The sequence below is a fragment of the Streptomyces vastus genome (assembly GCF_039532825.1).
Classification (GTDB): Bacteria; Actinomycetota; Actinomycetes; order Streptomycetales; family Streptomycetaceae; genus Streptomyces; species Streptomyces vastus.
The window spans coordinates 1-54,742 of the sequence record NZ_BAAASJ010000033.1 but is presented as its reverse complement, the minus strand read 5'-3'; the positions used below and the strand labels follow the sequence as shown (position 1 = coordinate 54,742).

General features: G+C 68.1%; 57 protein-coding genes, 1 tRNA gene and 6 pseudogenes (1 of these 64 cut by a window edge). 19 read left to right on the top strand and 45 right to left on the bottom strand.

Annotation, left to right across the window (positions count from 1 at the left end; genetic code table 11):
• The 4 genes from ABD357_RS16775 to ABD357_RS16760 all read left to right on the top strand — a co-directional run.
• On the top strand, positions 1–206 hold the 3' end of the coding sequence (locus ABD357_RS16775; protein WP_344390943.1) for a circularly permuted type 2 ATP-grasp protein. It extends 1,339 nt beyond the left edge of the window; 206 of the gene's 1,545 nt are visible here — the last part of the coding sequence; its start codon lies off the left edge, out of view; its stop codon occupies positions 204–206.
• Positions 207–465: 259 nt separating this feature from the next.
• The gene (locus tag ABD357_RS16770; RefSeq protein WP_344390941.1) at positions 466–1,398 is read left to right on the top strand and encodes an alpha-E domain-containing protein; all 933 of its coding nucleotides are present in this window, start codon (positions 466–468) and stop codon (positions 1,396–1,398) included.
• 7 nt (positions 1,399–1,405) lie between these two features.
• Positions 1,406–2,248, top strand: coding sequence for a transglutaminase family protein (locus ABD357_RS16765; protein WP_344390939.1), 843 nt, complete (start codon positions 1,406–1,408; stop codon positions 2,246–2,248).
• A gap of 64 nt (positions 2,249–2,312) precedes the next feature.
• Complete coding sequence (locus ABD357_RS16760; protein WP_344390937.1) at positions 2,313–2,588, top strand: DUF1876 domain-containing protein; 276 nt, start codon at positions 2,313–2,315, stop codon at positions 2,586–2,588.
• Between the two features lie 124 nt (positions 2,589–2,712).
• Here ABD357_RS16760 and ABD357_RS16755 read toward each other — a convergent pair whose 3' ends face one another.
• On the bottom strand, positions 2,713–3,816 hold the full coding sequence (locus tag ABD357_RS16755; RefSeq protein WP_344390935.1) for a sugar ABC transporter substrate-binding protein: 1,104 nt from the start codon (positions 3,814–3,816) through the stop codon (positions 2,713–2,715).
• A gap of 241 nt (positions 3,817–4,057) precedes the next feature.
• Between ABD357_RS16755 and ABD357_RS16750 the strand changes: the two genes are divergently transcribed.
• Positions 4,058–4,630, top strand: coding sequence for a dihydrofolate reductase family protein (locus tag ABD357_RS16750; protein WP_344390933.1), 573 nt, complete (start codon positions 4,058–4,060; stop codon positions 4,628–4,630).
• A gap of 67 nt (positions 4,631–4,697) precedes the next feature.
• On the opposite strand, the gene ABD357_RS16745 is transcribed toward ABD357_RS16750, so the two are convergent.
• Positions 4,698–5,066 (bottom strand): hypothetical protein, encoded by a 369-nt coding sequence (locus ABD357_RS16745; RefSeq protein WP_344390932.1) that lies wholly within the window; start codon positions 5,064–5,066, stop codon positions 4,698–4,700.
• Between the two features lie 38 nt (positions 5,067–5,104).
• Positions 5,105–5,557 (bottom strand): helix-turn-helix domain-containing protein, encoded by a 453-nt coding sequence (locus ABD357_RS16740; RefSeq protein ID WP_344390930.1) that lies wholly within the window; start codon positions 5,555–5,557, stop codon positions 5,105–5,107.
• Between the two features lie 242 nt (positions 5,558–5,799).
• On the opposite strand from ABD357_RS16740, the gene ABD357_RS16735 reads away from it, so the two are divergent.
• Both ABD357_RS16735 and ABD357_RS16730 read left to right on the top strand, forming a co-directional pair.
• Positions 5,800–5,928 carry a hypothetical protein gene (locus ABD357_RS16735; protein ID WP_344390928.1) on the top strand — a complete coding sequence of 43 codons (129 nt, stop codon included), beginning with the start codon at positions 5,800–5,802 and terminating at the stop codon, positions 5,926–5,928.
• The gene (locus tag ABD357_RS16730; RefSeq protein WP_344390927.1) at positions 5,915–6,169 is read left to right on the top strand and encodes a hypothetical protein; all 255 of its coding nucleotides are present in this window, start codon (positions 5,915–5,917) and stop codon (positions 6,167–6,169) included. Before ABD357_RS16735 ends, ABD357_RS16730 begins: the two co-directional genes overlap by 14 nt.
• A 72-nt stretch (positions 6,170–6,241) precedes the next feature.
• Here ABD357_RS16730 and ABD357_RS16725 read toward each other — a convergent pair whose 3' ends face one another.
• From ABD357_RS16725 to dnaK, 5 genes are all read right to left on the bottom strand, one after another.
• A complete protein-coding gene (locus tag ABD357_RS16725) occupies positions 6,242–6,757 on the bottom strand; it encodes a hypothetical protein (RefSeq protein WP_344390926.1) in 516 nt (171 codons plus the stop codon).
• Positions 6,758–6,871: 114 nt separating this feature from the next.
• Complete coding sequence (locus tag ABD357_RS16720) at positions 6,872–7,321, bottom strand: heat shock protein transcriptional repressor HspR (RefSeq protein WP_165341470.1); 450 nt, start codon at positions 7,319–7,321, stop codon at positions 6,872–6,874.
• 7 nt (positions 7,322–7,328) lie between these two features.
• Positions 7,329–8,519, bottom strand: a complete 1,191-nt coding sequence (gene dnaJ / locus ABD357_RS16715; protein ID WP_344390924.1) for a molecular chaperone DnaJ — start codon at positions 8,517–8,519, stop codon at positions 7,329–7,331.
• Positions 8,520–8,594: 75 nt separating this feature from the next.
• Positions 8,595–9,320, bottom strand: a complete 726-nt coding sequence (gene grpE, locus ABD357_RS16710; protein ID WP_344390922.1) for a nucleotide exchange factor GrpE — start codon at positions 9,318–9,320, stop codon at positions 8,595–8,597.
• Positions 9,317–11,188 carry a molecular chaperone DnaK gene (gene dnaK, locus ABD357_RS16705; RefSeq protein WP_344390921.1) on the bottom strand — a complete coding sequence of 624 codons (1,872 nt, stop codon included), beginning with the start codon at positions 11,186–11,188 and terminating at the stop codon, positions 9,317–9,319. Before dnaK ends, grpE begins: the two co-directional genes overlap by 4 nt.
• 480 nt (positions 11,189–11,668) lie before the next feature.
• On the opposite strand from dnaK, the gene ABD357_RS16700 reads away from it, so the two are divergent.
• On the top strand, positions 11,669–13,960 hold the full coding sequence (locus ABD357_RS16700; RefSeq protein ID WP_344390920.1) for a (Fe-S)-binding protein: 2,292 nt from the start codon (positions 11,669–11,671) through the stop codon (positions 13,958–13,960).
• A 99-nt stretch (positions 13,961–14,059) separates the two neighbouring features.
• Positions 14,060–15,580 carry an FG-GAP repeat domain-containing protein gene (locus ABD357_RS16695; RefSeq protein WP_344390918.1) on the top strand — a complete coding sequence of 507 codons (1,521 nt, stop codon included), beginning with the start codon at positions 14,060–14,062 and terminating at the stop codon, positions 15,578–15,580.
• A gap of 146 nt (positions 15,581–15,726) precedes the next feature.
• On the opposite strand, the gene ABD357_RS16690 is transcribed toward ABD357_RS16695, so the two are convergent.
• Positions 15,727–17,937, bottom strand: coding sequence for a trypsin-like serine protease (locus tag ABD357_RS16690; protein WP_344390917.1), 2,211 nt, complete (start codon positions 17,935–17,937; stop codon positions 15,727–15,729).
• Positions 17,938–17,971: 34 nt separating this feature from the next.
• Positions 17,972–18,472, bottom strand: a complete 501-nt coding sequence (locus tag ABD357_RS16685; RefSeq protein WP_344390916.1) for a hypothetical protein — start codon at positions 18,470–18,472, stop codon at positions 17,972–17,974.
• 622 nt (positions 18,473–19,094) lie between these two features.
• On the opposite strand from ABD357_RS16685, the gene ABD357_RS16680 reads away from it, so the two are divergent.
• Together ABD357_RS16680 and ABD357_RS16675 are read left to right on the top strand one after the other, a co-directional pair.
• Positions 19,095–22,472 (top strand): ALF repeat-containing protein, encoded by a 3,378-nt coding sequence (locus tag ABD357_RS16680; RefSeq protein ID WP_344390915.1) that lies wholly within the window; start codon positions 19,095–19,097, stop codon positions 22,470–22,472.
• 90 nt (positions 22,473–22,562) lie between these two features.
• Positions 22,563–22,946: a hypothetical protein gene (locus ABD357_RS16675; protein WP_344390914.1), complete on the top strand. Its 384-nt coding sequence runs from the start codon at positions 22,563–22,565 to the stop codon at positions 22,944–22,946.
• A 97-nt stretch (positions 22,947–23,043) separates the two neighbouring features.
• On the opposite strand, the gene ABD357_RS16670 is transcribed toward ABD357_RS16675, so the two are convergent.
• Genes ABD357_RS16670 through ABD357_RS16660 form a run of 3 tightly spaced genes read right to left on the bottom strand, consistent with a single transcriptional unit; the run spans position 23,044 to position 24,411 of the window.
• Positions 23,044–23,226: a DUF397 domain-containing protein gene (locus tag ABD357_RS16670; RefSeq protein ID WP_344390912.1), complete on the bottom strand. Its 183-nt coding sequence runs from the start codon at positions 23,224–23,226 to the stop codon at positions 23,044–23,046.
• 12 nt (positions 23,227–23,238) lie between these two features.
• A complete protein-coding gene (locus ABD357_RS16665; protein WP_344391168.1) occupies positions 23,239–23,529 on the bottom strand; it encodes a Scr1 family TA system antitoxin-like transcriptional regulator in 291 nt (96 codons plus the stop codon).
• Between the two features lie 21 nt (positions 23,530–23,550).
• Complete coding sequence (locus ABD357_RS16660; protein ID WP_344390911.1) at positions 23,551–24,411, bottom strand: Tat pathway signal sequence domain protein; 861 nt, start codon at positions 24,409–24,411, stop codon at positions 23,551–23,553.
• A gap of 210 nt (positions 24,412–24,621) precedes the next feature.
• On the opposite strand from ABD357_RS16660, the pseudogene ABD357_RS16655 reads away from it, so the two are divergent.
• The 5 genes and pseudogenes from ABD357_RS16655 to ABD357_RS16635 all read left to right on the top strand — a co-directional run.
• Positions 24,622–24,806: pseudogene (locus tag ABD357_RS16655) on the top strand (helix-turn-helix domain-containing protein); the annotation flags it as partial.
• Positions 24,807–25,044: 238 nt separating this feature from the next.
• Positions 25,045–25,440, top strand: coding sequence for a nuclear transport factor 2 family protein (locus ABD357_RS16650; RefSeq protein WP_344390909.1), 396 nt, complete (start codon positions 25,045–25,047; stop codon positions 25,438–25,440).
• Positions 25,441–25,569: 129 nt separating this feature from the next.
• Positions 25,570–26,556, top strand: coding sequence for a Yip1 family protein (locus tag ABD357_RS16645; RefSeq protein WP_344390907.1), 987 nt, complete (start codon positions 25,570–25,572; stop codon positions 26,554–26,556).
• 251 nt (positions 26,557–26,807) lie between these two features.
• Positions 26,808–28,121, top strand: coding sequence for a sulfite oxidase (locus tag ABD357_RS16640; RefSeq protein ID WP_344390906.1), 1,314 nt, complete (start codon positions 26,808–26,810; stop codon positions 28,119–28,121).
• A gap of 95 nt (positions 28,122–28,216) precedes the next feature.
• A complete protein-coding gene (locus ABD357_RS16635) occupies positions 28,217–28,411 on the top strand; it encodes a DUF5988 family protein (RefSeq protein ID WP_344391165.1) in 195 nt (64 codons plus the stop codon).
• Here ABD357_RS16635 and ABD357_RS16630 read toward each other — a convergent pair.
• The 3 genes from ABD357_RS16630 to ABD357_RS16620 form a co-directional block, all read right to left on the bottom strand.
• Positions 28,375–28,887: a phosphoribosyltransferase gene (locus tag ABD357_RS16630; protein WP_344390905.1), complete on the bottom strand. Its 513-nt coding sequence runs from the start codon at positions 28,885–28,887 to the stop codon at positions 28,375–28,377. The two genes, ABD357_RS16635 and ABD357_RS16630, sit on opposite strands and share 37 nt — an antisense overlap.
• Before the next feature lie 16 nt (positions 28,888–28,903).
• On the bottom strand, positions 28,904–29,479 hold the full coding sequence (dcd, locus tag ABD357_RS16625) for a dCTP deaminase (RefSeq protein ID WP_165343999.1): 576 nt from the start codon (positions 29,477–29,479) through the stop codon (positions 28,904–28,906).
• A gap of 161 nt (positions 29,480–29,640) precedes the next feature.
• Positions 29,641–29,802, bottom strand: a complete 162-nt coding sequence (locus ABD357_RS16620; protein WP_344390904.1) for a hypothetical protein — start codon at positions 29,800–29,802, stop codon at positions 29,641–29,643.
• Positions 29,803–30,077: 275 nt separating this feature from the next.
• Here ABD357_RS16620 and ABD357_RS16615 point away from each other — a divergent pair.
• A tRNA-Gly gene (locus ABD357_RS16615) sits at positions 30,078–30,151 on the top strand.
• 97 nt (positions 30,152–30,248) lie between these two features.
• On the opposite strand, the gene ABD357_RS16610 is transcribed toward ABD357_RS16615, so the two are convergent.
• The 15 genes and pseudogenes from ABD357_RS16610 to ABD357_RS16540 all read right to left on the bottom strand — a co-directional run bounded on the left by ABD357_RS16610 (position 30,249) and on the right by ABD357_RS16540 (position 40,112).
• Positions 30,249–30,788 (bottom strand): GNAT family N-acetyltransferase, encoded by a 540-nt coding sequence (locus ABD357_RS16610; protein WP_344390902.1) that lies wholly within the window; start codon positions 30,786–30,788, stop codon positions 30,249–30,251.
• A 48-nt stretch (positions 30,789–30,836) separates the two neighbouring features.
• Positions 30,837–32,003: a tyrosine-type recombinase/integrase gene (locus ABD357_RS16605; protein WP_344390901.1), complete on the bottom strand. Its 1,167-nt coding sequence runs from the start codon at positions 32,001–32,003 to the stop codon at positions 30,837–30,839.
• Complete coding sequence (locus ABD357_RS16600; RefSeq protein ID WP_344390900.1) at positions 32,003–32,215, bottom strand: excisionase family DNA-binding protein; 213 nt, start codon at positions 32,213–32,215, stop codon at positions 32,003–32,005. Before ABD357_RS16600 ends, ABD357_RS16605 begins: the two co-directional genes overlap by 1 nt.
• Positions 32,212–33,522, bottom strand: coding sequence for a replication initiator (locus ABD357_RS16595; protein ID WP_344390899.1), 1,311 nt, complete (start codon positions 33,520–33,522; stop codon positions 32,212–32,214). Before ABD357_RS16595 ends, ABD357_RS16600 begins: the two co-directional genes overlap by 4 nt.
• Before the next feature lie 132 nt (positions 33,523–33,654).
• On the bottom strand, positions 33,655–33,912 hold the full coding sequence (locus tag ABD357_RS16590) for a SpdD protein (RefSeq protein ID WP_344390898.1): 258 nt from the start codon (positions 33,910–33,912) through the stop codon (positions 33,655–33,657).
• Between the two features lie 14 nt (positions 33,913–33,926).
• Positions 33,927–34,121, bottom strand: a complete 195-nt coding sequence (locus tag ABD357_RS16585) for a hypothetical protein (protein WP_033321456.1) — start codon at positions 34,119–34,121, stop codon at positions 33,927–33,929.
• A 9-nt stretch (positions 34,122–34,130) separates the two neighbouring features.
• Positions 34,131–34,322, bottom strand: a complete 192-nt coding sequence (locus ABD357_RS16580) for a mobile element transfer protein (RefSeq protein WP_033321455.1) — start codon at positions 34,320–34,322, stop codon at positions 34,131–34,133.
• A complete protein-coding gene (locus tag ABD357_RS16575) occupies positions 34,322–34,531 on the bottom strand; it encodes an RING finger protein (RefSeq protein ID WP_344390894.1) in 210 nt (69 codons plus the stop codon). The genes ABD357_RS16580 and ABD357_RS16575 overlap by 1 nt, the downstream gene beginning before the upstream one ends.
• Before the next feature lie 18 nt (positions 34,532–34,549).
• Positions 34,550–35,161, bottom strand: a complete 612-nt coding sequence (locus ABD357_RS16570) for a DUF2637 domain-containing protein (protein ID WP_344390893.1) — start codon at positions 35,159–35,161, stop codon at positions 34,550–34,552.
• Positions 35,161–35,421 (bottom strand): hypothetical protein, encoded by a 261-nt coding sequence (locus ABD357_RS16565; protein WP_344390890.1) that lies wholly within the window; start codon positions 35,419–35,421, stop codon positions 35,161–35,163. The genes ABD357_RS16570 and ABD357_RS16565 overlap by 1 nt, the downstream gene beginning before the upstream one ends.
• 81 nt (positions 35,422–35,502) lie before the next feature.
• Positions 35,503–36,875, bottom strand: a pseudogene (locus ABD357_RS16560) (FtsK/SpoIIIE domain-containing protein).
• 5 nt (positions 36,876–36,880) lie between these two features.
• Positions 36,881–37,226 (bottom strand): annotated as a pseudogene (locus ABD357_RS16555) (SCO3933 family regulatory protein).
• Between the two features lie 609 nt (positions 37,227–37,835).
• Complete coding sequence (locus ABD357_RS16550) at positions 37,836–38,564, bottom strand: GntR family transcriptional regulator (protein ID WP_344390888.1); 729 nt, start codon at positions 38,562–38,564, stop codon at positions 37,836–37,838.
• Positions 38,565–38,626: 62 nt separating this feature from the next.
• The gene (locus ABD357_RS16545) at positions 38,627–39,091 is read right to left on the bottom strand and encodes an ATP-binding protein (protein WP_344390886.1); all 465 of its coding nucleotides are present in this window, start codon (positions 39,089–39,091) and stop codon (positions 38,627–38,629) included.
• 280 nt (positions 39,092–39,371) lie between these two features.
• Positions 39,372–40,112, bottom strand: coding sequence for a GntR family transcriptional regulator (locus tag ABD357_RS16540; RefSeq protein ID WP_344390885.1), 741 nt, complete (start codon positions 40,110–40,112; stop codon positions 39,372–39,374).
• A 94-nt stretch (positions 40,113–40,206) separates the two neighbouring features.
• Here ABD357_RS16540 and ABD357_RS16535 point away from each other — a divergent pair, with 94 nt between their 5' ends.
• Positions 40,207–41,301, top strand: coding sequence for a DUF1152 domain-containing protein (locus ABD357_RS16535; protein ID WP_344390884.1), 1,095 nt, complete (start codon positions 40,207–40,209; stop codon positions 41,299–41,301).
• A 530-nt stretch (positions 41,302–41,831) separates the two neighbouring features.
• Here ABD357_RS16535 and ABD357_RS16530 read toward each other — a convergent pair.
• The 6 genes from ABD357_RS16530 to ABD357_RS16505 all read right to left on the bottom strand — a co-directional run bounded on the left by ABD357_RS16530 (position 41,832) and on the right by ABD357_RS16505 (position 47,539).
• On the bottom strand, positions 41,832–42,386 hold the full coding sequence (locus ABD357_RS16530; protein ID WP_344390883.1) for a hypothetical protein: 555 nt from the start codon (positions 42,384–42,386) through the stop codon (positions 41,832–41,834).
• Entirely contained in the window at positions 42,383–43,639 is a 1,257-nt protein-coding gene (locus ABD357_RS16525; RefSeq protein ID WP_344390882.1) for a DUF7224 domain-containing protein, read from the bottom strand. The genes ABD357_RS16530 and ABD357_RS16525 overlap by 4 nt, the downstream gene beginning before the upstream one ends.
• Positions 43,636–44,382 carry an ABC transporter ATP-binding protein gene (locus ABD357_RS16520; RefSeq protein ID WP_344390881.1) on the bottom strand — a complete coding sequence of 249 codons (747 nt, stop codon included), beginning with the start codon at positions 44,380–44,382 and terminating at the stop codon, positions 43,636–43,638. The genes ABD357_RS16525 and ABD357_RS16520 overlap by 4 nt, the downstream gene beginning before the upstream one ends.
• Positions 44,383–44,459: 77 nt before the next feature.
• A complete protein-coding gene (locus tag ABD357_RS16515) occupies positions 44,460–44,891 on the bottom strand; it encodes a hypothetical protein (RefSeq protein WP_344390880.1) in 432 nt (143 codons plus the stop codon).
• 185 nt (positions 44,892–45,076) lie between these two features.
• Positions 45,077–45,232 (bottom strand): hypothetical protein, encoded by a 156-nt coding sequence (locus ABD357_RS16510; protein ID WP_425584892.1) that lies wholly within the window; start codon positions 45,230–45,232, stop codon positions 45,077–45,079.
• Positions 45,233–45,499: 267 nt separating this feature from the next.
• Positions 45,500–47,539: a TerD family protein gene (locus tag ABD357_RS16505; protein WP_344391163.1), complete on the bottom strand. Its 2,040-nt coding sequence runs from the start codon at positions 47,537–47,539 to the stop codon at positions 45,500–45,502.
• Between the two features lie 533 nt (positions 47,540–48,072).
• Here ABD357_RS16505 and ABD357_RS16500 point away from each other — a divergent pair.
• The gene (locus tag ABD357_RS16500) at positions 48,073–48,261 is read left to right on the top strand and encodes a hypothetical protein (RefSeq protein WP_344390878.1); all 189 of its coding nucleotides are present in this window, start codon (positions 48,073–48,075) and stop codon (positions 48,259–48,261) included.
• Between the two features lie 248 nt (positions 48,262–48,509).
• Here ABD357_RS16500 and ABD357_RS16495 read toward each other — a convergent pair.
• The 8 genes and pseudogenes from ABD357_RS16495 to ABD357_RS16460 all read right to left on the bottom strand — a co-directional run.
• Positions 48,510–49,043 (bottom strand): annotated as a pseudogene (locus ABD357_RS16495) (tyrosine-type recombinase/integrase); the annotation flags it as partial.
• A 109-nt stretch (positions 49,044–49,152) separates the two neighbouring features.
• Entirely contained in the window at positions 49,153–49,557 is a 405-nt protein-coding gene (locus ABD357_RS16490) for a hypothetical protein (protein ID WP_344390877.1), read from the bottom strand.
• Between the two features lie 237 nt (positions 49,558–49,794).
• Positions 49,795–51,039 carry an Lsr2 family DNA-binding protein gene (locus ABD357_RS16485; protein ID WP_344390875.1) on the bottom strand — a complete coding sequence of 415 codons (1,245 nt, stop codon included), beginning with the start codon at positions 51,037–51,039 and terminating at the stop codon, positions 49,795–49,797.
• Positions 51,040–51,057: 18 nt separating this feature from the next.
• Positions 51,058–51,863, bottom strand: a protein-coding gene (locus ABD357_RS16480; protein ID WP_425584903.1) for an IS5 family transposase whose coding sequence is annotated in 2 segments (ribosomal slippage) — positions 51,058–51,525 and positions 51,528–51,863 — 804 coding nt in all. Because the reading frame shifts where the segments join, the coding sequence is not laid out codon by codon here.
• Positions 51,841–52,917 (bottom strand): hypothetical protein, encoded by a 1,077-nt coding sequence (locus tag ABD357_RS16475; protein WP_344390874.1) that lies wholly within the window; start codon positions 52,915–52,917, stop codon positions 51,841–51,843. Before ABD357_RS16475 ends, ABD357_RS16480 begins: the two co-directional genes overlap by 23 nt.
• A 500-nt stretch (positions 52,918–53,417) precedes the next feature.
• Positions 53,418–53,634: pseudogene (locus tag ABD357_RS16470) on the bottom strand (transposase); the annotation flags it as partial.
• A gap of 52 nt (positions 53,635–53,686) precedes the next feature.
• Positions 53,687–54,016 carry a hypothetical protein gene (locus ABD357_RS16465; protein ID WP_344390873.1) on the bottom strand — a complete coding sequence of 110 codons (330 nt, stop codon included), beginning with the start codon at positions 54,014–54,016 and terminating at the stop codon, positions 53,687–53,689.
• A gap of 100 nt (positions 54,017–54,116) precedes the next feature.
• Positions 54,117–54,659 (bottom strand): annotated as a pseudogene (locus ABD357_RS16460) (IS5 family transposase); the annotation flags it as partial.
• Positions 54,660–54,742: the final 83 nt, after the last annotated feature.

Here is a 54,742-nt window from a genome sequence, read left to right as displayed (position 1 = left end):
GCCTGACCCGGGTAGCGCTCCAGGAGGGCAACCTCATCGTCAACTCCAGCCAGGGCGGCGGCTCCAAGGACACCTGGGTGCTCGCGGAGGGTCCGGCGGGCGGGCCGCTTCCGGAGGAGCCCGGCGCCGTACCGGACGTCGCCCCGCGTCAGCTCGGCCCGGAGGGTGAACGCCCCCTCGCAAAGGAAGGGGCGCAGCAACAGTGACGACTCCCCATGGAGCGACCACTGATCGAGGAGGTACGGCCTTGAACCCTCCCCAAGCTGAAGGCAAGGGGATTCCTGGCTCACGTCGCCTGCGGCCCTGCGGACCAGCAGGTCCTACACGATCAACACCAGCCGGGTTGGAACCAGCCCGGTTTGGTACTGCAAGTAAAGGAGTTGCTGTGCTGGCTTGGCTCTCGCTCAGCACGCCGGAGATCGTGCCAGGCGTCTCGTGGGCGGTCGTTCGCCATGGAGGTTCACGGTGAACGACGTGATCCTCTCCCGCATCGCCGAAGCGCTGACCTGGACGGGCCGGTACGTCGAGCGGGCGGACGCCACAGCCCGCATCCTCGACGCGTATCTGCACCGGCTGCTGGAGGACCCCTGGCGGGACGAGGACGTGGCCTGCCGCTCGCTGTACGCGATCCTCGGCGTCGACGCGGGCGACACGCGCGTGGACATGCAGCAGGTACTGGACCAGCTGGCATTCGACGCCCGCTCGACCTGCTCCATCGAGGGAGCGCTGGGCGCCGCCCGCCTCAATGCCCGCAGCGCCCGCGAGGCGGTCTCCTCGGAGATGTGGGAGTGCCTCAACTCCACCTGGCACGCCCTCGCCGACCAGCGCATGGCGGCCCGCCGCACCGGCCCGTACGCCTATCTCGAACTCGTACGCCGCCGGGCCGCGCTCTTCTTCGGCCTGGCCGACTCGACGATGAGCCGCGACGACAGCTGGCGTTTCGTGGTCCTCGGCCGGAGCCTGGAACGGGTGGACATGACCGTACGGCTGCTGTCCGTACGCGTCCTGGACGCTCCGCACGCGCCGGACTGGCCGACGCTGCTGAGCGCGAGCGGGGCGGACGAGGCGTACGCGCGGGTGTACGGCGGCTTCGGGGACACGGCCCGCGTGGCCGAATTCCTCATCATGGACCGGGAGTTCCCGCGTTCGGTGCTGCACGCTCTGACCACGGCGGAGGAGTGCCTGGCCGCGCTGGGGCGCCCGCGCCAGGATCCGGCGCGCCGCCCGATAGGCCGGATGCGCACGCGGCTGGAGTACCAGGACTCAACAGCTCTCGAAGACGTACTCCCGTCCCTGCTCCGGGAGTTGCAGACGTCCTGCATGGCTTCCGCCGAGGCGGTCGCGGAGAAGTTCTTCCCGTACCAGGGGCCCGTCGAGTGGGCCCAGGAAGGAGCGTGAGTACGCCATGACGCGCAGACTCCGCATCCGGCACACCACGAAGGTGTCGTACGCCCAGGCCGCGGTCTCCTCCCACAACGAGGTCCGCATGACGCCGCTGACGCTCCCGGGCCAGACCACGCTGGACGCCCGCGTACTCGTGAACCCCTCCACCCCGACCTGGTCGTACTGGGACTACTGGGGCACCCAGGTCACCGGCTTCGACCTGATGGAACCGCACGCGGACCTGATGATCACGGCGGTGAGCCTGGTCGAGACGGCCCCGCCGGGCGGGCTCCAGGCGGCCCCGACCTGGGCGGAGGTGGCCGAACTGGTCGCGAACTCCCGCCTGTTGGAGTACGCGGCGCCGACATCCCGTACGACCATGCCCGACGCACTCGTCGAGCGGGCCCGCACGGCCGCGGCCGGCCTCGACCCGCACGAGACGGCGGTGGCGGTGTCGTCCATGGTCGCCGACCACGTCAGGTACATCCCCGGCTCCACCGGCGTGAACACCGCTGCCGCCGAGGCCTGGGAACAGGGCGCGGGCGTCTGCCAGGACATCGCGCACCTGACGGCGGGGCTGCTGCGTGCCCTCGGTCTGCCCACCCGCTATGTCTCCGGCTACCTCCACCCCGACCGCGAGGCGGAGCTCCACCGCCCCGTCGAAGGCCAGAGCCACGCCTGGGTCGAGTACTGGGCGGGCGACTGGACCGGCTACGACCCCACCAACCGCGTCCGCGTCGACGAGTCCCACGTGGTCGTCGGCCGGGGCCGCGACTACGACGACGTCACCCCGCACAAGGGGGTGTACCGGGGAGTGGCCGGAGGGCCACCGGAGGTGACGGTGGAGTTCACGCGGGTGGCGTAAGAGGGGCAGGCGGGCGGATCCTGATGGTGGTACCAGTAGCCGGCCGTCTCCGGAGGTGATCGCGATGACGCACACGGCTGTCGGATGGCACGTGGAGCTGGAATTCGAGGAGGACGACCACCGCACCCGCGCCGCCGCCCTCGTACGGCTCCGTGATGGAAGCGAGGTACGAGCCCACGGCTACGCCAAACGCCACCCCTCCGACTCCAACCAGCCGAGGGTGGGCGAAGAGGTGGCAGGAGCCAGGGCCCTGAACGAACTGGCCATGAAACTCCTGACCAAGGCCCACGACGAAATAGACGAGGCCTCGGGCCGGACGTCACATCCGCTGAACGCGTGACGTGGGGACGGTTGCGATGCCGTCCCGGTGAGGGCGGGACCATCCGGCTCCCGCCCCCGTCTCCTGCTCGAAAGCCGGGGCCCAACTTCTTCAGGCCGAGCTCCTACTTCTTCAGGCCGAGCTCCTACTTCTTCAGGCCGAGCTCCTTGCAAGCCGCCTCGTACTTCGAGGTGCAGATGTCCGAGACCTTGTAGATGCCGTCGTCGATGACCGTGTCCTGGATGTTGTCCTTCGTCAGGGGGGAGACGAGGACGAGGTGGGCCGGGACGTTCTCCGTCGTCGGGCTGTCCACCTTGGCGCGGGTGAGGGCGTCGAACTCGATGCCCCAGCCGTGGGCCACGGCCACGGCCAGCTCTGCGGCGGTCTCGGCCTCTTCGGGGTAGGGCTTGTACACGCTCATGTACTGCTCGCCGGAGACGATGCGCTGCACCGCCTCGAGTTCCGCGTCCTGGCCGGTGATCGGCGGCAGGTCGGTCACGCCGGCCGCCTTGAGCGCGGAGACGATGCCGCCCGCCATGCCGTCGTTGGCGGAGTAGACCCCGTCGATGTTCTCGGCGCCGATGGAGGAGATCGCGGCCATCATGTTGGCCCGCGCGTTCGACGGCTTCCAGTCCTTGGTGTCGTACTGCTTGGCGATGGTCACCTTGCTGCTGAGTTCGGCGAGGGCGGCCTTCTTGAACTGGGCCGCGTTCGGGTCGGTGACCGCACCGTTCATCATGACGATCTTCTCGGACCTGCCGCCGTCCAGGACCTCGGCGAGCGCCCGGCCCTGTACCTCCCCGACCTGCTGGTTGTCGAAGGAGATGTACGCGTCGATGGGGCCCTCGGCCAGCCGGTCGTACGCGATGACGGGGATGTCCGCGTCCTTCGCCTTCTGTACGCCGTCAGCGATGTCCTTGGCGTCCACCGCGTCCAGGAGCACCACGTCGACCTTGTCGTCGACCATCCGCTGGAGCTGCTTCTTCTGCTCGTCGGCGTCCTGTTCGGCATTGGCGTATACGACCGTGCCCTTGCCGTTGGTCAGCTCGTCGACCTTCTTCTTGATGATGGGGTGGTCGAACTTCTCGTAGCGCTGGTTCGCCTTCTCCGGCAGCAGCAGACCCACCGTGATGTCGTCGCCCTTGGTCGGCTTCGCCGATCCGCCCTCAGCGCTGTCCTCGAGCACACCACATGAGGCGAGCGAGAGAGTCATGGTGGACACGGCCAGGGATATGGCGATACGACGCATACGGCTGATCACTTCTGGTGCCTTCCGAACGAGACCGCAGTTTTGCGACCCAGGTGACAAAAGGCAACGCGGGAGTGTCAAATGCGTCAAGGAATTCTGGCTAACGAGATCACAACAGCACTCTGCGTGGCTGTTGTGAAGACACAGAGGTGAAGATCTGGAGGACCGGCGGGCGGAGGTGGAGCATGCGTGATGGCCTGGCCATCGGCAGTTCACCGACCGCGAGTCCCGGGAGATTCTGATGCGCAAGATCACGTTGGGTATGTCCGTGTCCCTCGACGGCTTCTTCGCGGGCCCGAACGGCGAGCTCGACTGGCATCTGGTCGACGAAGAGGTGCACCGCCACCACAACGAGCGCATCAAGCCGATGGGCGGCTTCCTGAACGGGCGGGTCATGCACGAGCTGATGGTCGGCTACTGGCCGACCGCCGACGAGGACCCCTCGGCCACGGAGCCCGAGCGCGAGTTCGCGGCCATCTATCGGGACATGCCGAAGATCGTGTACTCCCGCACCCTGGAGCCGGGTCCCGCCGACTGGAACACGACCGTCGTGCCGGAAGTCGTACCCGAGGAGGTCAGGGCCCTCAAGGAGCAGCCCGGCGGCGACCTCGGAGTCGGCGGCGCGGAACTCGCGGCGGAGTTCCGCCGCCACGACCTGATCGACGAGTACTGGCTCTACGTCACCCCGGTCATCCTGGGCCGCGGACGCCCCCTCTTCCCGGAGTCGGACGCCACCACCCACCTGCGCCTCGCCGGGACCCACACCTTCGGCAACGGCGTCGTACTCCTGCACTACGAGCGGTCCGGCGCCTGAGCGCTCCGCTGGAGAACGGTGATGCTGTATCGACGTGCGGCTCCGCCGCGGGCGCGGGCCTCCTGAGTCAGTCCCAGCCGTGTCCGTCGTGTCCTTCGTCCGGCGGGCGTTCCGGGAAGCGGAGGAGGCGGGCCGGCGGGACCGGGAAGTGCTCGCTGTCGGGGTGCTGGCGTCGGACGCCGTCGTCGGTACGGGAGTTGGGGCTGGACTCGGTGCGGGCGTCGGCGCCCGGCGGTTCGGTCGCGCGGGCGTGCTCGTGCCAGCCGGCGCGGAACCAGTTCAGCTGCTGCCGTTGCAGCTCCTCCTCGGTGAGCACGCGCACGCCCTCCGGTCCGGCCGCCCGGACCTTCTCGCCGAGTCCGATGAGCAGTTCACCCACCAGCCTGGAGACGCGTTCCGCCTCGTCACCCCGGCCGCCGCCGCCCGGATTCCCCATGCCGCACTCCCTCGACTCCCTCGCGCTGCTCCCTCGCGTCAACCGCCCTCCGGCAGGAACTGCCTCGCCACCTTGGCGAACAGCTCCCGCAGTTCGGGCGGAACACCCATCCTGCGAGCCGCCTCCTCGGGACTCAGCGCCGTATGGCCGTCCCCGGCCGCGGGGTGTCCGGCGCCCGCGACGACCGGCAGGTCGTCCTCCGTCAGCCGGCCCGAGCGGATGAGCATCTCGCGCAGCGGCACGCCGAGTACGGCCGCGATACGCCGCATCGTCTCCAGGTCGGGCATGGACTGACGCTGCAACAGCCTGCTCACGGCGGCCCGATGCACCCCGGCATCGTCGGCGAGCTTCGAACGACCGCCCCCACGCGGGCTGTCGATGTCGTAGCCATGGCCGCGCAGCAGCTCCTCGATCCAGCCGGCGAACTCGTCGAGCCCCTCGGCCCGGTATTTGCGATCTGTGTGGGCATCGGCCCGTGAGCTGGAACGCATATGTCCGCTCTCCCCTCGTCGCGCGGACAACGTACCGATCGCACTCGCACCAAGGTGTGTGCGCGCTCGCGCGTAACTGTGGAGATTCGGCAACCGCCGTGACGTCAGCGGCAGTTGGCGTAGGGCCTGGAGCGTCACCATCGCGCCCACCTCCACGGAGGGTAGTCACTTGCGTACGCGCTCGCACCATGCAAGTCTATTCGCTCGCTCCCCGTCATCGAACATATGTTCCCACACTCGGGGTGAAGAAGAGCGGAGAAAGCAGAGGAGAGAGGAGCGCCACGATGACCGATGCCACGCGCAGAACGTTTCGTACGGACCGGCTGCTGCGCGAGGACGCCGGGACGGAGGCCGACCATGACGACGACTGAGGCCGACGAAGTCGCACTGGAGCTGGAACGCCTGCGCCGCTCGGTGGACGTCGGCTTCGCCACCACCCGTGGCGACCTGGCCCTCCTCCTCCAGCGCGCCGACCAGACCGACAAGACCCTCGACGAACACGAAACCCGCCTCGAGGCCCTGGAACGCGCCCGCTGGCCCCTGCCGTCCCTGGCAGCCCTCACGTCATGCGTCGCCCTGGCGGTGACGCTTTGGCAGGCGGCGGGGCGGTAGGCCCGCGATGCGGGAAGGAGCCGGCGGGTTCAACTCCCCGACTTCTTCCCGTGGTCGGACCGCTCAGGCCACTTACGGAAGTCGACTCACCTCAATCCACTCCCGCAGCAACCCCTCCCGGTCCGCCGCCCGAGGCGACCCGTCCTCCCGGGCCCGCCCCCACTGGGCCATGGCGGCCAATGTCGCCCGCAGCGTGGCCTCGCCCGCAGTCAGATGGGACAGGAGCGCCAGCGAGAGGTCGTACTCCTCCTGGGAGTAGCCGGACGCCGCCGCGTACGCCGTCAACTCGGCGTCCTTGTCGGCCGTTTCGATGGATACCGTCATCGCGTGCGGCCGGTCCGAGCCTCCCAGGCCGACCACCGTCAGTGCCATCTCCACCAGCACGCCCACCTGGTGTTTGAGGGACTTCACCGGAACGTCCCCGACGGTCAGCGCGCGGACGTCCTCCCACGGCCACAGGCCCGACTGACGCTCGCCGAGGACCACGACCCCTTCCGGCGTCAGCCGCACCCCGGAGGCAAGCCCGGACGGCTTCGCCCCCACATACACATCGCCCTCGGCGATCCAGAACAGCCCCACCATGGCCATGGGAAAGCTCCATTCCCCCGGTGAATCCAGTAGATCTCGTAGATGGTCCCAGCACGTGAAGGGGCCCGGAGGCTCAGGCGAGCCTCCGGGCCCCTTCACGCTGTTGTGCCGTCCCTAGTCCGACTGCTGGCGCTTCGGGCGCCAGACCACCAGCGCGCTCGTCTGCTGGACGTCCTGGTACGGGACCAGGTCGCGGCGGTACGAGGCGTGGACCGCGGCCTCGCGTTGCTGCATCGCTGCGGCGGCGCCGTCCAGGGCCGCTTGCAGTTCCGCTACGCGGGACTGCAGGGCGGCGACCTGGTTCTCCAGTTCGATGATGCGCTTGATACCGGCCAGGTTGATGCCCTCGTCCTGCGACAACTGCTGGACCGTGCGCAGCAGTTCGATGTCGCGGGCCGAGTAGCGCCGGCCCCGCCCGGCTGTGCGGTCGGGGGAGACCAGGCCGAGACGGTCGTACTGGCGCAGGGTCTGGGGGTGCAGACCGGAGAGCTGGGCCGCCACCGAGATGACGTACACCGGAGTTTCCTCGGTCAGCTCGTACGGGTTGCGTCGACGGCCATCCATGGTGTCCTCATGCTCCCTTCGCCGCCTGGAACAGCTCGGCCCGCGGGTCCTCACCCGCGGTCGCCTCGCGGTACGCCTCGAGCGCGTCACGCGCCTTGCCCAACACATCCTTGGGAACCGCGACCTCGACGGTGACCAGCAGGTCCCCGCGGGTGCCGTCCTTGCGGACCGCGCCCTTGCCGCGGGCGCGCATCGTCCGCCCGTTGGGCGTGCCCGGCGGCAGTTTCAGGGTGACCGGCGGCCCGCCCAGAGTCGGCACCCGGACCTCCCCGCCCAGCGCCGCCTCGGCGAACGTCACCGGGACCGTCACCGTGAGATTGTCGCCCTTGCGGCCGAAGACCGGGTGGGCGCCCACATGCACGACGACGTACAGGTCGCCCGCCGGACCGCCCCGTTCACCCGGAGCGCCCTTGCCGCGCAGCCGGATCCGCTGGCCGTCGCTGACGCCCGCGGGGATCCGGACCTGCATCGTGCGCGACGACTTGGCCCGGCCGCTGCCCTTGCAGATCTCGCAGGGGGTCTCCGCCATCAGACCGCGGCCCTTGCAGTCGGGGCACGGGTCGGTGAGCGAGAAACCGCCGCCCGAACCGCGCGCCACCTGCCCCGTGCCGACGCACGTCGGGCACACGCGCGGTGTGCCGTTCGCGTCGCCGGTGCCCGAGCAAGCCTTGCAGGGCGACTGCGAGGACATCCTGAGGGGGACCGTCGCGCCCTCGATCGCCTCGGTGAAGCTGAGGGTGACCTCGGACTCGATGTCCTGGCCGCGCCTGGGCTGTACGCGCGTAGTACCCGAGCTGCCCCGGTTGAACAGGCCCCCGAAGACGTCACCGAGCCCACCGCCGAAGCCGCCGCCGGCACCGCCCGCCCCGCCCTGGCCGGGTGCGCCTCCGAAGAGGTCGCCCAGGTCGAAGTTGAAGGTGCCACTGCCGCCGGCGCCGGGCCCCGGCCTGAAGCCGCCGTTGCCGAAGAGGGTGCGCGCCTCGTCGTACTCCTTGCGCTTCTTGGGGTCGCCGAGGATGTCGTTCGCCTCGGAGATCTCCTTGAAGCGCTCCTCCGCCTTGGCGTTCCCCTTGTTGGCGTCCGGGTGGTACTCCCGGGCGAGCTTGCGGTACGCCTTCTTGATCTCGGCCTCGGTGGCGTCCTTGGGGACGCCGAGGACCTTGTAATAGTCCTTCTCGATGAAGTCCTTCGTGCTCATCCTCGACGTCCCTCCTTCCTTCTCACGCGCCGTACGGTCCGTACGTTCATTCGTACGCCCCGTACGTCGCCGAAGTCAGCCCTCGTCCGGGCCACCGTTCTCCTTGTCGTCGGCCGGCGACTGCGACGAATCCGCCTCGTCGGCCTTGACGGTCTGCGCGCCCGGCTGCGGTTCGGCCACCGCCACCCGCGCGGGGCGGATGGTGCGCTCGCCGAAGCGATACCCCGGCTGCAGAATCGCCACGCACGTCGTCTCCGTGACGTCCGGCGCGTAACTGTGCATCAGGGCCTCGTGGATCGTCGGGTCGAAGGGCTCGCCCTCCTTGCCGAACTGCTGGAGGCCCAGCTTCGCCGCGACGGTCTCCAGCGACTCGGCCACCGACTTGAAGCCGCCGACCAGTTCGCCGTGATCCCGCGCGCGGCCGATGTCGTCGAGTACGGGCAGGAGCTCGGTCAGGAGGTTCGCGATGGCGATCTCCTTGACCTGGATCCGGTCCCGCTCGACCCGGCGGCGGTAGTTCTGGTACTCGGCCTGGAGCCGCTGGAGGTCCGCCGTGCGCTCACCGAGCGCCGTACGCACCTGGTCCAGCTGCGCCGTCAGGGCCGCCGTCTGCTGTGCTGCCTGCTGGGCTGCTGCCGCGTCCCCGGCCGGGGCCGCCCCCTCCTGAGGGGCGGCCTTCGGCTCCGCGTCATCAGGGGTGGCGCCGGAAGGGACGTCGGGCTGCTGCTGAGGCTGAGCCTGCTGCGGCTGTTGAGGCTGCTGCGGCTGCTGCTCGTCGAAGCCCGGGGTCTCCTCCGTCACGCGGCACCGTCCTTCCGGTCCTCGTCGACGATCTCGGCGTCGACGACGTCGTCGTCGGCCTTGGCCTGCGCGCCACCGTCGGCGGCATCCTGAGGACCGCCCGGACCCTCCGGACCGCCCGCGGCCTGCGCGCCCTGAGCATCGGCGTACATCGCCTGGCCCACCTTCTGCGAGACCGCGGCGACCTTCTCGGTGGCCGTACGGATCTCGGCGGTGTCCTCGCCCTTGAGCGCGGTCTTCAGCTCCTCGACTGCGGTCTCGACCTCGGTCTTGACCTCGCCGGGGACCTTGTCCTCATTGTCCTTGAGGAACTTCTCCGTCTGGTAGACGAGCTGCTCGCCCTGGTTGCGGCTCTCGGCGGCCTCGCGGCGGGCGTGGTCCTCCTCCGCGTACTTCTCGGCCTCCTGGCGCATCCGGTCGACCTCGTCCTTCGGCAGCGAGGAGCCGCCGGTGACGGTCATCTTCTGCTCCTTGCCCGTGCCCAGGTCCTTCGCGGTCACGTGCATGATGCCGTTGGCGTCGATGTCGAAGGCGACCTCGATCTGCGGAACACCGCGGGGCGCCGGCGGCAGACCGGTCAGCTCGAACATCCCGAGCTTCTTGTTGTACGCCGCGATCTCGCGCTCGCCCTGGTAGACCTGGATCTGCACGGACGGCTGGTTGTCCTCGGCGGTGGTGAAGATCTCGGACCGCTTGGTCGGGATCGTCGTGTTCCGCTCGATGAGCTTCGTCATGATGCCGCCCTTGGTCTCGATACCGAGGGACAGCGGGGTCACGTCGAGGAGCAGTACGTCCTTGACCTCACCCTTGAGGACACCGGCCTGCAGCGCCGCGCCGATGGCGACGACCTCGTCCGGGTTGACGCCCTTGTTGGCGTCCTTGCCGGCGGTCAGGTCCTTGACCAGCTCTGCGACGGCGGGCATACGGGTGGAGCCACCGACGAGAACGACGTGGTCGATCTCGCTCAGCTGAATGCCGGCGTCCTTGATGACGTTGTGGAACGGCGTCTTGCAGCGCTCCAGGAGGTCGGCCGTCAGCTGCTGGAACTGGGCGCGGGTGAGCTTCTCGTCCAGGTGCAGCGGGCCTTCGGCGGACGCGGTGATGTAGGGCAGGTTGATCGAGGTCTCCGTGGAGGACGACAGCTCGATCTTGGCCTTCTCCGCGGCCTCACGCAGGCGCTGGAGGGCCATCTTGTCCTTGCCCAGGTCCACGCCGTGGCCACTGGCGAACTGCTTCACCAGGTAGTCGACGACGCGCTGGTCCCAGTCGTCACCACCGAGGTGGTTGTCACCGTTGGTGGCCTTCACCTCGACGACGCCGTCGCCGATCTCGAGCAGCGAGACGTCGAAGGTGCCGCCACCGAGGTCGAAGACGAGGATCGTCTGGTCGTCCTTGTCGAGGCCGTACGCCAGGGCGGCGGCCGTCGGCTCGTTGACGATCCGCAGGACGTTCAGGCCCGCGATCTCGCCGGCCTCCTTGGTGGCCTGGCGCTCCGAGTCGTTGAAGTACGCCGGGACGGTGATGACCGCGTCCGTGACCTTCTCGCCCAGGTACGACTCCGCGTCCCGCTTCAGCTTCTGCAGGATGAAGGCGGAGATCTGCTGCGGGTTGAAGGGCTTGTTGTCGAGCTCGATCTTCCAGTCCGTGCCCATGTGCCGCTTCACGGAGCGGATGGTCCGGTCTACGTTGGTGACCGCCTGGCGCTTGGCGACCTCGCCGACGAGCACCTCGCCGTTCTTGGCGAAGGCGACGACGGACGGCGTGGTCCTGGCGCCCTCGGCGTTGGTGATGACGGTGGGCTCACCGCCCTCCAGAACGCTGACGACCGAGTTAGTCGTGCCCAGGTCGATGCCGACCGCACGTGCCATTGTGATTCCTCCAGCTGACTTGAGTGGAACGGACTCAAGTGTGCACGACGCTGGACGCTGGGTCAAAAGGGGTGAGTCTGCCAGGCTCAACTTTTATATGAACCTTACCTTCAGGAGCCGGTTTTTCGCCTACGGGGCGGGGGCGTTGGGTTCGTCTGGCGACTGCGGGTAGTGGTGGGTTGCTCGCGCATTTCCCCGCGCCCCTAAAGGGCCTGCGGCTCCGGGGGCGCCCCGTTAGGGGCGCGGGGAACTGCGCGACCAGCCACGACGGACCCGCAGTCGCCCATGAACCTGGTCACACCACCCCCATGGGCGAACCCGCGGAGCGCTGAGGCAAGCCTCAGCGACGCAGATCACCGCGCGGCTGGCTACAGTGCGGCGGAAGATATGGGTAGTCTCAGACGGACCGCATAAGTTACCGCTTAGTAATGACCTTCGAGCCGAGCTCGAAGACCCCTCGCAGGCCCGAGGAGCCCCGAAATGCAACTCGCCGCGATCGTCGTGTCGATGGTCCTCATGACAGTCGGCGTCGCCCTGTTCGGCCGTGCCATCCTGCAGATCTTCCGCTTTGTGATGCTCGGCCAGCCCCTCCCGGCCGGCGCCCGGACCAACGACCCCGTCCTGCGCACCATCACCCTGGCCAAGGAGTTCCTCGGCCACACCAGGATGAACCGCTGGGGCGTCGTCGGCATCGCGCACTGGTTCGTGGCGATCGGCTTCTACACCCTGCTCCTGACGATCGTGAACGCCATCGGCCAGCTCTTCAAGGCCGACTGGTTGCTGCCGGTCATCGGTGACTGGGCGCCGTACAACGTCTTCGTCGAGTTCATCGGCACGATGACGGTGGTCGGCATCCTGGTGCTGATCGCCATCCGGCAGCTGTCCAGGCCGGGCAAGGCGGGCCGCAAGTCCCGCTTCGCGGGCTCCAACACCGGCCAGGCGTACTTCGTCGAGACGATCATCCTCATCGTCGGCGTCTGCATCTTCATGCTGCACGCGCTGGAGGGCGCCCAGCACCACGTCGAAAGCTACGAGGCCTCGTTCTTCATCTCGTACCCCGTGGTCTCGGCGCTGGAGGGGCTGGACCTCTCCACGCTCCAGAACCTCACCTACCTCTTCGCCGGCGTGAAGATCGCGGCCTCCTTCATCTGGATGATCACGGTCTCCCTGAAGACCGACATGGGTGTGGCCTGGCACCGCTTCCTGGGCTTCCCGAACATCTGGTTCAAGCGCAACGCCGACGGCTCGACCTCGCTGGGCGCGCTGCTGCCGATGACCTCCGGCGGCAAGCCCATCGACTTCACCGACCCCGGCGAGGACGACGTCTTCGGCGTCTCCCAGGTCGAGCAGTTCTCCTGGAAGGGCCTGCTGGACTTCTCCACCTGCACCGAGTGCGGACGCTGCCAGTCGCAGTGCCCCGCCTGGAACACCGGCAAGCCCCTCTCGCCCAAGCTGCTCATCATGTCGCTGCGCGACCACGCGCACGCCAAGGCCCCGTACCTGCTGGCCGGCGGCGGCAAGACCATGGAGGGCGAGGAGAAGGCGAGCGAGGAGCAGTTGAAGGACGTTCCCGCCGCCGCGCTCGCCGAGGCCGAGCGGCCGCTCGTCGGCACCCTCGAAGAGAACGGCGTCATCGACCCGGACGTGCTCTGGTCCTGCACCACCTGCGGTGCCTGCGTCGAGCAGTGCCCCGTCGACATCGAGCACGTCGACCACATCGTCGACATGCGCCGCTACCAGGTGATGATCGAGTCCGCGTTCCCGAGCGAGGCGGGCACGATGCTCAAGAACCTGGAGAAGAAGGGCAACCCCTGGGGACTCGCCAAGAAGCAGCGCCTGGAGTGGACCAAGGAGGTCGACTTCGAGGTGCCGGTGGTCGGCAAGGACATCGAGGACCTGTCCGAGGTCGAGTACCTGTACTGGGTCGGCTGCGCGGGCGCGCTGGAAGACCGCGCCAAGAAGACGACGAAGGCCTTCGCGGAACTCCTCCACATCGCGGGCGTCAAGTTCGCGATCATGGGCGGCGACGAGAAGTGCACGGGTGACTCGGCGCGGAGGCTCGGCAACGAGCCGCTGTTCCAGGAGCTCGGCATGGAGAACGTCTCCGCGCTGAACATGGCGTTCGGCGAGGAGATGGACGACGAGGGCAACTTCACCGCGGAGTCGAAGAAGCCGAAGTCCGCGAAGAAGATCGTCGCCACCTGCCCGCACTGCCTCAACACCCTCGGCAACGAGTACCCGCAGCTCGGCGGCGACTACGAGGTCATCCACCACACCCAGCTGCTCCAGCACCTCATCGACGAGGGCAAGCTCATCCCCGTAACCCCCGTCGAGGGCCTGATCACGTACCACGACCCCTGCTACCTGGGCCGCCACAACAAGATCTACACGCCCCCGCGCGAGATCATCGGCAAGGTCCCGGGCCTCAGGAACGAGGAGATGCACCGCCACAAGGAGCGCGGCTTCTGCTGTGGCGCCGGTGGTGCGCGGATGTGGATGGAGGAGCGGATCGGCAAGCGCATCAACGACGAGCGTGTTGATGAGGCCCTTTCGCTGAACCCCGACATCGTGTCGACGGCCTGCCCGTTCTGCCTCGTCATGCTGACCGACTCGGTCAACGGCAAGAAGAACGACGGCAAGGCGAAGGAGTCCATCCAGGTCGTGGACGTGGCCCAGTTGCTGCTCGACTCGGTCAGGACACCGGTCGACGACGAGCCGCCGGCGGGCGAGACCGAGTCGGAGAGCGAGCCGGAGCCGCAGCCGGTGAAGTAGCGGCTCAGGTAACGGCAGCCCGACGGCAACGGGTACGGCTGGATAACGAAGCACCCCATGTCCCTGGTTCAAACCGGGGGCATGGGGTGTTGTCGTGGAATGAGAGCGACAAGCGGTGCCAGGGGTGCGGTTCTGGTCGCGTGCGCCGTCCTGCTGGGCGCCGCCGTCGCTGGGTGCGAGGCGGTCGGCGGGGGCTCCGGGGCCGGCGGAAGCAGGAGTACGGGTCCGGGGGCGCCCTCCGCGCCCACGCCCCCGGACGCCACCTCCCCCTCCACCGGCTTCACGCTCGGCGCCCCCGCACAGGGCCCCGACCGCCCCGCCGCCGGACAGCCACAGGACCGCCCCCGCGAGGGCGACCTCAACGGCGACGGCTACGACGACGTGGCCCTCGCCCGCACCGGCGCCGTCTACGTCGTGTACGGCTCGGCGGACGGCCCCGGCCCCCGCACCCGTACGACCCTCGCCGTGGGCGGCGGTCACCCGGGCCGTGACGCCGACAACATGCCCCGGCTGCACCGCGCCGACCTGGACGGCGACGGGTTCACCGATCTGCTGGTCACGGTGAACGACGGCAAGCAGTACGCGCTGTGGGGCGGGGCGCGCGGGATCACCGGGATACGTCAACTCGCCATCGGCGGAGAGGCGTTGCGCGAACTCGGCCCCGCGGGCGGAGACTTCGGCAGCGTCGCCGACTTCGACGGGGACGGCAGCGGCGACGTCTTCCGCCTCGGCCGCCCCGGCGGGTCCGCAGGCGTCGTCTTCCACGGCCCCTTCGACCGCCGTACGGGCAAACCGGCCCGCCAGGCCGAACTCACCGGCCCCGTCCCCGCCGAGAGCGCGCCCTACCAGTCCACCTCCGAGGACTACGACGGCGACGGCCGCGCCGAGCTGACCGTGTGGTTCGAGTGGACCGACCCCGACAGCGAGGGCGACGGCGACCTGAGCGTCCGAGGGGTGCACCATTTCCGCGGTACGGCGCGTGGGCTCGTACGGGCGCAGGAGTCCGAGCAGGGCGAGGAGTTCGCGGGCCATCCCGGGGATGTGGACGGCGACGGCGACGACGAGCTGTACAAGGCGAGCTTCTCCGCCTACGACCAGAAGATCACGATCAGCGTCAACTCGGCACCAGGAAAGGCGAGTTACGCGCCGCCAGTCACTTTGACCGACCTCCCCGGTCTCAACTCCCGTTGCTGCGGAGGCACCGAGGGCCGAGCGGTCGGTGACGTCACGGGCGACGGCCGTCCCGACCTCGTACTGAGCGCGCCCGCGATCAACAGCGCCCACGGACTCGTCTTCCTGATCCCGGACATCGCCCACGTCACCACAGCCACCACACCCCAGGCGGTCGACCTGGAATCCACAGGTGTGGACGGAGAGAACCGTGACCCCGGAGAGGGCGACAAGCAGTACATCCGCCACCGCCTGATCTCCAAGCCACCCCTGCTCGACGTAAACGGCGACGACCGCCTCGACGTGATCGCCGCCTCCGGCAACCGACGATCCGAGGACGGCTCCGCCACGCGCCGTACGACGGGGTTCTGGGTCTTCCCGGGCTCCCCGGACGGCCTGAACACGAGCGCCTCGCGGCACATCACGGAGGAGGACCTGGACCTTGAGTGACCGAAAAGGCGCCTGACGGGAACTCTCCCGGTCAAACGCCTTTCTCACGAACCGCTCAGGGCATGGCCCTGTTTGCGCCGTTCATGAACACCTGCGGTCTCCGGTCCTGCGGGGCCGGCTCTCGTCGGCCCCGCAGGACACGTGGGTTACCGCGCCGCGTAGCCGAAGCGGGCGCCGACCGACGGGAGGCCGCCCTGGCCGGGCCGGTAGGAGGTGACCGCGGCGACCGCGCCGCCGGCGGTCACGTTGGACATCGGCAGGGCGTGAACGGCACCGGTGCTCGGGCCGTACGGCATGCCGACGTACAGGTGGGTGCCGGTGAAGTGGATGCTGCGGCCCAGGTACTGGTTGGTTCCCGGGGTGCCGGGGATGCCGTCGCCGTCACCCGCCTCCAGCCACCTGTCGTTGGCACCGGGCGCGCCCAGGAGCGAGAAGGTCTGGACCGCACCCGCGTTCGCGGTCGTGCCGATGGCCTCGTTCGGGACGCCGACGGCCAGCTTCATCGTCGCCGTGGTGCTCACCGCGCGCGGCGCGGTGTTCACGGCTGTCAGGGTCGAGCCGAAGCGGTCGCCTGCCTCGGAGGTGCCGGACACGTCGTCGGTGGCGGTGCCCGACGAGATTCCGTTGAGCTGGCTGTACGTGCCCGAGGCGGTGACGCGGAAGGTGAGGACGTTGCCCGTGTCGGCCTTGTTGGCGCCGTCGACGGGCAGGTCCTCACCGGGCGAACCGACCGCGAGGATCGACTCGTTGGCACTCGCCGCGCCCGACGGGCGGTACGGGGCCAGGGCCAGGGACTTGCCGAACTCGTCACCGGCTTCGGCGCCGCCGGAGACCGTGTCCAGGTCCTGGTCGAGGCCGAACTTCGGGGTGGGGCGGCCCTCGGAGTTCAGCGTGTGGCTGAAGACCGCCAGGTTGCCGGCGCCCGCGTCGGCTCCGATGGCCTCACCGGGAGCGCCGACGGCGATGTAGTTGGCGTCGGCCGCGACGGTGCTGCCGAAGCCGTCGTTGGCCTCCACGGCACCGGGTACGCCGGTGGCGTCCTGGTGGGTGACGATGTTGGTGGAGCCGTGCAGGTACACGACCATGCCCGCCTTGGCGAAGCCGCTGAGGCCCTCGCCGGGCACACCGACCACCACGAACGGCTCACCGGCGGCGCTGGTACCGGCGGCGACGGCGTGGCCCATGCGGTCGCCCGCCTCGGGGGACGAGACGGCCAGCGAACCGTTGCCGGCGCCCTGCTCGAAGTGGGTGGCCTTCTTCGCACCCGTGCCGAGGCCTCCCGCCGCGCCGTACAGGATGTCGGCGAAACCGGCGTCCGTGACACTGCCGACGTCCTCTGCGGGGGTGCCGACGACCAGATCGGTGCACCCGTCCTCGTTGTAGTCGACGGTGTCGATGGCCTCGCCGAACCAGTCGCTCGCCTCGGAGCCGCCCGGCACCCAGTCGAGGTCCTGGTTGATCTCGGCGGTGCCCTTGCCGCCGCCGTACACGATGCGGACGACGCCCGCGTCGGCGGCAGCGCCGACGGTCGCCTTGGGGTCGGCTATGGCGATGTCCTCGACGGCGTCGCAGTTGAAGTCAGTGATGCGGTTCGCGCCGACCTTGGAGTTCACCCAGGAGGCCAGGTCATCGACGCGGGCGGCGATGGCGCCGGTGTCGGTCACGGTCGCGTCGATCCCGAAGCAACCGCCCTGGTACGACTGGCTGTTCAGGGCGACCAGCTGGTGCGTGCCGCCCGCCACGCGGACCACGGGGCCGCCGGTGTCACCCATGCAGGCGGCTGCGCCGTCCTTGCCGGTGACCGTGGCCGTGGTGGCGGCGGAAGCGTCCACCGAGAACGCGCCGGTGTGCAGCTTGAGCGGCGCCCACTCGGTCTTGGTACGCCCGTACCCGGCGAACCGCAGCTCCTCGCCCGCGGCGGGCGCGGTGGCGGCCAGGGCGACGGGGGCGACATTGGTGACCGGCCGGTTCAGGCGTGCCATGACCACATCGCGGTCTGTACGCGGGACGAGCTCCACGACCTCGCGCACGGCACCGTTGGTGCCGGTCAGGTCGGAGCGGCCGATGGTCGCGGTCGTCTTCAACGCCGGCTTGCCGGCGGGCACCGCAAGACTGGCGGCCGGGTTGTCGGCGAAACAGCTGGCGGCGGTGAGCAGCCACTCTCGGTCGACCAGGACCCCGGAGCAGCCGCGGTCGTGGTCGCCGATGACGATCTGCGCGGTGTAGGCGTACGTGGTGTCACCGGAGGCGACCTCGGGGCCGATCACGGCGGTGGCGGGCGTCGCGGACAGCGCGAGCGAACCGGCCGCCAGGGCCGCGCCGAGCGCGGCGAGGCGAAGGCGTCTGGTGGAGTGCATGAAGGTCGTGTCCTCTGTTCCTGCTGTGTGACGGCTACTTGGCGGAGCGGATTTCCACGAGCATGTGCTCGCGGCCCTGTTCGTCCGCGCTCTCCCCGACGGCGGTCCAGGTGTTCTTGTCCAGGTCGAAGGACTTCTCCTCGGCACCCACGGTCATGTCGACCTGGGTGGTGTAGTCGTTGCCCTTCATGGAGTAGACCGAGGGGATCTCCAGGGTCAGCCAGCCGGAGTTGCCCACGACCTTGAAGCACACCTTGCCGGAGGTCCGCCGTGCCAGGACCTCGATGAAGCCCGTGCCGCTGGCGCAGTCCGCCAGCGTGATGTGCCCGTCACCGCGCTTGAGGACGATGTTCTGCTCGGCCAGGATCTTGTCCGCGTTGGGGTAGTTGAAGTCCTCGACCGCGTAGCCGGGCGCGCCGTCGGCGACCGTCGACGCGGCACGGTCCTGGGGGGAGGGAGCGCCGCCGGTGAGCGCGCCCGACAGGGCCGCCCACGCCAGGGCACCGGCCGCCGTCGCGGCGGCGAGGGTGCGCACGAGGAATCTCTTCCTCTGCTTGCTGTCCGTGAATTCCGAAGATTCGGTACGGGCCTTCATCGTGCTCCAAGAGTCGTCGGTTCCGTCCCCCGGGCGGAATACCTCATAAAAGTGGGGACGGCGCTCCGATGACACGTCAGGCCAGAAGAAATCCACGGCGACGAAACCGCCCGGCGAGGGTTTCCACTACGCCTGACGCGCAACGGAGATGGCGGCTTGAACGTGTCCCTGCGCGAGCCGCTCGCCTCTCCATGGAATCCGTCTTCTCCACGACCTGTCCACTTCGCCAACTACCCAAAACTGGACGCAAGTTCAGCACAAATTGTGAATCCCGTCACCTTCCCGGAAGGTTGTGGCAGCATTTGTGAAGAATTCGTGGTGATTAGTTCATCACTTCCGCATGGCGCGAATATTTCCACCCGGTGGGGAGCCGGAGGGATTTGAGTGGAAGTCAGGCATTGCCTTGGCAGGGCGACTGAAAGGGGCTCTCCGGGTGTCCGGTTAACCTTCCTTTGTCCAGCGACAATTGACGGTCCCTAAGAAATATGAATGGCTAGGATGTCGCGTCACGAATGATTTCCGTCGAGTGCCGCACGGCACTTACCTGGAGGACAACATCCCTATGGAGACAGCGTTCTGGAGCCGGCGACGACTGCTCGGCACCCTCGCCGCCGTCACGGCCGCCGCCGCCACGCCCGGGGCACTGGCCCCGCTGGCCCGCGCCGCGACAGCGGTGACGGATGAACCGCCCAAACCGTTCGAACTGCCGGGCACGGAGCGGGCGAAGGTGGTCAAGGCGTGGCTGACGGGCGGCAAGGCGACCAAGGCCGCCGCGGCGGACGCGCTGTACGGCACGGACGCGGACATACAGACGTTCCTCACCACGACGCTCCCGAAGGTGACGGCGGAGGACAATCGCGTCGCGGTCGCCACCTATCTCGCCAGATCCGGTGTGGGGCTGCGGCGTGAGGCGTCCGCGGCCCTGGGCGGCGGGGACAGCGCGGTGGCCTCCTTCCTCGACGGCGGCTTCAGATCCGCCCTGCTGGAAGACCTGCAGGTGGCCACGTCCACGGTCTCGGCCACCGGCGGCAAAGGGGTCAAGCGCGAGGCGTCCGCCGCCCTGGACGCCGGCACCGAGCAGGCCCTCGCGGCCTTCCTGTCCCAGGGCCGGTTCGCCGCCCGCGAGGAGGACCAGCGGGTGGAGACCGCCACCATGCTGATGTCCGCCGGCCCGGAGGTGCAGAAGTACGCGGACCGCGCGCTCAGCGGCGGTCGTCAAGATGTGGAGTGGTTCCTGGACACTGGGCAGCACATCGCGCGCGCCCGCGACCAGGAGGCCGCGACGATCGAGGAACTGGTCGCCGTGGTGGAGCGCGAGGGCAAGCGCGCCCAGGCGGAGACCGACCTCGCCGTCGAGGCCTCCGAACGGGCCAAGGCCGCCGCGGAGAAGGCCAAGGAGGCGGCCGAGAAGGCCGCGGCGGAGGCCGAGGCGGCCAAGGACGACGTGGCGAAGTCCGGTGCGGCGGCCCGCAAGGCCGCGAGCGCCGCTCAGGGTGCCGCGAAGGCCGCCCGCAACGCCATCAGCGCCTCCCAGTCCGCGGTCGCGGCCTCGCGTCGCGCCTCGTTCGCCGCGACCGCCGCCGCACAGGCCGCCGCCACCGCGGGCAGCGCCGCGGCTCGCGCGTACAACGCGGCGATCGCCGCGTCCAAGGACGCCTCCAAGGCCGACGCGGCGAAGAACGCCGCCGTCGCGGCGCGCAACGGCGCCGCGCGTGCCCGTACGGCGGCCAAGGCCGCCGACTACGCGGCAACCGCGGCCTCGCAGGCGGCCGGTGCCGGTGCCGCCGCCGCGTCCGCCGCCCGCAACGCGGCCGCCGCCGCCAACGCCTCGGCGCAGGCGGCCACCGCGGCGGGCGTCGCCCAGTCCGAGGCCGCGGAGGCCAAGCGCCAGGCCGCGATCGCGAACAGCGCCGCGACCCGCGCCACCAACGCCGCCTCCACCGCGCAGGCCCTGGCCAACCAGGCCGCGTCCGCCGCGCGCACCGCACGCGATGCCGCCAACTCCGCGGCGGCGCACGCCGACAAGGCCGCCGACGCGGCGGAGGAAGCGGTCAAGTACGCGGGTCAGGCCATCGACTACGCCAACAAGTCCACCGCGCACGCGGCCGAGGCGATCAATGCCGCCAACACCGCCACCAAGGCCGTCGAGGACGCCCAGGCAGTCGAACAGGCGGCCCGGGCGGCGGAGTCGGCGCGACTGGAGGAGGACAAGCAGGACGGCCTGGCGGAGGCCAGGCTGCTCGCCCAGATGGAAGCGGAGGAGCGGGCCGCACAGGCGAACCTGCGCACGCAGGACCAGCAGACCGCACAGGCCCTCAAGGACCAGATCGCGAGCGCCGAGAAGGCACTGGCGGACGGTAATCCCGCGCTGGCCGCCACACTTGGCCGCAAGGCAGCCATGGGCATGGCGGCCGCGAAGGGCGCCTGGGCGCGGGAGGCCGCACAGTTCGCACTGGCCGGTACGGATGCGGACGTCCACGCCTGGATCGACGCCGACCGGGCCCTCGCCGAGGACCAGGACGACCGGGAGACGGCCCTTCACATCGCGGAGGTTGCCTCCGCCAACGTCGGAAACGCCGTCCACACGGCGCTGACGAGCGAAGCCGCCGACGCCGTGAAGGCCTTCCTGACCGACGGGCTGATCGAGGCCGTGGCCGAGGACAACCGCGTCAGCATCGCCGGCATCCTCTCCACCAGTCCCGGGCCGGCCGTCACGGCCGCGGCCAACGCCGCGCTCGACGCGAACACCCCTCAGGCGCTGCGGGACTTCTTCGACCGCACCTACGCCGAGGCGGTACGGGACGACGACGGGGTCGCCACAGCTGCGCTGCTCAACTCCGGGGGCATCTACACCAAGGCCTACGCGGAGGTCGCCCTGGAGGGCCCGACGTGGATGCGCCGGAACTTCATCGCCCTCGCGCAGTACAAGGCGGCTCAGCTCGACCACGACTCGGCCACGCACATCGCCGCGATCCGTGGCGCGATCGCCGCGGCCGCGAAGATCGCCTACAAGGCGCAGGAGAACGCGCAACTCGCGTCGAAGGCGGCCGCGGAGGCGCGCAACGCAGCGGACCAGGCCAAGGAATGGGCGGACAAGGCGCTCGCCTCGTCGAAGCAGGCCGACACGTACGCCGCGCAGGCCAGGCAGAACGCCGACGACGCGGACAAGTCCGCCGAGGCCGCCCAGGCGTCCGCGAACCGGGCGAAGTCCGCAGCGGAGACGGCCCGCAAGGCGGGCCGTGCGGCCAACTACTCGGCGAACCGGGCCATCGACTCGGCCCGCAGCGCCGTGCGCTCCTCCTACAGCGCCCAAGCCTCTGCGAACAGCGCGCGCCAGTCCGCGATCGCCGCGGGTCAGTCCGCGCAGGCGGCAGCGGCGGCGGCCACCGACGCCCGCCGTATCGTCACGGAGAAGCGCAGGGCGGAGGCGGCGGAGGCCGCGCGCAAGGCCGCCGAGGCGGCACAGAAGGCCAAGGACGAGGCGAGGAACCCGGCCGACAGCCCGACGCACGACAAGACCAACTCGGGCGGCAGCGAGGGCGACAAGGACGAGTGGTGGAACGACGCCCAGTTCTACGCCGACGCGTTCAACTGGATCAGCATCGGCTCCGGATTCCTCGCCGCGGGACTTGCCTTCGCCGCGCCGTGGACCGGCCCGTTCGCACCGTTCGTCGCCGGCGCGGCGGGGATCCTCGGCTGGGTCTCCGTGGGGTCGGCCGCACTCAGCACGCTGTTCACGGGCATCGAGCACGGCTTCGACAGCGCCGAGTTCGCGGGCTCCCTCGTCGGAACCAGCCTGGGGCTGCTCACGTTCGGCCAGTCCAAGTGGATCGGGGCCACACTGGACGGCGTGGTGTCGCCCATCGCCAAGCGGGCCACGCAGCTCGGCAGCGACATCGTCTCGCCCATCACCGGTACGCTGACTTCCCTTTTCGGATAATCAACCGGATGACAGCCGACTGCTGGTCCGACCAGCGGGGGACCGGCCCCAGGCGCCGGTCCCCCGCCCTGGCACAGAAGGACACCTCCCATGCTCGCGTCTGTACCCATCGGGTGGCTGTGGCTGTTGGCCGCGGCGTCCACCGCCCTGTCCAGCTTCCTCTTGGGCAGCTGGATCCCCCTGCGGAAGTTCCGTATCGCCTATCCGGTGATCATGGTCGTCGGCGGCGCGGTCCTGGTCGTCGTCTGCCGCTTGAAGGGCATCGACCTGAACGCGGCGCTCGTCATGTACTCGTTTGCCCACATCGGCCTGACACTCGGCCTGCTCCCCCAGCGGAAACTGTTCAAAGAGGTGCTCGAGCGGTGGCGCAGGGGTGAGACCACGGACCACATCAAGATCCCGCGCCGGCACCAGGTCTTCCTCGCCGTCAGCGTGGTCGCCGTCCTACTCGCCGGCTTCGCACTGACCCGCTGAACCGCGTACGGGACAGCGACGCCGCAAGGCGAGTGTCGGCGCCATGTCCCGGACCGGGCGGGCGCTGGACCCGATAGCGCGCTGGTGGCATAGCCGCTCAGCCAGCCCGTAGGTGACGTATGAGGGCGGCGAGGCCGGTACCACTTGTTGCTATTACGGTGCCGGGCTCGTCGCTTTCGCGGAGGAGCAGGAGGCCCTGGCAGGCGGTGAGTTCGACGCAGTCGGCGTCATCATCGCCGCCGGAGAACGACGACTTCTGCCACACGGGAACCTCGGGCATGTTCGCGCCCTTTCAGATCTGCTGAGCCAGGCTGTGAATGAAGTCCCTCGGCTCTACGACTCCCAGCGCCTGCTTCTGCACCTGCGCGAATCCCCGTCGACAGCGATCGAGCTGCGCCTCTGCGTCCAGGTAGTTGCCCCCGTGCGGAGTGTCCATCAGAACGGTGTCCAACTGCGGAACCGGGCCGCCAATGATTGTCGGCGCGTAGCCGATTCGGAAGCCGTCCACGTCGAACGGCACCACGCGCAGGGTGACTTGAGGACGCTCGGACGCGTACGTCCTTCGAGGCGAGACGGGCGACAGGAGCCACAGGGCCGAGGCCGGTCACGGGAGCCTGTGCGCCGTGCGGGCGCTGAGGTCGATGACGAACTGGCGTGTGTCGATCCACGGCCCGCCCACGACGTGCGTGAACAGCCGTACGCAGCGGTGCCCCCCGTCGCAGTCGGCGGGCCCTGCGGTACCGCTCCGTTCGTAGGCCAGCCCCTGTACGCGCAACTGCGCGGGCGCGGCGAGTGATCGCCCGGTGGCGGCCTCGAAGTCCTGCCGTACGCCGTCCCCGAGCGGGCTCGCCAGCAGCACCTTCAGCGCCTCGCGTGACTCCTGGCCGGAGGGCGCGGGCTGAACTCCCGTGGCGGATTCGGTCCGTACGACCTTTCCGGTGCCGAGGTCGACGGTCTTCTTCACGAAGCGGTCGTCGCGGTAGTCGTAGAAGTAGACGTCCGCGTGCCGCTTGCCCTCCCGGCCGGAAGGCTCGGCGGTGAGGTCGGCGAGATCGGCGCTCAGGAACTGGGGTGTGCCGTCCTGCCCCTGTACATCCTCGCTGGTCGTACGCAGCGTCCGGTCGCCGGCGAGGGCGGCCTGCTGGGCTCGGGTGATCTCGTCGTCGGTGAGGGGGTCGGCATCGCCGGTTCCGGCGTTACCGGAGTTGTTCCCCGAGGCGTTCCCGGTGGCGGTCGTCGACGGCGAGGCGTACGGCGACGGTGTCGCGGCGGCGTGCGGTGCGGCTTCCCCTCGCGTCTGCGGGGGCCCGCCGTCCCCGGAGGCCTCCATCGGCAGGGTCACGGCGACCATCGCGGCCGTACCGGCGGCCGCCAGTGCCGTGCCGGCGAACAACCGGCGCAGGGCGATGCGCTGCTCTTTCCCTCGTGGCTCTTTCGCTCGTGGCTCTTTCGCTCGCTCGTTCATGTGCTTCCCCGTGGTGTGTGCTCGGGCGTACTACCGGATGTCGATGTCTCCGATGCCTCAAGTCCAGCCGCCAGGACGTTGTTCAGCAGGCCCCCTCCGCCGCACCGAACAAAGACGTAAGGCCAGTTGAGGCCCAAGATGAACGCTTGTGGGCCACGGCGCGGCTCCCTACCGTGGCCCGAACAGGCGGATGAGAGGGAGACCGGAGCAATGGGGCGTCGCGAGACTCCGGTGGACCCGGCAGCGGGCCCGGTCCAGCGCTTCGCGTACGAGTTGCGCAAGCTGCGCCAGGAGGCGGGCGGCCTCACGTACCGCGAGATGGCCCGCCGGGCGCACTACTCCGTCACGCCCTCTCCCAGGCGGCAGCGGGCGATCAACCCCCCTCCCTGGCCGTGACCTGGTGGTCTACCGCACCCTGGGCGACACGGACGTCAGCACCATGACCTTCAGCCCCGACGACCGGTACTTCGCGGCGAGCGACAGCGACGGCCACGTCACGGTGTCCGTACCGCAGGACGTGCGAAGGCTGATGCGCGGGGGTTACTCGCTCCCAGTGGCCCAGGCGGCGACAGAGGCGAACAATTGGCCATGTAAGCCGCAAACCGACTTGAGCCACGGAAGGTGGCGAGCACCATGGCCGAACACCCGCACGCAGAACTGGTCCGCAAGGGCTACGAGGCCTTCCAGCGCGGTGACATGGACACCCTGCGCACGCTGATATCCGGGGACGCCACACACCACGTACCGGGCAGCCATCCCCTGGCAGGCGACTTCAAGGGCCAGGACTCGATCATCGACATGTACCGTCGGCTCAACGAGGAGACGAACGGGACCCTGCGCGTTGAACTGCGCCATGTCCTCGTCGACGGCCGGGGTCACGCGGTCGGCATACACCGCTTCACGGCCGAGCGGGGCGGCAAGCAGATCGACGAGAACGGAGCCATCGTCTTCCGGATCGTCGGAGACAAGGTCACCGACCTCGACGAATGTATCGAGGACATCGAGAGGAGCAATGCCTTCTGGTCGTGACGCCTTCACGGCGCACGGCAACGGCAACGGCAACGGCAACGGCAACGTGCGTACCCGTACGTGCGCACCGCAAAAACCTGAGCCGACCCTGAGCCGCCACGGAAAATCGGCTGGACTACCCCTTAGGGGATGTCACAGCTCAGCGTCAAAGCCGGGTCCGTTCTCCCGGGCCCGGCGCACAGCTCTGTGAGACCAGGTACGTTCGATTGCGTGGCTGGATTCAGGATCGGACGCGGCCGGGACAACCGCACCCAAGCAAGCCCGCAACAGCACGGGCGGCAGCAACCGTACGGACAGCAGGCGCCCCAGGGCGGCCGCCCGTCGTACGGCTATCCCCCTGCGCAGCAGCCGTACCCGCCGCAGGCACAGCAGTACGGCAACGGCGGGCAGCAGTGGCCCCAGGCGAACGGCCACGGCGAGCCGGAGTACTTCGGTGACCACGATCACCACGCCCAGGGCCCGGACCCGTACGCGGCGAACAACCCGGGCCACACTCAGGCCTTCGGGATCGGCGAGGACCCGTACAACCAGGGCGGCACCTACCGCGCCGGCCAGACGGCGGCACCCCCGGTGGGGCCGCGGCTGCACTGGAAGGAACTGCTGAGCGGCGTCATCTTGCGCCCGAACCAGACGTTCCTGCAGATGCGCGAGTACACGATGTGGGGCCCGGCCCTGATCGTGACGTTCCTGTACGGACTGCTGGCGGTCTTCGGCTTCGACGGCGCACGCGAGGACGCGATCAACGCGACGCTTTCCAACGCGGTCCCCATCGTCCTGACGACGGCGGTCGCAATCGTGCTCAGCGCGTTCATCCTGGGCGTGGTCACCCACACCCTCGCGCGCCAGCTCGGCGGCGACGGCGCCTGGCAGCCCACGGTCGGCCTCTCCATGCTGATCATGTCGCTCACGGACGCCCCCCGCCTGGTCGTGGCCCTCTTCATGGGCGGCGACGCGCCGTTCGTGCAGATCCTGGGCTGGGCGACCTGGCTGGGAGCCGCCGCCCTGTTCACGCTGATGGTCAAGAAATCCCATGACCTTCCGTGGCCGAAGGCCCTGGGCGCCTCGGCGATCCAGCTGATCGCCCTGCTGTCGATCATCAAGCTCGGGACGTTCTGAGCCTGGCACTTGGGCGGCACGACGAGCGCGGCACACGTCACGTGTGCCGCGCCTCGGCATTTCTCAGTCCAGTTGGTCTCGCGTAGTACGGCTCGCGAGCGCACGATGGACACGTGACTCCGCTCCCCCACTTAGAGGAAGGGGGGGCTTCCAACCCGAGGGCTGCGGTCCAACCCGAGGGCTGCGGTCCAGCCCGAACCGATCCCTTGCGGGACGAAAGGAAAATTTCACAGCTCAGGGAAGCGATTCTGATGGATGCACGCGACGTACAGACCGAGCGGGACGGACAAGCCGAGCGCATCGTGCCGCACGACGGGCCCCTCGGTGACGCCCACGCGAGCGTCGAGCACGCCGGTGACGCCCACGCCGCCGACGCGCACATCAGCGCGCTACGGGCCGTCAGCGCACCGTCGCGCGTGGCCGAGCCCGCCGAGGGGATCAGCGCGGAGGAACTCGCGCTCGCGGCACGCAATCACGGGCTGCCGCTGGAGGCCCTGCGGTACGACGTCACGCCGCCCGGACTGCACTACGTACTCGTCCACTACGACATCCCCACCGTCGACGCCGCCCGCGCCGACGACTGGACGCTCACCGTGCGGGGCCGCGTACGCACACAACTGTCCCTGGACATGACGACCCTGCGCTCGTTCCCGGCCGTCACACACCGGGTGACGATGGAGTGCGCGGGCAACGGCCGGGCCCGGCTCACCCCGCGCCCCGTGAGCCAGCCCTGGCTGGTCGAGGCGGTCGGCACCGCCGACTGGACGGGGGTCCCGCTGCGTACGCTGCTCGCTGAGGCCGAGGTCGAGCCGGACGCCGTCGAGGCCGTGTTCACCGGCGCCGACCACGGCGTGGAACGCGGCGTGGAGCAGGACTACCAGCGCAGTCTCCCCCTCGCGGACGCCACCGCCGACGACCCCGAGGTGCTGGTGGCGTACGAGATGAACGGCGCCCCACTGCCACCGCAGCACGGCCACCCCGTACGCCTGGTAGTACCCGGCTGGTACGGCATGGCCCATGTGAAATGGCTCCGCGACATCGCCCTGACCGACACACCCTTCACGGGATTCCAGCAGGCGGTGGCCTACCGCTACCGTCGCTCGGCCGACAACCCGGACGACCCCGGCGAACCGGTCACCCGTATCGCCCCGCGCGCGCTGATGATCCCGCCGGGCTTCCCCGACTTCATGTCCCGCACCCGCGTCGTACGCCCCGGCCCCGTGCAGCTGGAGGGCCGCGCCTGGTCGGGCCACGCCCCGGTGACGAAGGTCGAGGTGAGCACGGACGACGGCGAGACCTGGACGGAGGCCGGTCTCGAGGACGGGCGTGAGGGCCGTGACAGGCATGACGGGCGTGACGGGCGTGACGGGCCCAAAGGCAGCGCGTGGGTGTGGCGGAGCTGGCGTACGACATGGGAGGCCACGCCCGGCACCCACGTACTGGCCGCCCGTGCCACCGACGCCGCGGGCCACACCCAACCCCTCGACCAGCCCTGGAACCGCGGCGGCTTCGGCAACAACCTCGTCCAGCGGATCCCGGTGATCTGCCTGCCGCGGGGCGACTGAAGGCGTTGAACCACAGGAGCTCTGGAAACATGGCCACGAAGACAGGCAACAGCAGCAAGACGAGCAACACGTCGGAGAAATCAGAGGCAGCGGCCCTGGCAGCCCTCGAGGGCGGCCCCGACGACCTGCCCGAGAGGATCGTCCCCGCTACGGTCCCGGCGGGCGAGGACCTGAAGATCCTGCACCGCGGCGGCTACGAACACTTCCGCCCGACATCACGACGCCAGGACACGGCGAAGGGGAAGCTGCCGGTCTACGAGTGGTGGGAGCGTACGGAGATCGCCGAGTAGCCCCGCTTCACGACGGGCTCCTGGACGCTCCACGGAAAGTCGATCCACTCATCGGTCCGCCGCCACACGTACTCGCACTTCACCAGCGACTGCGACTTCTCGTAGATCACGGCGGACCGCACTTCGGCGACATGCTCGACGCAGAAGTCGTACACGAGCTTCAGCGTCTTGCCGGTGTCGGCAACGTCATCGGCGATGAGCACTTTCTTGTTCGTAAAATCAACGACATTAGGAACGGGCGCGAGCATAACGGGCATTTCTAGCGTCGTGCCAACGCCCGCATAAAACTCCACATTCACCAGGTGAAGGTTCTTGCAGTCGAGCGCATAAGCAAGCCCGCCAGCGACGAAAACACCCCCACGGGCTATGGAAAGGACGAGATCGGGCTCGTACCCGTCGTCGGCGATGGCCTGCGCCAACTCCCGTACCGCTCCGCCGAACTGCTCGTAGCTGAGATTCTCGCGTACGTCGCTCATGCCGGCCCTGCCGTCCTCACACCTGGGTCCGGTGGAAGTTGAGGAAGGACCGCGAGGCGGTGGGCCCGCGCTGGCCCTGGTAACGGGAGCCGTACCGCTCGGAGCCGTAAGGGAATTCGGCAGGCGAGCTGAGCCGGAACATGCACAGCTGGCCGATCTTCATACCCGGCCACAGCTTGATGGGAAGCGTGGCGAGATTGGACAGCTCGAGCGTGACGTGCCCGGAGAACCCGGGGTCGATAAACCCGGCGGTGGAATGCGTGACCAGCCCGAGCCGACCCAGAGAACTCTTCCCCTCGAGCCTCGACGCAAGATCGTCGGGAAGCGAGATCACCTCATACGTACTCGCCAGCACGAACTCCCCGGGGTGCAGGATGAACGGCTCGTCCCCGTCGGGCTCGACGAGCCGAGTGAGGTCGGCCTGCTCGATGGAGGGGTCGATATGCGGGTAACGGTGGTTCTCGAACACCCGGAAGTAGCGGTCGAGCCGCACGTCGACGCTCGACGGCTGCACCATGGAATCGTCGTACGGATCGATCCGGACGCGCCCGGAGTCGATCTCGGCCCGGATGTCCTTGTCAGAGAGAAGCACGCCCTGAGGATACGCAGAGCGTGGGGGCCCGCCACAATCCCCGGACTGTCCGAGGACTGTCCGGGGACTGCGACGGGCCCCTACGAGGTGTGGCCGTGGTCTGACCGTGGTCGTCTAACCGTGGTGACCGCTTACCGCTTGCCGTCCGGTCCGCTTCTCCGCTACCGCTTCTCCATGGCCACGGGTACGACGTTCCGGAGCCGCGCACAGCGCGGACAGCGGATCAGCCGGCCGGGGCCGAGCCGCTCGGCCTGCTGCATCGGAAGCTGGGCGGTGCTGAACACGTGCCCCTCGGCACAACGGACGACGGTGCTGCGTTCCATCAAGTCCTCAGAGTCCCTTCCCCAAGAGCCGCGTCTGACTGACGTGAAACGCCACATTACGGGACGAACAGAACGGCCCTCCAGGCGGCACTCCGATCCCGCCCAACCCCTCTCCCACGCCTCCACCGTACGCCCCAACTCTCGCCCTCCGCAGCCCAGTCCACCCACCGGGCCGCCCCCGAAACCACCACAGGCCCCACGGCTTTCCGACGCCGGGGGCCTGGCATGAGGTACAGTGAACCCGCGTTTCCGACGCTGGTCAGTCGGCGTCTTACGCGGGTGTAGTTTAATGGTAGAACATCAGCTTCCCAAGCTGAGAGCGCGAGTTCGATTCTCGTCACCCGCTCCAACACGAACCCCCAAGTCAGAGACCTGGGGGTTGTTTGTTGTCTAGACCGGCGGGCGGGTAGGGCACCACAACCGCACCATAAGGGCTGGGCTACGGCTCAATCGGACGGCGTGACCGGGGACCGTATACCGAGCCACTGCTCAGCGTCCCAGGCCCGGAACCGCTCGACCTCGGTGAACCCCAGCTTTGCCGCGAGGCGCATCGAGCCGACGTTGGCGGTCTGGGTGGCGAGCACCACCGGCTCGCCGGGAAGGACACCGTCGAACCAGTCGAGTGCCGCCGCGCACGCCTCGGCGGCGTATCCGAATCCCCATGCCCGCGGCAGGAACAGGTAGCCGAGATCGGCCTTCCCCGCGGCAGCCGGGCGATGGTGCTCCGGTGCTCTCCTGAGCAGGATCTGGCCGATCATCGCCCCGTCGAGATCGACGACGAAACTCCCCGGCCACCGCTCGGGCACCTCGGGCATCTCGCGCTCAAGCTCGTCACGCGGCCGGGGGCCTCCGAGGTAGGTGTGTACCTCCGGCGAGGCGAGCAGCTCGACGAACGCCGCCCGGTCTCGGGCCTCGGGCTCGCGGAGCACGAGCCGTTCGGTTCTGATCGGGGCAGGTGGCCAGGCCACGGGTCCGAGTTCAGTCATGGCGAGCAACCTATCCCTCGCCCACGAGAGCGATCCGAAAGAGAAGGTCTAGCTACCGGTGGGCTTCTGCTTATGGTGCGCGGGGTCGTCCTTGTAGTGCTTCGCACGCTCGGCGCGCACCATCTCGTCGAGCCCGGCCGCCACCTCGCGCTGCCGTTCGTCGTCGGAGTGCTGATAGATCAACGCGGCCTTCTCGGAGGACTGTCCGGCCCGGACCATCGTGTCTTTGAGGGTCGCGCCCGAGCGGGTCGAGAGCGTGTGTCCGGTGTGACGAAGGTCGTAGAAGCGGAAGCCTTCTGGGAGGCCGACAGCAGTACGGGCGCGCCGCCACTTCCGGCCGAAGGAGGTGCGCCGGAAGGGAGCTCCCTTCTCACCGACGAAGAGGAGCCCATCAGGCCCCTTCTCGGCGTACCAGGCAAGGTGGCGCTTCAACTCCTTCTCCAGGAAGCCCGGAAGGACGACGAAGCGTGCGCCAGCATCCGACTTGGTCGCACCGGGAGCGCGTTTGCCGTTGGTCCGCTCAGGCTCGGCAACCCGGACCCGGATCACGAGGGAATCAAAGTCTACGTCCCGGCGCCGCAGTCCGGCCAGTTCCTCGGGACGCATCGGACCGTAGGCACCGAGGTAGACCATGAGCCGCCAGCGGATGCCGATCGCGTTGGCGAGGGCATCGACCTGGGCGACGGTCGCAATCCGACGCTCGCTCGCAGCTTCCTTCCCCGCGCCCTTGATCCGGCACGGATTGCGGCTGATCAGGTCGTCATCGACGGCCGTCTCCATGATGCCCTTGAGCAGGCGGTACGCCTTGGCTACGACCGTCTTGGCGCCAGTCGTTCGCAGCCGCTCGGCCCGCCACTCGCGGACGCGAGGAGCAGTGATCTCGTCCAGGTCGAGTGCGCCGAAGGTCGGGAGGATGTGGAGCCGAAGAAGGTCCTCGTAGAGGTCCACCGTACGAACGGACAACTCACGTTCCTCAACCCACTTCTCGGCGTACACGCGGAAGTTGACGGCGCCCGCGTCGGGAGAGCGCCAGTCACCACGGCTGAGGTCTGCCTCCACCTGGGAGAGCCATACCTCAGCGTCCTTCTTGGTCTCGAAGGTCTCGGGCGCTCGGACTCGCTCACCGTCGGGCGCGAGGTACGACGCAGTCCACTTCCCAGAGCGGTACTGCCGGACGGCCCCAAAGCGCCGGCGCCTGCCCTTCTTGTTGGCCATCAGGCGACCCTCCGCAGTCGGGCACGGCGGAGCCGGACCGGCTCAACGGTGCGAGAGGCGATGTACTCGTGGAGGGCGCTCTCCGGGATACGGACGTACCGGCCAACCTTCACGTACCGGATGCGCCGCTCCTCAATGAGCCGCCGGGGGAAGCGGGCAGTCGTACCGAGCAGCTCGGCGACCTGGTCGACGGACAGGTAGCGGTCGGTCATGCGGTCGGGTCTCCTTCCGTTCCGGGGGCGGGTTCGAGGGATGCGGTCAGCCACTGCTCGCCGGTGCTGAGGCCGGTTCCGGCGAAGACCCAGTGGGCGAGGACGAGCGTGGTTTCGCCGTCCTGCGGGGCGGTCAGGGTGTCCGGGGTGGCTTGGGCGCGGCGCCATTCGGCGCGGGCGTCGCGGAGGGCGCCGAGGGTGGTGGAGTAGCGGCGGGACTTGGTGGAGAAGTGGCCGCGGAAGCCGAGCATGTGGGCCCAGGCTCGGAGCCGGAGGTCTGCCAGTTCGGGGCGTGCGCCGAGGTCCCATGCGGTGCGGATCATGCGCCGGGCATGGTCGGTGATCCGGGCCCCGGCCAGCTCGGCGAGGAACTTGATCGGCCGGTCCAGGGTGCCGGTCGCTGTCTCGGCGCCCTTGGTGGCGTACTTGGCGATGTACGCCGCTACGGCCCGCTCGGTCAGCTCCTGGCCGTCGTCGAAGTCGGCGGAGCGGATCGTTCGGACGTCGAGCTGGCGGCCGAAGGCGAAGGTGTGCGCCCGGCCGTCGATCACTGGGCCGTCGACGCGCGCGGCGGTGGCGGCGGCCCGGATGGCATCGGTCAGCAGCTCGGCCGTGGCCCAGGCCGGGGGCGGGCTGTCGCCGCCGTCGGGGCCGTCGAGGCGGATGACGGCGTGGAAGTGGACGGCGCCGCGTTTCTGGTACTCGGCGACCTTGGCGAAGGAGACGCGCGCGTACTCGCGGAACGCGCGTTGGGTGAGTCCGGCGCGCTTGGCGACCTCACGGCGGAGGTAGATGGAGAAGCGGCGCCACAGGGCCCCGGCGTGTGCGTTCCAGAGCACGGCGGCTTCGTAGTCGTACGTGTCGGGGTCGAGGGGTGTGCCGAGAGCCGCGTCCTCCTGGTCGTGGTGGATGCCGCAGCGGCAGCCGCGCCTGCCGGAGGGGCGGTTGTGGACGGGGCCGAAGCCGGGGGCGGTGAAGGTGGCGAACACGCGCGGGTGGGCGCCGACTTGTTCAGGGGTGCCTTTGCCGCCGCGTAGTCCGGCGGTGATCAGGTGGTAGGTGTCTCGGCGGTAGGTCTCGGCGCAGGCCGCACAGCGGGTGGCGCGGCGGTTGTTGCAGCGGACGAGGAGGTGACCGGCCGGGAGGGTGGCCGAGTCCAGGTGGTGCAGGACGCGGCCGATCTCGCCGGTTGTCTTGTTGACCTCGTGTTCGGTGCGGTGGCCGTCGAGGCGTACGGGGCGGGTGCAGCCGCCCAGGCCGGAGAGTTGGCGGGCCAGCTCGGGCATGGTGCCGAGGGAGGCCAGCATGGAGAGTTCCGCCAGCGGGGGCGGAGTCTGCCGGGTGATGATGGGGGTTCCTTTCGGCTGTTTCGGCGGTTGGGAGGGACGGCCCTGGGGCGGCGGGATGCTTGGCGGCGTTGTTGCCGCCCCGGCGGCCGGTCAGCGGTGGTTCGTGCTGCTGACGAGCGAGCGCAGTACGACGGCAGCAATGGCCACGGTGATGGCCGTGACGGCGACGGCCGCCAGGAGCGCGGTGAGTACGACGCCGACGACGATCACGGCGGCGACCGCGCCGACTCCGACGCCCACGTACGGGCTGACCGGACGGCCGGCGGGAGCAGCCGGGGCGTGGTTCTGCTGAGTGGTGGTGATGGTCGTCGGCATGGGCGGGGCGTCGGGCAGCTTGGGACGGAACACGGCGGGACTCCTTGTCAGTCGTGGTTGCCGTTGACGACGTCGACACCGCTGCGGGTGCCGGACTCGATGGCGGGGGCGAGGAAGGTGTGCGAGAGCCAGAAGCCGAACAGCGCGATCACGACGGCGACCCAGAGGCGGACGCCGAGGAACTTGATCGCGGCCCAGGCGACGACGCCCAGGACGAAGACGAGCGGCAGCGATACGGTCACAAGATCTCCTCAGCGGACGCGGCAGCGGTGGGTGCGGGCGGCCAGTTCGGCGGCGGCGCGGCTGTCGTAGTCCGTCGAGAAGCCGCACCGTGGAGCCGTACAAGCGGCGGTGTGCTTCTCGCGGCCCCGGCCGTCGTAGTAGGTGGCGACCTGGACAGGGCCGATGCGGACGACCCGGCGGAAGCGGGGATTGGCGGGCATCAGGGCATCTCCTTCTGGTCGTTGTGGTGGTCGTGGGTGTTGCCGGTGAAGTCGGTGACGTGGTCGGCCAGCCAGCGCAAGATCTCGTCGCCCTCGTAGGTGTCGGCGGCGAGGATGACCGGCTCGGCGATCAGCACGGCTTCGGTGAGGCGGTTCTGTCGGGTCAGCTCGGCGGCGCGCTTGAGCGTGCGGAGCGTGGACGGACGCAACGGGTTGTCTCCTACGGGTCAGGTGAGTTGGGCGGCGATGGCTTCGGCGAGCGGCATCGGGACGCCGAGCCGGGCGCGAAGCGTCGGGGTGTCGATGGCGGTTCCGGTCCGGGCGTGGTGTTCGTCGGCGACCTTGCGGGCGAGCGTGACGAGCGCGGGCGGAAGGGGAGTTGGAGCGGGCGGCGCCGATTCCGGCTTTGCGGTGGGCAGTTCGGGTGCCGCAGCGTTCACGGCGGGCTCTGGCTCCGCCGCTGGAACCTCTGTCGGTGTCGGAGCACCGTGGGCCAGCAGGGTTCCGCCGAGGAATGCGACGGCGGGCCATCCGGCGACGAGGATGCGCAGCCAGGCCGGTACGGCGCCGAGGTCGAGCAGTCCGGCGGTGGCGACGTTGGCACCGAGCGATGCGGTCAGTGCGACGAGGAACCAGCACCATCCGGCCGCTTTCGGCCCGCCGGAGCTGAGCCGCCGCCAGGACGCCACCAACAGCAGGTCGACGGAGACCGGATAGGCCCACGCCTTCCAGCCCTGTTGACCGGCGGCGTAGGCCAGATCGTGCAGGTGGGCGAAGGACAGCGCGGCGGCGATCACCGCTTGGACGAGTACGGCGTCAATGCGGATGGGCAGCCGCATCACCGCTCCTCGTCCGGCTCCTGGTCGCCGCCGGTCAGGGCGGCGGCGTAGGTCTCCAGTGCCTTGACGTAGTCGGTGCAGGCGGCGGCCAGGTCGCGGGCGAAGGCCAGGTGATCGGCGATGGGAACCCGGTCGAAAACCGAGACGGTCAGGGAGTGGCCATCTCCGTTGAGAGTGAGGATCGGGGTTCGGCGAGTGCCGTACTGGCTGAGGTGGACGTTGGTAGCGGCGTCCGCGTAGAAGGACATCGTGGCGGTCACGAGGTTTCCTCTCCGTGTTCAGGCATGGCGGGGTAGGGACTTGGCGCGGGACGGCCGCGCCGGCAGCTGGAGCGGGTGCGCTTACTCGGTGACGGGGCGAGGGGCGGCCACGGGCCCGGACTCCTTCACGGGCACGGGCGGGACGTAGGGCCGGAAGGGCGTGAGCGCCGGTACGTCAGGCGCGAGATCGGCCGTCTCGCGGCAGGTGGCCGCAGCGTCGACGAGGGACAGGTACGGGGTTCGGATACGGGACCAGCCGCCCGACGTGTCGCCGACGACGGCAAGGCCAGGCAGCTCGGCGGCGATGGCGCAGGCAGCGCCTCGGCTTCCGGGGCGATGTCGCCGAGCGCCATCTTGGCGGAGGCTTCATCGTTCACGCGGTGGCAGACCCGGCCGGTCAACTGGGCCCGGAGCATGGTTGCGCCCTTGCCCAGCTCGGCGCCGAAACGCTGCCCGCAGACCTCCAGGTAGATTCCGGCGGCCCGGCCGAGCTGAGCGAGCCGGATGAGCTGGGTGACCATCTCGTCTCGCCGCTCTTCCTCCTTTCGCGTGGCGACGAGGAAGAGTTCGGCCACCTCGTCGACGAACAGCACGACGGGAGCGGGGCGTTCGCTCTCGGGCAGGCCCCAGATGTCCGAGGTGATCTCCTCGTCCGGGGTGCCGGGGGCGATGCCCTGGCGGGCCTTGATCAGGTCGTAGCGGTCCTCCATTTCCTTCACGAGTACGGGCAGCAGCTCGGCGGCCTGCTCCGGGTCGGTCGCGAGTGCCGAGAGCCGGGCGGCGAACGGCGCCAGCTCCACGCCCCGCTTGCAGTCGATGCCGACCAGGACGACCGGCTGAGCGGCCAGCTCGGCGAGCAGGTTCCGCAGGTACATGGACTTGCCCGACAGCGTGGCGCCGAGGACGAGTTCATGCGGTACGGCGCGGTAGTCGCGTACGAAGGCGGTCGCGTCCTCCCGCAGCGCCACCGGCACGCGGAGCAACCCGCGGTCGATCCGGCGAGGCATCCGTACCTTCCGCAGGACGTCGAAGCCGACGAGCCGCAGTTCAACGACTCCGGGCTTGATGTCCCGGACGTACACGGCGTGAACGCCCCAGGCATGCCGCAGCCGTTCGGCCGAGGCCGCCACGTCCGCAGGTTCCTGGCCGGGAGCCAGCCGCAGCCGAAGCCGCAGGCCGGTCGTGGTGGGCCGGATCATGCCCCGTCGCGGGGGCACCGGCCGGATCTCACGGCGGGTTGTCGCCTTGCCGGCCAGCGCCCGCCACCGGGACGGCTCGACCGTCAGGCCGCACGCGTCCATGGTCGAGGAGTACGAGGCCAGCAGCCGGGCCACCGAGACCGGCATCCCGACTGTGGACCAGTACGCCGCCGGGTGGGCGTGCCGGGCGTAGGCCGCGCCGCCTATCGCAGCGAGCGACCCGCCCAGCTCGGCCCACGTCACCAGGTCCGTCACGGCGATCAGCCCGCCTCAGCGGCCGGGAAGGCGCCCGGAGCGATGGCAGTGGCCCGGTAGGCGATGCCGTGCCGCTGCTGACCGTTGAACACGCTCTCCCACGGCCGCGCCACCAGACCCGGCAGCGCGACCGGAGCTCCGAGCGTCAGTCCCTCGGAGATACCGCTCTCAGGAACCGTGACCTTGATCAGCGACGACTCCCCGTCCTCGATGTAGACGACGCCGACCGTCATCAGTGCCTCGCCGCTCACGGCGTCCTTGGCGATCTCACAGGCGGTCGCGCACCTTCGGCGACGGTGCTTCGGTGAGCAGGATCGTGGCGGTCGAGGCGTCAATGCGGATCACACGCACAGAGATTTCTCCTTCTGAGTCGATCAACCTGCTACCTGACAAGTTGACTTAGCAAGTTCGAAGGCAGGGATGCCAGGTTGACTTGTCAAGTGGCTTCGGTCGGCGAGCGGACCCGGCACATCAAGCGCACTATGAAGTCACCAGCACGGAGGAGGGCGCGAGATGGACAGACGGGACCGCGCTCAGCAACCGCAGTCATGGGGTCCGCGTAATCAGCAGGGGTCCGTGCCGCCGCCGGACGCCTGGTCGCAACCGGGGCAAGGCCCTCCACCAGGTCCCCCCTACCAGGGCAGGACAGCACCCCCTCCGAGGAAACGGCACCGCGTCTTCTTCTGGTTCTTCCTGGCAGTCCAGATCCTTTTCCTGATCTTGGTGATCGTGGGCGCCTCAACCGGCAGCGGTACTCCCGAAGAGTGCCGGGGCCTGACAGGCGACGAGTTGGAACTCTGCGAGGGCGCAAACGATGTTGGAACCACAATCGGAGTGGGCCTCATGATCGGCTTGTGGATAGCCGTCGACTTCATCTTGGCTCTCACTTATCTGATCTACCGGCTCGCCCGCCGACAGCCGCGCCCCTGAGGGTGCGGCGGCAAACGGACCACCTGCGCGTCAGCTGAGCCGGTAGGTGTCTTCCAGCTCTTGCCGATCGGCAGGGAGCAGGACATCAGAGACTTGCAGCGCTTGCCCCGAGGCGTCGCACGCGATGACCAGGACGCTCAGGACGGGCACGCCATCCGGCAGGCCCAGTAGCTCGGCTTCACTGCTCTCAGGCAGTCGGGCCGAGACCCGTTCCGTCACATGGTCGAAGCGGGCCCTCTTCCGCGCCTCCAAGTGCTTACGGACACTGCCGCTCAGGGCTTCGGAGCTGCCCAGCTCGGTGCCCTCAGCCAGGCCGGCGGGGAAGTACGAGGAGACCAACTCGACCGCTTCGCCGTCCTCTTCGACCAGGAACCGGCGCATGAGAACCTTGGCCCGCTTCGGCAGCCCGAGCGTCGAGGCGACCCGCGCCGGAACCGGCACTTCCCCGACCTCGACCAGACGTCCCGAGGTCTGAGACTCGTCACGCTCCAGGGCATCACGCCCCCGCCGGTCCTTCTGCTCGACGACTTCCGGACGACCCCGGACGATCGTGCCGAACCCCTGCCGGGACTCCAGCCAGCCATCCCGCTTCAGCAGCTCAAGCGCCCGCACGACGGTCGGGCGGGACATCCCGAAGGCCTGCACCAACTGGTTCTCACTGGGCACCCGCGTACCGGGCGGGTACGTGCCGTCCTCGATTCGACGCTGAATCGTCTGCGCGAGGCGCACGTACTTCGGTGGCTCCACTTCATACGCCATGAACGCCGCCCGTCGGGATTGGCCAAGTCAACTGGTCAACCAGACTAGCGACACATTGACCTTCAGAACAGAATCGGCCCGAAGCCCTCGTTCGTGGGCCAGGCGTCGGCCACCACGAAGGAGACCACCGTCCCGCCGAAGCGGCTGGGCCCGGAGTGCCACGACTCGGCGATGGTATCGACGAGGAGCAGCCCACGCCCGTGAGCGTCGTTGGCCTCTGCGCACCGCATCCGTACATTCGCCGGAAACCCCGGATTGTGCACCTCGATCCGGAGCGAGGTCTCCTCGCGGTACCACTCGACTCGCACAAGCCAGGTCTCATCCGACCGTCCGTAGAGAATGGCGTTCGTGACCAGCTCCGAGATCATCAACGCGCAGTCGTCGATGGAGCAGGCCGGGTTGTACGGGGCGATGAACTTCCGGAACCACCGCCGGGCCCGAGGCACAGACTCCGCGACGGGGTGCAAGGTCATGGCACCGAGTCGTGGTGAGTCCTCCGAGGGAAAGCGGTCGATCGTATAGGCCATCCGCACTCACTCCTTGCCGCTGCCGTCGCAGTCGAGGCAGCGCCGTTTCGATGTGGCACGGACGCGGTCGTTGGCCGTGGAGAGCGCCAGCGCCGTACGGGAGCCGACGCGCTTCCAACCGCGCCCCCGGCATCCCCGGCAAGTTGAACGCGCGCCACTCCCGTTCGGCCGCGGAGTCGTCACGTCGTGCCCCCTTCCAGACAAGTGGCCTTAGCCACTTCATGGATAGTGGCATTAGCCACTTGGAGTGCGCAAGCAGTTCGGCGTAACTGCCCGACCATCAGGTGAGCGGGTAACCCTGCTCGAAGGCCCAACGATGCGGGGGATAGGTGGCTTCAGCGAACTCCAACGGCCGGTCCTGGAGGTCGAAAACGACGTGATGGACGATCAAGACCGCAGAGCCCGACTCAAGTTGGAGATCCGCCGCCTCCTCGCCCGTCGCACTGCGAGCGCACATGCGGTCTTCTGCGTAGCCGCCCTGACGTCCCGTCATCTTCTCGACGTACATGAGCGTCCCCTCCTGAATCCGCTCGGGATCCACCAGCTTCGGCGCACGCTGGCCGACATCCGGAGCGAACCACGACGTAGACAGATTGATCGGACCGTCCTGGTTATTGGTCACCCGACGCCGATGCACGGCCCGGCGGTCCTTCACCAGTCCCAAGGCCTCAGCTACATGATCCGGCGCCTCCATCCAACCGGCCGAGGTGATCACCGCGTACTCACCGGGCGTGTAGATCTTCCCGGTCTGCCGGGCCCGCCCGTACAGCTCACGCGCCCGCCGATTGACCTCCAGGCTGCGCACGTACGTGCCCGATCCCTGGCGCTTCTCGACGAGCCCTTGATGGCTCAGCGCTTCCAACGACCGTGCGGCAGTGGGCCGGGAGACATTCCAGTCCGCCGCCAACTGCCGCTCCGAGGGCACCTCGTCCCCCGGCCGCAGGTCTCCCCGAAGGATCTGGTCGCGGATGTAGTTCGCGATCTGGAGATACTTCGGCTGAGTCTCCTCAATCTGCGGCATCTGCCCTCCTCGTCCAAAGTGGCCAGCAAAGTGGCTATGGCCTCTAGCCACTATAGGGTGAGTGGTCAACCCGCGACCCCGTAGGCTGAACCGCATGAAGCGGTTGATCGTCGCAGCAGGAGGAGGGGGCGACGCAGTCGCCGCCGCAATGCTTCACGCCGCCCTCTACGGCGACGAGGACCAGGCGGTGATCCTCACCTACGCGTGGGACCGCCTCCTGATCGACCCGGTACCGGGTCCCCGCGGACCGGACAACTTCACCGGCCTCGAACCGATGACTCCGGCCGTGTGGGCAGTGCCGGCAGAAGCCCACCCGATCGCTCCGGCAGGCTCCACGCTCCCCCGCCTTGCAGCAGAGCTCCCGCACGCGTTCGCTCTGATCGATCCACACCACGGCGCCAAAGGCATCACCCGCCAACTCGAAGAACTCGTCAGCCACTTGTCACCGGCATCGATCGATCTCCTGGACGTGGGCGGCGACATCCTCGCCCGAGGCGATGAGCCAACGCTCAAGAGCCCGCTTGCCGATGCCGTCACACTCGCCGCCTGCTGCCAAGTAAACGCTCCGATCCGACTCCTGGTCGCAGGGCCAGGCCTGGACGGCGAGCTCCCGCCGGACGACCTGCGCGGCACGCTCGGCCCACTCGTCCGCACTTTGACGGCGAAGGACGTAGAAGCGATCAGCTCGGTCTTGGAGTGGCACCCGTCCGAGGCAACCGGGATGCTCGCGGCAACGGCCCGAGGCGTACGCGGCACTTGCGAGATGCGAGACGCTGGCCTCCCTGTCCCGCTCACGGACGAAGGCCCGACGGCCCATGAAGTCGACTTGGACGACGCGTTGAGCCGCAACCAACTGGCCCGCGCCATCATGGCGACCACCACGCTGGACGAGGTGGAGGCGCACAGCCGCGAAGTCTGCGGCTACTCGGAGATCGACTACGAACGCAACAAGGCCGCATGGCTCAAGGAACAGCCACCGGTGAAGCTCGACCCTGAGACGGTGCTGTCCCAACTCGCCCAGTTCGAGGCCGAGGCCCGAAGCCGCGGAGTCACCCACACGACGTTCCGCCGCATCACCGAGGCATTGAACCTCAACGGATCCCTGCGCGAGGACCTGCGCCAACTGCTCATCAGCAGCCGTCCGGAGCAGTACGCCGCTCCACTGTGGTGCATCCCAGCCGAAGCCTGAGTAACAACTTTCTCTACGGGTTCAAGGCGGCTCGCTCCGCTCCCCGCGCGCGGCCCGGCCCCCGGCCGGGCCTGCGCTCCTGTCTCCGCCCCGCTCCAGCCCGGCCGCCGCCCGTGCCGCGCTCTGAGCAGTCAGCAGTCTGATGCCAGGGAAGGGGTACGTCGTGGCTGGGGCGGTCGGCTCCACGGCTTTACGCAGCCACTTTGGCGCGAGCCTCGAAGATCATGGCCCCAACGTCGTGCTTCACCGGGCAGGTCCACAGACTGCCCGACGCGCCGCAAGCTTACGGGGCCATGATCACTCGCGCCAAAGCAGCTCCAGCCCAAAGCCGTTCCGCCGACCTCTCTTTTGTTGGCACACCTGCAAGCAATTTCCTCGCTCGACCTCGTAACCCTTCGCCGGACGAGGGTTGCTCCAAGCTGGCGGAACCGGTGGGGGAGCGGGGGTGACGGGGAGCGACCGCGTCAGCATCTTGGTCAGGGGCGGCGCAGTGGCTGACGCTCCGTTTCAAGTCCGCGCCGCCTGAGACGTCAGGGACTGGCCAGCAGGGCGAGAGCGAACACGGCGACGGTGATCAGCCATGCGGTCGTGCTTCCCGCCGGGTAGAGGGGTAGCGCCCACCAGGTGTGCGTGGCGGAGCCGCCGGGCTGGTAGGCACGGCCGGTGATCAGGGTGCCGATGAGGAGTGCCATTCCGGAAGCCGCTGCCGCCGCTTCGTTGGCCACCCGCCGTACGAGGAGAGCAAGAGCGAGGAGGAGCGTGATGTTGCGGGCGACGTCCATCCCCACCAGCACTCCGGCTGCGTGTGCGAGAGCTGCGGTGAGGATGATGGCGCCATGGTCGAGGCGGCGGATGGGTACTACCGCTGTCCGTTCCGCCTCCCGGAGCCGACGTTCCATGCAGTACATGACGGCGACGACGGCCAGGATGGGGGTGAAGTACGCCAGGCGTGCACCGTCCATCCCGCCGACCAGGCTCGGAATGGGGACCTCGCTCGTGCCCACCGCCCAGCACACGGCCACGATTACGGCGAGCGTGGGAGGGACGGCCCACCAGCGGCGTACCGTCAGCGCGTATCGGTTCACGTGCCCACCCGGTTGCAGTGGTCCTGGCTGGTGGCCTGCTGCTTGAACCAGTCGGCCTGGTCTGCGGCGGGCATCTGGCGGACCTTCTGGAGTGCTGTCCATTCGGCGGGGAGCATCGCCTGCTGGATGGATTGCGTGTCGAGGCCGATGACGAGTGCGGCCCAGGCGGCTGCAGGAGAGCCGGGCTGCCGGCAGTCGCGCACACCAGCGGTGGCGGCCACACCGGCTACAGCGGATTCGGCGAGATCAGCCTCGTACCGCTCCTGGGAGGCTTGCTCATGGAGAGCGGGAAGCGACCAGTACAGCGGCCAGGTGCCCGGCTTGGGCGGTGTACTGGCAGAGGTGATGCGCAGCTCCTGAGGGGCGGGAACGCCAGCCGCCTTCAGATCGTCGATCGGCCCCATGGCGTCACGGCGCAACTGCTCGGCATACGGCTGGTACTCCGGCGGCACACACACTCTGGGAGCCTGTCCGGTGCACGACACGGCGACCGTACGGGGATGGGTGGGGGCCCCGTATCCCCAGTCGGACACGGCAAGGTAGCCGGTGACGAGGGCCGCTGCGGCGGTCACGGCGCCGATCATGGCCTTGAGACCACGCCGGTGCGGGCTGGTCAAAAGCCACGCGGCGACGGCCAGACCGGCAACTACACCCCATGGGACGAGGTAGACGGCGGGATCGCGGATGTCGGTGACGGTGGAACCGCCGTCGATGAATCCTCCCAGGTGTCGTAGGGAGGGGTTGGTGAAGGAGTGCGGCATGGCGAGCCAGGCCCAGCAGCCGATCGCCACGAGGGGGGCAGCGATGCTGCCGGGAAGGGCGCGTCCGGCGCACCAGCCGATGACCGTCCATCCGAGGGGGAGAACAATCAGGTGGGCCACGGCGAGCCAACCGGCACCACCGGGCCACACGCCTGTCGCGTTGCGGGCGAACACGAGCGCGGCGACGGCGAGGACGAGGTAGAGGATCAGGGCGGGGGTGACGGCTCGCAGGAGCTGCACGAGGGGGTTGCGGGGGCTAGTAGTGCGTATGGGGCCCAGGAGACGGTGTCGGCCTGCTTCCCATGCGGTGGCGCCTGCGGCGGCCGGGGCGATGACTGCCATGGCGAAAGCGGCCATCTCGCCGGATTCCACACCGTAGTGGGAGGGGGCGGTGTAGGTGACGTCGCCGATGTACAGGCTGATGTAGATCAGGGCGGGGAGGATCAGCCACGGTGCGGCCGAGGCGCGGAGGTTTGCCCAGGTGATGGTCATTCGGTTGCCCCCAGGAGCGCCGCGTAGGCGCTTTCCAGCTGGCGTCCTGGCGCGCAGTCCGACGCGTGGTGGCCGGCGAATTCCTTGACCGTCCCCTTAAAGCGGGAACGGCCCGCTTCGAGGACGACGACTTCGTCGAAAGCCTGGTCCAGGTCACCGATGTCGTGCGTGGAAACGATGACGTGGACTGTGCCGCGCAGCGAGATCAGCAGGTCGAGAAAACGGCGTCGCTGGTGGGGGTCGAGCCCGACGGTGGGTTCGTCGAGAAGGAGGACTTCGGCGTCGTGGACGAGTGCTTGCGCGATGGCGATGCGCTGCTGCTGTCCGCCGGAGAGTGTCTTGATCTTGTTGTTGAGCTTGTCGGTCAGGCCGACGCGTTCGATGGCCTCGGGTGCGGCATTCCAGGCATCGCGCTCCCGCATGCCCTTGAGCCAGCCCACGTATGCCACATGCTCTCTGCACGTCATCCCGGGAAGGAATCCGGGGCGCTGCGGCAGCCAGGAAACCTTGTGGCGATAGGTCCGCACATGCCTGCGGTCGGCAAGGTCGAGGTCGCCGTAGCGGATTCGGCCCGCCTGCGGTGTGGAGGCGCTGGCGCCGAGGGTGAGCAGGGTGCTTTTCCCGGCGCCGTTCGGGCCGAGGAGGACGGTGTGGCCGGGGGAGAAGTTCAGGTTGAGCTGGTTGAGTACGGGACGTGACCTGGCGGTGTAGCGGAAGGTGCAGGACTGATAGTTCAGGGGCATGGGGGGTTCCTCGTGGCACGGATGGCCGTCCGGCCGCACCCGCTGTGTGCGGGTGCGGCCGGACGGCTGGACGTTCTTTAGTAGTTCACGGTCAGGGATCTGACCGTGACCCGAAGGCCGGATGCGCCGTCGTTGACAACAAAGTAGTAGTTGCCGGAGCCGTGGCTGGACCAGTTGCCCGAGGAGGTGGATGTGCGGCTGGCGAAGCAATTGGTGAAGGCCGCTCTCACATAAGTCGGGTCGGGGCCGGTGACGTCCTTGCGGAGGGTGACGTTGACGAGTCTGTCCGAGCCGTCGTCGGAGCAGCCGGTGAACCGGATGTTGGTGGAGCCACCGCTGTCGAACCAGCGGCGGGACTCGAAGCCGGGAGCGGCCCCCGTCAGGCTGCTGCTCCAACTCGCAGCGTGGGCGGGCGCGGAGAGAAGGCCGACGACAGCGGCGGCGCCGAGGGTGACGGCGCCTATGCGGCGGCCGGACGTACGCAGGTTGGACAGTCGCGCGGGGCGCATGGTTGATCCCTTCCTGACGATCATCTGCATGAACGTCAGAAAGTGTATGTACATGTCACCAACAAGATCAGTATGTGATTGATTTTGGCCAACTTGTTGACTGAAGCCTGTATATGAACGGCCACGTCCACGGACGTCGTGTACGGCTGAGACGTGAGGGTCGCCGGAGGTAGCCCTCACAGGGCTCAATGGCCCAGGGTGGGAGGCTGGCCTCCGGACTCGGGTGAGCCGGGCTTGGCTGACGTGCCGGAGATGCACTCGGCGAGGAGGTCCGAGCCGATGTAGTGGCGCAGTTCGGTCCATTCGTCGGTCTGCTCGGCCAGCACGGCCTCACCGACCATACGGATATCGCCTCGCCGACGGCTGGACTTTGGGCGAGGTCCACGCTTCTGAGAAGGGCGAACTTCCCCACCGTTGTAGACGAAGAGGTCCGTGCCAGATCATGCGGGGGCCCACGGGAAACACCGGGGAACCAGTCAACCGCCCACCCGGCGCCGACACCGCTCCGCCGCAGGTCAGCCCGGAGCAAAGCCCCAGATGCCCTTAGCTTCCCAAGCTCAGGGCGCTCATCCCGTTTGCAAGCACGTGGCCTCGTCCACGGTCGGGCGTCACCCCGCTCCGGCACGTTCCTTCGCTGATGCTTGCCGGGGCGTCGGGCGGTCCAGGTGGACTACCACGGTGGTGTAGAAGCGGTGCACGGCGTCGTCGACGCTGCGGATGAAGCCGGATTCGGCGTTCCCGCGACTGCTTCCCATGCTTTTGAACAAGGACAGGCGGAAGCCGGTGATGTGGGTGTCGTTGCTCTTCGGGAGCATGTCCGCCGGCTCAGGGCGGAGCCGTTCCAGCGTGCCCCGTGGCCCCCCGGTTTCTCCTTGGATCAGGGTTTCGATGTGGAGGTCTGCCGGTGCCTCGGCCAGGCGGCGGATGAGGCGTTTGGCCCAGGTCAACGGGTAACCCTGCTCGGGTGCGGGGATCTCGATGGAGTTGCGGAGCTTGCCGGTGCGCAGGTCGGCGCTGATCGCCAGAATTCCGGGTGCGCCCTCGATCCGGAGCTCTGCCTGAAGCCTGCCGTCGACGCAAAGCTGATCGGCCAGGAGGCTGCGGCGAGATTTTGGATCAGCTCCACGCTTGGCGCGCTGAACGGGCAGTACCTTCTGTCCGAGTTCGCCACCGAGGCTGAGGCACATCTGGCGGATGAGCCGTTCCCAGCTCTCGACCACGTCTAGGGCACGCGGATCGCCCTGGCACAGGGTTTCGTCATCGATTCCGTTGCGTACGGGGACCCAGGCCGCCCCCATGTTCTGGAAGCCGTGGCAGCCGGAGTTCTCATGCCTCAGGTAGTACAGCAGTTCCTGGAGCAGCCAGGCGTGTGCCTTGTCTCCGACGCCCTCGTGCCGGATCAGCATCTGTGCCTGGTAGGTGACTTCGGCCCAGGACAGGTGCCAGAGAGCCACCTTGTGCTTGCGCCGTCCGTCGATCTTGACGTCGACGAGCGGGCTGCCTTCCAGCGCGACGTCGTTCGACAGCGTGATCACGGCCTCGTAGCCACGGCGTGCGGCGATGTCCGTGTATGCCTGCACCTGATCAGGCTTAAGGGCGTTGCCGTTGGTCTTGGTCTCCACCAGCGCGGTCCACAGTTTGCCGGCCCGCTCGACACGGACCACCCCGTCGGGGCGTCGCGGTGTATCGCCATGCGGCAGGGAGACCTCGGTGAACGTCTCCATACGGCCCGACGGTGCTCCGAACGCCGCCGTGAGTCTCCGGCCGAACTCGGGCACCTGCGCCATCACCGACAGCAGTACCGACGTAGCGCGCATTTCCCGGTCCCGGTCGCTCTTGAGTACCGACACCGGAAAGAGTCTGGCCTGCTTCCAGGACTCATTGTCCGCCAGCGACTTCCTGGCCACCCTGGGCACAGTGACCTTCTTCTTCGCAGTGCGAGGCCGTGCCGCCTTCTTTGGTCCCACCTCGTCGCCAGGCGGGCGGGGAGCCGGAACCAAACCTGGCGTCACCTGCTGTTCCTGCTCAACGGCCGGAGCCGGAACAGCCGTATCAGCCTGCTCGCTGCTCTCTGTATCGTTCAGTGCTTCCTCTGCGCCCGCGTCGTCATCGATGTCGACGCCGAAGTCCGCCGCCAGACCGGCCAGGCCGGTGTCGTAGCCCTGTCCGACAGCACGGAACTTCCACTCTTCCCCACGCCGGTACAACTCGCCGAAGATGATCGCGCTCACTGTGCCGGCGTCATCGATGGCGAACCTGAGAAGGCTCTCCCCGCCCCCATCGGCCAGTGTCATCTTCAGGTCTTCCAGCTCCCCGAAGCCGGCTCCCTCGTAGCGGCTCGCTGCCACGATGATCCGGTCGATGCCGGACGGGACCGCGGTCAGGTCGAAGCTGATCCGGTCCTCGTCTCCGCTCTCCGTCGGCGTCTTCCCCAGCAGTTGCACACTCCCGTCAGCGGCAACCGGGTTGTTGTAGAAGTAGAAGTCGCTGTCACTGCGCACCTTGCCGTTGGCATCCAGCAGCAGGACGGACACGTCCGCATCGCCTTCACCGGTCGGGCTGACCCAACTCAAACTCACAATCACCGAACCGGCGTTCTCGCTCAGCGCCGCCAGCGCCACGTTCGAGCCCTTGACCATCTCATGCATGAAGCCCCCCAGATCTCGCAACTCGGGCACTTGGCTGCCCCCACCCAAGCCACCCACTCCACGCCGCAGTCATGTGACGTATGGCACAAAGGACTGTAGTGCCCGATAACGAGACCGTGGGAGCGTCCGGAAATAACAAGCAGCGAGAACCTAGGGTCAACAGAGCAGCTCCACAAGCCCCGTTAGCCCCGTTAGCCCCGTTAGCCCCGATCGAGGGGACACACCTCGGACGCGGATCAAGGAGCATCGCTCAGGAACCTGCCGATGCAGCGCCGCCGTCTCACTTTCCGTCTCATTCACCTGCGTTCACGGCCGTTCAGACGAGACCCGAAGCCGTCCCAGTGCCGACGGCCAGCCGCCCATGAACTCAGGTGAACGTCCCCGAACGACGCCCACCACCCCATCAGCACAGTTGGAAAGCGTGTTGGCCGACTGTCGCATATTGCCTCGCCGGATGGCCTCCGCCTCCGTATGGTCTGCGCCGCCGGACGAGGTTGGACAACGGCACGAGCTGTGCGGGAAGCAGGGGGACGATGAGCAGGAGGCGCTACGTTGCCAGAGGGGTGCCGGGCGGCTACCGCATCTGGGACAACCGAAGGCGTCGATGGTGGGGCGATCTCTACGAGTTGTGCCCTGACGATCTCTTGGCCGAGCTCAATGGTCAGGCGGACCCAGCTCGGATCACCGCGCTAATGAGGCGCTACCGAGCGCAGAAGCGATAGGCAGCGCCGAGTACTGGACGACGGTGCGCACCACGAGCGCACCAGATCGAGCGGGGAACAGCGGGGAATCACGGTGAATGCAGCAGGGCCCGGCAAGGCCCCATCTTTACCGTTCACGCAGGTCAACGCCAAAACCAGCCGCAAACGCTCGCAGCTTCCCAAGCTGAGAGCGCGAGTTCGATTCTCGTCACCCGCTCCATGGCTAAGGCCCAGGTCAGCGACCTGGGCCCTTTTGCTGTCCGTCGTGATCACTCACCGCGTGCCAGATTCGTGCCAGAACGCTGATCGTCCGGCTTGGCCGCCTGTGCTTCTGGCACGGCCGCAGCTTCCTGGCGTGCCTTGCGCACGGTCGCGTCCAGCCCGGCAGCAACTTCCTGCTGTCGCTCCTCATCGGAGTGCTGATAGATCAGCGCCGCCTTCTCCGAGGACTGCCCGGCACGAACCATCGTGTCCTTGAGGGTGGCGCCGGAGCGCGTGGACAGGGTGTGTCCGGTGTGCCGGAGGTCGTAGAACCGGAAGCCCTCAGGCATGCCGACGATCTCACGCGCCTTGCGCCACCTCCGCCCGAACGTGCTGCGCCGGAAGGGAGCGCCCTTCTCACCGACGAAGAGCAGCCCATCGGGGCCAGGCTCGGCGTAACTCTCCAGGTGCCAGCGGAGCTCCCGGCGTAGGAACGCACGCTCACGCAACTCCAGCGGGTATTTCCTCGGGGCAGGCATCGTCAGGGCTCCTCTCATGAAACCCATCTGACCTGCTGTCACCTTTCCTCGCATCTCGGGGGAACCTCAACCTGACACCTGTGACAACGGAGGCTTTGGTGCTTCAGGGCCCAGTCGAGCCCGCGCTTGGCTGGGTCATTGAGACTCCGCCGACCTCACATCAATGTCGTGCTCAGGTCTCGCCAAGGGTCTTCCGGTGAGGCACCACGACAACTTGGTACTGATCTTCGTAGATGATCGTTCCAGGCTCCGACGACTCAGCTCGCTCGCAGTCAACACCGTGTGCTGCAAGGATCTCCAGGTACCCATCCACGCGCTTGATGAGGTCGGCAGATGACATCTTGAACCACGCGACAGCGCCGGGGTTCAGATGAGGGTCATAGACGGTCGGATCGGTGTCTGACGGGTTGATGTAGTTCGCGTCATACCAGTCGTTGTTGGTCCGCCGAAATCGCTCCTGCTCCTCGGTCAGTCTGCCCTCACGAGCCAGACCGTTGACGAGGGCGAAGACCCCGGGGAAATGACCCCGCTCGCTTCGAGTGGTCCCCTGGAATCGCACGTACAACGCTTCCTGCAACAGAACGCCTCCGTCTCAGACAGTCACCGGTGCGTCGGATCATCCCATCGGCGTGCCCCTCGCGTGCCCGAACGAGCGGGAAACCGCGGGGAGCAGCGGTCGCTCACGGACACCGGCAACGGCGAAGGCCCCCGACTGACTTAGCTGGTCGGGGGCCGTTCATCTGCGGTGGGTGTGGGATTTGAACCCACGGTGACATCGCTGCCACGACGGTTTTCGAGCCTGTGGGTCCTGGCCTCAGTCAGTCGACAGGCCGCTCGCTCGCCTGTACTCCCTGATCAGCGACTCAGGGAGTCGACCTCGGTCGTTCACCGGTCGACCTTCCGCTTTGGCCCAAGCTCGCACCTGTGTGGGCACAACGTCGTTCAAGGACGGGTTGGTTTTAGGTAGGCCATCACGCAGGGGGCCGGAGGACACTGGGATCGTGTTCGTCGGGGTGTCCCTTCGTACATCCGCGCCGACAGCCTTCGCCTCGATAGCCGAAGCCAGGGATCGCAGCCGTGAAGCGATCAGTTCCGGTGGTGCCGTGATCGCGTGATCGCCGCCTCGTTTCACCAAGCCTGCGACACAAGGACTGCCGAGGAAAGCGAGCGCTTCCTCGATCTCCTTTTTGTCGAGCGGCGTCTCCAGCGACGACTTTGTCTCGCGCCAGATATCCCGTACGTCGAGCCCGCCCGCACCAAATTCGACGTCGACAGGGTCGTTCGCGCTCCTCCACATTGCATTGACCACGAGCGCCAGCGCTTCGGTCCGCCGTTCCGTCTCACTCCAGGTGTGTTCGAGCGCGTCCGCTTGGCCGGCGAGTAGCAAGTCGGCGAGTTCGTGTGGATACAGCGGGGTCTCGGAGTGGCGGACGACTGCCTCTGCGAGCTCCTTAGCCGTCAGGACCGCGACCTCCTCCTTGGTCGCCTCCCGAACTACCCGGGTGTCGAACCCCGGGCCGATCAGCACGGTGTGGTCGGCGTGGTGACGGACGCGATGCTCGCTGAGCCGCATGAAGCGCACATCCTGGTCAGTCACCAGACCGGCACCATCCGTCTTAGCCTCCACTGCGATGCGCCGTCTGCTCGTCGGAGAAAGCCAGAGGGTGACGACAAGGTCCGTCTTAGCCGGCCCGCTGTGCACCTCGGTGTCCATTGCGAGGTACCGAAAGGCCTCCGCCAGAGCACGCTCGAAGCGCTGGTAGTTCCCGCTGTCCGTTGACGAGCTCACTACCTCGGCCGCCACTCGCTCGGGAAGGGAGAGGCGCTGGCCGGTCTCAGCCGCGGCAGGGTCCGACCCACTTGGAACGCTGCTTCCCGGGACATCGTGGCGCTTCTGAAAAGGCAGCGAGCCGGCAAGTGCTGTACCCAGGGCAGTCCTGCGCGTCACATTCGCGATGCGCTCGGCAAGCCCCGTTTCCACGAGGAGAGCAACGCGCGCAGTCACGTCCTTTCGGGTGAGATCACACGTGGGGTACCTCTCGGCCAGAATCCTGGTCAACGTGCCTGAGAGCGTGTCTCATGTGGCGAGTTTTGCGAGCTTCTTGTAGCAGGTCAGGGCGGCGGCCAGGCCGAGGAAGGCGAGGAAGTGGGAGCCCTTTCGCTCGTACCGGACGGTGAGCCGGCGGTAGCCGAACAGCCAGGCGATCGACCGCTCGATCTTCCAGCGGTGCCGGCCGAGCCGCTCGCTCGACTCGATCCCGGGGCGCGCGATGCGCGGGACGAGCCCGCGCTCGCGCAGCCAGGCGAGGTGCTCGGCGGAGAAATACGCCTTGTCCGCGCGGAGCTTGACGGGCCGGCGCCGACGCGGCCCGCGTCGGGACCGGACGGCGGGTATGCCGCGGATCAGCGGCTTGAGGGCCAGGCTGTCGTGGGTGTTCGCACCGGACACCGCGACGGCCAGGGGGATGCCCTGGGCCTCGGACAGGACATGCAGTTTGCTGCCCTTCTTGCCGCGATCGACCGGGTTCGGCCCGGTCAGCGTGCCCCCCTTTTCGCCCGCACCGAGGCCGCGTCGACGATGGCCGAGGCCCAGTCCAGCTCGCCGCGAGCGCCGAGTTCGTCCAGGACCGCCCGGTGCAGCCGCCGCCACAGCCCCGCCTCGGTCCATACAGTGAACCGGCGGTGCGCGGTGGCGGGCGAGACGCCGAACGTCTCCGGCAGGTGCCGCCAGGCGCATCCGCTGGTCAGCACGTACACGACCGCCGTGAATACGGCCCGCTCGTCACACGGCGCGGTCCCGCCACCCTGCGGACGGGGGTTGAACGGCGGCAGCAACGGGGCGACCAGTTCCCACAGCCCGTCAGGAACCAGTCGCTGCGACAGATCGACATCCACAAGCGGTAATGATGCCGCAGTTCACCACATCACCACGTGAGACATCTTCTGAGTCAGATTCGGATTCCAGAGCGTCCAGGGTCTCCCCGAGCAAGGCCAGGTTGAGGTGCAGATGGCGGATGAGATCCACGGCCTCACCGGAGTTGAGCCACTCCATCGCAAGGTCAGTCGCCGCGAATTGGTCCGGCCCCACCTGATTCAACAGATCAAGACTCTGCAGGGTGTTGAGGGACTGCTCGGCAGAGGACTTACTGACATCGAAAGTCTCAGCGGAGAACTGAATGAACTCACTGCGAGACAGTCCTGCCGCCGCAGCATCAACGAGGCGGCTGAGGGCCGTCATGTTCGCTCCCCCTGCGATGTACCCCAACACTCGTCTGCGCGCCTGTAGCTCCTCTTCGGTGACCTCGTTGAGACGCTCGGCAAACCGACGCGGCGGCTCTACAAGCTCTGCCGGAAGGCTGGCGGCTCGTCTCTGCAACTTCAGTCTTGGCAGCAGCGCCCGGCCATTGTCAGTCGGGATGATCTTTCCATTAGACCAATACTCGATCATGCCCGTGCTGCGCATCCATTGCACTCGCCGCCGGACCTGGTCGAGCGACTTCCAGTTCATCCCGTAGCTATCAACGGCAATGCGATTCAACTCGTCGTAGGTGAGACCTTCACCGATCCACTCCAGCGTCTCGCCGAAGAAGCGGACATTAGCGTGAAGCAAAGCAGCGAGGTAGGCCAAATCACCGTTGCCAAGGAAGTTCCTGGCCTCGGGCGTGAGAAATACATGTGAGGGCCGGCCCTGCCTGGTGAACAGACCACAGCTTCCAACGGAGTAGAGCACCTGACGCAGCGAGGTAGGAGAGGCGGAACCCGGCCAGGTGAACGTTCGATCCACCAAGGGATCGGCGTCGATGTCCTTCAACAGAGCCGTGAGATTGGCGATCAGATCAGAGAAATGGCCCGGAATGTAGGGGGCCGATCCGGTTCGACCCAGCCACGGGAGCGGGGATGGGAGGTCTCTGTCGTCCGGCTCAGCCACTTGCGACATGATTGATGCTCCTGCTTGAGATGGTGGGGCAAGTGATGCAAAACATCACAAGTTCCATTAATGATGACCTCAAGCACTCAGCCCTGTCACCGGTTTGACTCAGTTCGCCCGCGCCCTGGGCGCTTTTCCTGCCACCGCGCTACAGAGCTGGACAGCCCGGAAGGCAACGTCATCGGGACGCTCGCCGGTGGCGCTGACGGAGAGGCCCGCCTGACCCGCGCCTGTCGTGCGGAAGGGAAACGCTCCGCGGCAGGACACAATCTCACCCAAGCGGATCGGTTGGCGTCAGCGCGCTGCCAGCCTGGACGGCGCGTAATGACCGAGAGCACGGTCTGAGAGCCACGGCCTATCCGTGGACAGGCACGGCTGCTCGCCTGGTCTCTGGGCACCCAGCTGCTGAAGCTCGTGAGACACCCGGGGCCTTCCGGAGCCGTGCGCACGAAGCGCGCTCAGCGTCGGAGATTTACGTCTACGGCCAACCCGGAGCGGTTCACCCAGCTCCTTGGGCAGTATTCCCACTGAATGCCGGTGTGCAGCACGTACAAGATCCCGCATAGCATCTCCCGGTCCGGCAGCGGCTTGCGGCCCGGGTACCGAAAGCGTCACTCACGCTGCGGCAGCAACGGCTCCAAGCGGTCCCACAGCTCATCCCACACGATCCACGGCGATGTTCCCCACAACGGGGCGAACGCTCAACTCCTGCCATGGACACGGCAACCAGCAGCGATCCACCTCATTGTGTTAGCCGTTGTAATTGCCGTCTTGCCACTCACAAGTACATTCGCACGAAGTCATCGTCATAGTCTTCATCGCCATTCATCATGAAAATTGCACGACCTTGGTTGATGAGTCCGTCACTGTCCGGTATAGCGCAATCTGCACAGACTTCTCCTGCGTAATTTTCGTCATAATCGAGGTCTCCACCGAACTCGGAGTTGTACTCGTCTCGCGCGTCTTCGACGTCGAATGCCTTTCCGCACCTGACACATTTCTGGTCCCCTGATACAGGGTCGGAGAACGGTGCGTAGGTCTCGATGCCCTCGGTGCCGTGCTGCCCTTTGGTGAGATGGATGAACAGGCCGGTCGCGATGACGGCCACAGCGCCGATGATTACCTTCTTGTTCTTCTTGAAAAGGATCTTCGCGGTCTCGGCGGCGGAGGGGGTCTCGCCGTCCTCGGAGGGAGCCTTAGAGGACGTCTCATTTGGTGAGTCGGCGGTAGCAGATGAGGGTGCAGGTGATGGCTGTGAAGGCGAGGAAGTGTTCGGCCTTGCGTTCGTAGCGACGGTGGAGTCTGCGGCATCCGGCAAGCCAGGCCATGGTGCGCTCGATCTTCCAACGGTGGCGGCCCAGCCGTGTGGAAGTTTCGATGCCCTTACGAGCGATGCGGTGGGGGATGCCGCGCTTGCGTAACCATCGGCGCAGGTAGTCGTAGTCGTAACCCTTGTCGGCATGGAGCCTGGCGGGCTTGCGTCGGCGGGGACCGCGGCGGGAGCGGATCGGCGGAATCCCCCGCACGAGCGGTTGAAGGGCCTGGCTGTCGTGGAGGTTGGCGCCCGATATGCCGACGGAGATGGGCAGTCCGGACCGCTCGGTGATCAGGTGGTTCTTCGAGCCTTTCTTGCCCCGATCTACAGGATTCGGACCTGTCAGATCCCCCCCTTTCAAAGCCCGCATGTTCACCGAGTCAATCGCACACCGCGACCAGTCCAGGTCGCCGCGCGCGCCTAGGGCCTGTGTGATGTCGTGATCAATCGGCTGTTCGCAGGATGTCTTCGAGCCAGATCATCGAGGCGCGGAGTTCGAGGCCTGCGAGGTAGCTCTCG

What these genes read in the sequence shown, in the direction of transcription:
- ABD357_RS16725 (WP_344390926.1), bottom strand. Translation starts at nt 6,757, where the DNA reads ATGGCCATGGTGGGGCTGTTCTGGATCGCCGAGGGCGATGTGTATGTG.
- ABD357_RS16645 (WP_344390907.1), top strand. Translation starts at nt 25,570, where the DNA reads ATGTCACAGCTCAGCGTCAAAGCCGGGTCCGTTCTCCCGGGCCCGGCG.
- ABD357_RS16535 (WP_344390884.1), top strand. Translation starts at nt 40,207, where the DNA reads ATGAAGCGGTTGATCGTCGCAGCAGGAGGAGGGGGCGACGCAGTCGCC.
- ABD357_RS16675 (WP_344390914.1), top strand. Translation starts at nt 22,563, where the DNA reads ATGCTCGCGTCTGTACCCATCGGGTGGCTGTGGCTGTTGGCCGCGGCG.
- ABD357_RS16730 (WP_344390927.1), top strand. Translation starts at nt 5,915, where the DNA reads ATGACGACGACTGAGGCCGACGAAGTCGCACTGGAGCTGGAACGCCTG.
- ABD357_RS16475 (WP_344390874.1), bottom strand. Translation starts at nt 52,917, where the DNA reads ATGTCGCAAGTGGCTGAGCCGGACGACAGAGACCTCCCATCCCCGCTC.
- ABD357_RS16570 (WP_344390893.1), bottom strand. Translation starts at nt 35,161, where the DNA reads ATGCGGCTGCCCATCCGCATTGACGCCGTACTCGTCCAAGCGGTGATC.
- ABD357_RS16525 (WP_344390882.1), bottom strand. Translation starts at nt 43,639, where the DNA reads ATGACCATCACCTGGGCAAACCTCCGCGCCTCGGCCGCACCGTGGCTG.
- ABD357_RS16670 (WP_344390912.1), bottom strand. Translation starts at nt 23,226, where the DNA reads ATGCCCGAGGTTCCCGTGTGGCAGAAGTCGTCGTTCTCCGGCGGCGAT.
- dnaK (WP_344390921.1), bottom strand. Translation starts at nt 11,188, where the DNA reads ATGGCACGTGCGGTCGGCATCGACCTGGGCACGACTAACTCGGTCGTC.
- ABD357_RS16515 (WP_344390880.1), bottom strand. Translation starts at nt 44,891, where the DNA reads ATGCGCCCCGCGCGACTGTCCAACCTGCGTACGTCCGGCCGCCGCATA.
- ABD357_RS16620 (WP_344390904.1), bottom strand. Translation starts at nt 29,802, where the DNA reads ATGGAACGCAGCACCGTCGTCCGTTGTGCCGAGGGGCACGTGTTCAGC.
- ABD357_RS16750 (WP_344390933.1), top strand. Translation starts at nt 4,058, where the DNA reads ATGCGCAAGATCACGTTGGGTATGTCCGTGTCCCTCGACGGCTTCTTC.
- ABD357_RS16755 (WP_344390935.1), bottom strand. Translation starts at nt 3,816, where the DNA reads ATGCGTCGTATCGCCATATCCCTGGCCGTGTCCACCATGACTCTCTCG.
- ABD357_RS16640 (WP_344390906.1), top strand. Translation starts at nt 26,808, where the DNA reads ATGGATGCACGCGACGTACAGACCGAGCGGGACGGACAAGCCGAGCGC.
- ABD357_RS16690 (WP_344390917.1), bottom strand. Translation starts at nt 17,937, where the DNA reads ATGCACTCCACCAGACGCCTTCGCCTCGCCGCGCTCGGCGCGGCCCTG.
- ABD357_RS16580 (WP_033321455.1), bottom strand. Translation starts at nt 34,322, where the DNA reads ATGCCCGCCAATCCCCGCTTCCGCCGGGTCGTCCGCATCGGCCCTGTC.
- ABD357_RS16550 (WP_344390888.1), bottom strand. Translation starts at nt 38,564, where the DNA reads ATGGCGTATGAAGTGGAGCCACCGAAGTACGTGCGCCTCGCGCAGACG.
- ABD357_RS16760 (WP_344390937.1), top strand. Translation starts at nt 2,313, where the DNA reads ATGACGCACACGGCTGTCGGATGGCACGTGGAGCTGGAATTCGAGGAG.
- ABD357_RS16605 (WP_344390901.1), bottom strand. Translation starts at nt 32,003, where the DNA reads ATGGCCAACAAGAAGGGCAGGCGCCGGCGCTTTGGGGCCGTCCGGCAG.
- ABD357_RS16610 (WP_344390902.1), bottom strand. Translation starts at nt 30,788, where the DNA reads ATGACTGAACTCGGACCCGTGGCCTGGCCACCTGCCCCGATCAGAACC.
- ABD357_RS16680 (WP_344390915.1), top strand. Translation starts at nt 19,095, where the DNA reads ATGGAGACAGCGTTCTGGAGCCGGCGACGACTGCTCGGCACCCTCGCC.
- ABD357_RS16600 (WP_344390900.1), bottom strand. Translation starts at nt 32,215, where the DNA reads ATGACCGACCGCTACCTGTCCGTCGACCAGGTCGCCGAGCTGCTCGGT.
- dnaJ (WP_344390924.1), bottom strand. Translation starts at nt 8,519, where the DNA reads ATGAGCACGAAGGACTTCATCGAGAAGGACTATTACAAGGTCCTCGGC.
- ABD357_RS16595 (WP_344390899.1), bottom strand. Translation starts at nt 33,522, where the DNA reads ATGCTGGCCTCCCTCGGCACCATGCCCGAGCTGGCCCGCCAACTCTCC.
- ABD357_RS16740 (WP_344390930.1), bottom strand. Translation starts at nt 5,557, where the DNA reads ATGCGTTCCAGCTCACGGGCCGATGCCCACACAGATCGCAAATACCGG.
- ABD357_RS16745 (WP_344390932.1), bottom strand. Translation starts at nt 5,066, where the DNA reads ATGGGGAATCCGGGCGGCGGCGGCCGGGGTGACGAGGCGGAACGCGTC.
- ABD357_RS16650 (WP_344390909.1), top strand. Translation starts at nt 25,045, where the DNA reads ATGGCCGAACACCCGCACGCAGAACTGGTCCGCAAGGGCTACGAGGCC.
- ABD357_RS16630 (WP_344390905.1), bottom strand. Translation starts at nt 28,887, where the DNA reads ATGAGCGACGTACGCGAGAATCTCAGCTACGAGCAGTTCGGCGGAGCG.
- ABD357_RS16500 (WP_344390878.1), top strand. Translation starts at nt 48,073, where the DNA reads ATGAGCAGGAGGCGCTACGTTGCCAGAGGGGTGCCGGGCGGCTACCGC.
- ABD357_RS16660 (WP_344390911.1), bottom strand. Translation starts at nt 24,411, where the DNA reads ATGAACGAGCGAGCGAAAGAGCCACGAGCGAAAGAGCCACGAGGGAAA.
- ABD357_RS16510 (WP_425584892.1), bottom strand. Translation starts at nt 45,232, where the DNA reads ATGGTCGGTGAGGCCGTGCTGGCCGAGCAGACCGACGAATGGACCGAA.
- ABD357_RS16700 (WP_344390920.1), top strand. Translation starts at nt 11,669, where the DNA reads ATGCAACTCGCCGCGATCGTCGTGTCGATGGTCCTCATGACAGTCGGC.
- ABD357_RS16695 (WP_344390918.1), top strand. Translation starts at nt 14,060, where the DNA reads ATGAGAGCGACAAGCGGTGCCAGGGGTGCGGTTCTGGTCGCGTGCGCC.
- ABD357_RS16765 (WP_344390939.1), top strand. Translation starts at nt 1,406, where the DNA reads ATGACGCGCAGACTCCGCATCCGGCACACCACGAAGGTGTCGTACGCC.
- ABD357_RS16505 (WP_344391163.1), bottom strand. Translation starts at nt 47,539, where the DNA reads ATGCATGAGATGGTCAAGGGCTCGAACGTGGCGCTGGCGGCGCTGAGC.
- ABD357_RS16720 (WP_165341470.1), bottom strand. Translation starts at nt 7,321, where the DNA reads ATGGATGGCCGTCGACGCAACCCGTACGAGCTGACCGAGGAAACTCCG.
- ABD357_RS16545 (WP_344390886.1), bottom strand. Translation starts at nt 39,091, where the DNA reads ATGGCCTATACGATCGACCGCTTTCCCTCGGAGGACTCACCACGACTC.
- ABD357_RS16540 (WP_344390885.1), bottom strand. Translation starts at nt 40,112, where the DNA reads ATGCCGCAGATTGAGGAGACTCAGCCGAAGTATCTCCAGATCGCGAAC.
- ABD357_RS16520 (WP_344390881.1), bottom strand. Translation starts at nt 44,382, where the DNA reads ATGCCCCTGAACTATCAGTCCTGCACCTTCCGCTACACCGCCAGGTCA.